This window comes from Chitinophaga rhizosphaerae (genome assembly GCF_003958645.1).
Lineage (GTDB): Bacteria > Bacteroidota > Bacteroidia > Chitinophagales > Chitinophagaceae > Chitinophaga > Chitinophaga rhizosphaerae.
In genome coordinates, this window is the sequence record NZ_RXLO01000010.1 from 173,015 (window position 1) to 219,178 (window position 46,164).

General features: G+C 45.1%; 34 protein-coding genes. 10 read left to right on the plus strand and 24 right to left on the minus strand.

The window, feature by feature from the left end; all coding sequences use genetic code 11:
- The first annotated feature begins 1,138 nt into the window (after positions 1 to 1,138).
- From EJ361_RS21255 to EJ361_RS21265, 3 genes are all read left to right on the plus strand, one after another.
- Positions 1,139 to 2,170 (plus strand): hypothetical protein, encoded by a 1,032-nt coding sequence (locus tag EJ361_RS21255; RefSeq protein ID WP_126248082.1) that lies wholly within the window; start codon positions 1,139 to 1,141, stop codon positions 2,168 to 2,170.
- Between the two features lie 365 nt (positions 2,171 to 2,535).
- Positions 2,536 to 3,783 (plus strand): hypothetical protein, encoded by a 1,248-nt coding sequence (locus tag EJ361_RS21260; RefSeq protein ID WP_126248084.1) that lies wholly within the window; start codon positions 2,536 to 2,538, stop codon positions 3,781 to 3,783.
- Positions 3,784 to 3,932: 149 nt separating this feature from the next.
- Positions 3,933 to 5,159 carry a hypothetical protein gene (locus tag EJ361_RS21265; RefSeq protein ID WP_126248086.1) on the plus strand — a complete coding sequence of 409 codons (1,227 nt, stop codon included), beginning with the start codon at positions 3,933 to 3,935 and terminating at the stop codon, positions 5,157 to 5,159.
- A gap of 20 nt (positions 5,160 to 5,179) precedes the next feature.
- Here the strand turns inward: EJ361_RS21265 and mobC are convergent, their stop codons facing one another.
- The 7 genes from mobC to EJ361_RS21300 all read right to left on the minus strand — a co-directional run bounded on the left by mobC (position 5,180) and on the right by EJ361_RS21300 (position 12,308).
- On the minus strand, positions 5,180 to 7,168 hold the full coding sequence (gene mobC / locus EJ361_RS21270; RefSeq protein ID WP_126248089.1) for a conjugal transfer protein MobC: 1,989 nt from the start codon (positions 7,166 to 7,168) through the stop codon (positions 5,180 to 5,182).
- 154 nt (positions 7,169 to 7,322) lie between these two features.
- Positions 7,323 to 8,819, minus strand: coding sequence for a relaxase/mobilization nuclease domain-containing protein (locus EJ361_RS21275; RefSeq protein WP_126248091.1), 1,497 nt, complete (start codon positions 8,817 to 8,819; stop codon positions 7,323 to 7,325).
- Between the two features lie 97 nt (positions 8,820 to 8,916).
- The gene (locus EJ361_RS21280; RefSeq protein WP_126248093.1) at positions 8,917 to 9,891 is read right to left on the minus strand and encodes a hypothetical protein; all 975 of its coding nucleotides are present in this window, start codon (positions 9,889 to 9,891) and stop codon (positions 8,917 to 8,919) included.
- 28 nt (positions 9,892 to 9,919) lie between these two features.
- The gene (locus tag EJ361_RS21285; protein ID WP_126248094.1) at positions 9,920 to 10,876 is read right to left on the minus strand and encodes a hypothetical protein; all 957 of its coding nucleotides are present in this window, start codon (positions 10,874 to 10,876) and stop codon (positions 9,920 to 9,922) included.
- 69 nt (positions 10,877 to 10,945) lie between these two features.
- Positions 10,946 to 11,377, minus strand: a complete 432-nt coding sequence (locus EJ361_RS21290) for a plasmid mobilization protein (protein ID WP_126248096.1) — start codon at positions 11,375 to 11,377, stop codon at positions 10,946 to 10,948.
- A 219-nt stretch (positions 11,378 to 11,596) separates the two neighbouring features.
- Complete coding sequence (locus EJ361_RS21295; protein WP_126248098.1) at positions 11,597 to 11,899, minus strand: hypothetical protein; 303 nt, start codon at positions 11,897 to 11,899, stop codon at positions 11,597 to 11,599.
- 130 nt (positions 11,900 to 12,029) lie between these two features.
- On the minus strand, positions 12,030 to 12,308 hold the full coding sequence (locus EJ361_RS21300; protein ID WP_126248100.1) for a hypothetical protein: 279 nt from the start codon (positions 12,306 to 12,308) through the stop codon (positions 12,030 to 12,032).
- Positions 12,309 to 13,412: 1,104 nt separating this feature from the next.
- Between EJ361_RS21300 and EJ361_RS21305 the strand changes: the two genes are divergently transcribed.
- Both EJ361_RS21305 and EJ361_RS26190 read left to right on the plus strand, forming a co-directional pair.
- The gene (locus EJ361_RS21305) at positions 13,413 to 14,090 is read left to right on the plus strand and encodes a hypothetical protein (RefSeq protein WP_126248102.1); all 678 of its coding nucleotides are present in this window, start codon (positions 13,413 to 13,415) and stop codon (positions 14,088 to 14,090) included.
- Between the two features lie 88 nt (positions 14,091 to 14,178).
- Positions 14,179 to 14,415 (plus strand): helix-turn-helix domain-containing protein, encoded by a 237-nt coding sequence (locus tag EJ361_RS26190; RefSeq protein WP_126248104.1) that lies wholly within the window; start codon positions 14,179 to 14,181, stop codon positions 14,413 to 14,415.
- 41 nt (positions 14,416 to 14,456) lie between these two features.
- Here the strand turns inward: EJ361_RS26190 and EJ361_RS21315 are convergent, their stop codons facing one another.
- From EJ361_RS21315 to EJ361_RS21330, 4 genes are all read right to left on the minus strand, one after another.
- Complete coding sequence (locus EJ361_RS21315; protein WP_126248106.1) at positions 14,457 to 15,365, minus strand: hypothetical protein; 909 nt, start codon at positions 15,363 to 15,365, stop codon at positions 14,457 to 14,459.
- Positions 15,366 to 15,821 (minus strand): hypothetical protein, encoded by a 456-nt coding sequence (locus tag EJ361_RS21320; protein WP_126248108.1) that lies wholly within the window; start codon positions 15,819 to 15,821, stop codon positions 15,366 to 15,368.
- Positions 15,822 to 17,604: 1,783 nt separating this feature from the next.
- Positions 17,605 to 17,991, minus strand: a complete 387-nt coding sequence (locus EJ361_RS21325; protein ID WP_126248110.1) for a hypothetical protein — start codon at positions 17,989 to 17,991, stop codon at positions 17,605 to 17,607.
- A 72-nt stretch (positions 17,992 to 18,063) separates the two neighbouring features.
- Entirely contained in the window at positions 18,064 to 18,441 is a 378-nt protein-coding gene (locus EJ361_RS21330) for a hypothetical protein (protein ID WP_126248112.1), read from the minus strand.
- Positions 18,442 to 18,758: 317 nt separating this feature from the next.
- Between EJ361_RS21330 and EJ361_RS21335 the strand changes: the two genes are divergently transcribed.
- Both EJ361_RS21335 and EJ361_RS21340 read left to right on the plus strand, forming a co-directional pair.
- The gene (locus EJ361_RS21335; protein WP_126248114.1) at positions 18,759 to 19,865 is read left to right on the plus strand and encodes a TlpA disulfide reductase family protein; all 1,107 of its coding nucleotides are present in this window, start codon (positions 18,759 to 18,761) and stop codon (positions 19,863 to 19,865) included.
- Between the two features lie 16 nt (positions 19,866 to 19,881).
- Entirely contained in the window at positions 19,882 to 21,246 is a 1,365-nt protein-coding gene (locus tag EJ361_RS21340; RefSeq protein ID WP_126248116.1) for a TlpA family protein disulfide reductase, read from the plus strand.
- A 136-nt stretch (positions 21,247 to 21,382) separates the two neighbouring features.
- Here the strand turns inward: EJ361_RS21340 and EJ361_RS21345 are convergent, their stop codons facing one another.
- The 3 genes from EJ361_RS21345 to EJ361_RS21355 form a co-directional block, all read right to left on the minus strand.
- A complete protein-coding gene (locus EJ361_RS21345) occupies positions 21,383 to 21,778 on the minus strand; it encodes a hypothetical protein (RefSeq protein ID WP_126248118.1) in 396 nt (131 codons plus the stop codon).
- Between the two features lie 110 nt (positions 21,779 to 21,888).
- Positions 21,889 to 22,275 carry a hypothetical protein gene (locus EJ361_RS21350; RefSeq protein WP_126248120.1) on the minus strand — a complete coding sequence of 129 codons (387 nt, stop codon included), beginning with the start codon at positions 22,273 to 22,275 and terminating at the stop codon, positions 21,889 to 21,891.
- Between the two features lie 78 nt (positions 22,276 to 22,353).
- Entirely contained in the window at positions 22,354 to 22,821 is a 468-nt protein-coding gene (locus EJ361_RS21355) for a MauE/DoxX family redox-associated membrane protein (RefSeq protein ID WP_126248122.1), read from the minus strand.
- Between the two features lie 472 nt (positions 22,822 to 23,293).
- Between EJ361_RS21355 and EJ361_RS21360 the strand changes: the two genes are divergently transcribed.
- Positions 23,294 to 23,986: a response regulator transcription factor gene (locus tag EJ361_RS21360; RefSeq protein ID WP_126248124.1), complete on the plus strand. Its 693-nt coding sequence runs from the start codon at positions 23,294 to 23,296 to the stop codon at positions 23,984 to 23,986.
- 12 nt (positions 23,987 to 23,998) lie between these two features.
- On the opposite strand, the gene EJ361_RS21365 is transcribed toward EJ361_RS21360, so the two are convergent.
- The 3 genes from EJ361_RS21365 to EJ361_RS21375 form a co-directional block, all read right to left on the minus strand.
- Positions 23,999 to 25,357, minus strand: coding sequence for a RagB/SusD family nutrient uptake outer membrane protein (locus tag EJ361_RS21365; RefSeq protein ID WP_126248126.1), 1,359 nt, complete (start codon positions 25,355 to 25,357; stop codon positions 23,999 to 24,001).
- Positions 25,358 to 25,374: 17 nt separating this feature from the next.
- Positions 25,375 to 28,932 carry a SusC/RagA family TonB-linked outer membrane protein gene (locus EJ361_RS21370; protein ID WP_126248128.1) on the minus strand — a complete coding sequence of 1,186 codons (3,558 nt, stop codon included), beginning with the start codon at positions 28,930 to 28,932 and terminating at the stop codon, positions 25,375 to 25,377.
- Positions 28,933 to 29,011: 79 nt separating this feature from the next.
- Positions 29,012 to 29,578, minus strand: coding sequence for an RNA polymerase sigma factor (locus tag EJ361_RS21375; protein WP_164714353.1), 567 nt, complete (start codon positions 29,576 to 29,578; stop codon positions 29,012 to 29,014).
- A 524-nt stretch (positions 29,579 to 30,102) separates the two neighbouring features.
- Between EJ361_RS21375 and EJ361_RS21380 the strand changes: the two genes are divergently transcribed.
- Entirely contained in the window at positions 30,103 to 31,215 is a 1,113-nt protein-coding gene (locus EJ361_RS21380; RefSeq protein ID WP_164714354.1) for a FecR family protein, read from the plus strand.
- Between the two features lie 272 nt (positions 31,216 to 31,487).
- Here EJ361_RS21380 and EJ361_RS21385 read toward each other — a convergent pair whose 3' ends face one another.
- Positions 31,488 to 32,117 carry a hypothetical protein gene (locus tag EJ361_RS21385; protein WP_126248134.1) on the minus strand — a complete coding sequence of 210 codons (630 nt, stop codon included), beginning with the start codon at positions 32,115 to 32,117 and terminating at the stop codon, positions 31,488 to 31,490.
- A gap of 333 nt (positions 32,118 to 32,450) precedes the next feature.
- Positions 32,451 to 33,065 (minus strand): hypothetical protein, encoded by a 615-nt coding sequence (locus EJ361_RS21390; protein WP_126248136.1) that lies wholly within the window; start codon positions 33,063 to 33,065, stop codon positions 32,451 to 32,453.
- 208 nt (positions 33,066 to 33,273) lie between these two features.
- On the opposite strand from EJ361_RS21390, the gene EJ361_RS21395 reads away from it, so the two are divergent.
- On the plus strand, positions 33,274 to 34,077 hold the full coding sequence (locus tag EJ361_RS21395) for a hypothetical protein (RefSeq protein ID WP_126248138.1): 804 nt from the start codon (positions 33,274 to 33,276) through the stop codon (positions 34,075 to 34,077).
- Positions 34,078 to 34,324: 247 nt separating this feature from the next.
- Here EJ361_RS21395 and EJ361_RS21400 read toward each other — a convergent pair whose 3' ends face one another.
- The 5 genes from EJ361_RS21400 to EJ361_RS21420 form a co-directional block, all read right to left on the minus strand.
- Positions 34,325 to 34,891, minus strand: coding sequence for a hypothetical protein (locus tag EJ361_RS21400; protein WP_126248140.1), 567 nt, complete (start codon positions 34,889 to 34,891; stop codon positions 34,325 to 34,327).
- Between the two features lie 26 nt (positions 34,892 to 34,917).
- On the minus strand, positions 34,918 to 39,360 hold the full coding sequence (locus EJ361_RS21405) for a DUF6443 domain-containing protein (protein WP_126248142.1): 4,443 nt from the start codon (positions 39,358 to 39,360) through the stop codon (positions 34,918 to 34,920).
- 17 nt (positions 39,361 to 39,377) lie between these two features.
- Positions 39,378 to 43,031 carry a hypothetical protein gene (locus tag EJ361_RS21410; protein ID WP_126248144.1) on the minus strand — a complete coding sequence of 1,218 codons (3,654 nt, stop codon included), beginning with the start codon at positions 43,029 to 43,031 and terminating at the stop codon, positions 39,378 to 39,380.
- 7 nt (positions 43,032 to 43,038) lie between these two features.
- The gene (locus tag EJ361_RS21415; protein ID WP_126248146.1) at positions 43,039 to 44,454 is read right to left on the minus strand and encodes a hypothetical protein; all 1,416 of its coding nucleotides are present in this window, start codon (positions 44,452 to 44,454) and stop codon (positions 43,039 to 43,041) included.
- An 827-nt stretch (positions 44,455 to 45,281) separates the two neighbouring features.
- Positions 45,282 to 46,049, minus strand: coding sequence for a hypothetical protein (locus EJ361_RS21420; protein WP_126248148.1), 768 nt, complete (start codon positions 46,047 to 46,049; stop codon positions 45,282 to 45,284).
- Between the last annotated feature and the right edge of the window lie 115 nt (positions 46,050 to 46,164).

Here is a 46,164-nt window from a genome sequence, read left to right on the forward strand (position 1 = left end):
ATTCAGCTACCTGCCGAACTATTAAAGAGAGCTGTTCGAAATTTTCCCAAAAAAAATATCCGTCGTGAGTTACGTTAGGCCAAATCACGCATATTCTAATATGGCTGCTTTTATACTAATTAGAGGATGAGTTGCTGTTTTACCGAATATGGCAATTCCTTACCGCTTGGTAAAAGAGGCTCGTTTGTCGGACTATCGACGTCTGCGAACCTGCCTCTTTTCGTTATACCCTGTTTAGAACAAACATAGGTAACCTATAAATGCTCCCAGGATTCAAGTAGGTCCAACCCTCACATTGTGGGAATTTGGCTTAAAAAAAGCCTCTAAAAGATAAGTTACCTCCTTTCTTTACGAGCAAATACAAAATTTCTGGTACAGGAGGGTTATATCTGATCAAAATATGCATTATCCTAATAGTACGACTTATGTTAAAAAATTGGAAGAAGGAAGGGCCCCTACTTGCTTTTCTGGCGGGGAGTCGCCCTTCCCATTTTTGAGCTGGTGATTACGAATCCAGTTCAGACGCCCTCCGGATTCCCGGCATTTAACGCTGAATCCCGCCGACAGCGGCGAATACAGAATAAGCCCGACGGCTTCATCCCCTTTGCTTCCGGGCCTTACACAGCCGATATTTCAATTTTCAATCTCGGTCCCATAGTTTTCTCACGCCGTTGAGCAGCTGCTCCCGTTCCTATATTAGAAAAGGTGGATAAGGCCCTCTACGCAGCATTTTTAGGCCAGCGAGCACGATAAAGTATTCTATTCACAAAAACGCAACGATACAGCCCATGAATTCCTGTCAGATGGACAATAACTCACGCAGTTGCCAAGAAAATCAAAAGAAATTTCAAAGGCGAGGGTTACAATATCATATTTCCTGCATATTCTAATGTAGGATAAGTTAATGACAAACGTGAAGGGGGTACCTTACCGTTAGCTCCCTGACAACAAGCTACCCTTTTTTGGCTGACATGGGCCCTTACCTTTAAGCTGTCATTGGCATACACGAACAAACCGAATTGATTCATAATACGAGACATCACACGGTGCGTGGTGGGGTACCTGACTGTTATTTGTGCAACAGGAAACGGTACCCTTTTTTCAATTTTCAACTGTAGAAAAGTAAAATTGCTAAAACATGGAGAGTCTGGCCAGGAGTAACCCGTTGTTTGAACCACTTGCAAAGCTATCTTTTACGCTCAGGGAGGAAGTCAGAAGGAGTTCACATAGCGCCGGATTTGGGGATGCAATTCCAATGCATGCGTATGTATCTCCGCTGCCCGATACAAACGCAGCCTTGAGCTACCTGAAACAATATGAGAGCACCATCGGAAACTCTCAGGATGCCAATGCAAACGACGAACTAACTCCGATCCGTTTGAATCAAAACCTCGACCGGCAAAAACGCTCATTACAAGAGGGAAGCGCTCTTGGCGGGAATACTGATTTTTTCGGGGTAACGTGCCGCATGTTTAAGCCCATACCCGAGCAATCGGTAGTGCGGCAAGTTAGCCTGGGTAGCGGCCGGATTGAGTTGCATAACATGAGCATAGCCGAGCTTTTTTTGATGGCACTTTCGACAGAGGACGTCCCCATGCTCCGCTACGACCGGCTTGAAACGATAGATCTGCCCGAGGCCTCAAGAAGGCTGATAATGCCGCCAGTGGAATCACTCATCAATTGGGATCAGCTCTTCCAGTATCAGTGGCGCACACAGCATGGTGTCTGTTGCGACTTACAGACGGGCATCGCTTTCGATAGACTCAAATATGCCATGCTGCTGGATTATCTGAACATGTTTTTCGGGCACCTTATGAATATGAAAGGCGCCATTGAGTTTCGCACCAGGAAGTCTTATTGCCTGGTGAGGATGAATGCGACAGAAGAGATCGCCAACCGGCCAGCGATGCAACAGCAGGATAACAAAGAACAAAAGGCTTTTTCAAACATACATATGTCTAAACTGGTCGCACTTATTGAGCAAAAAGGCCATTTCCAGTTCACCTATCCTGTTATCGATTGCACCGGATATCGATGGCCTGTAAGTCTGGAATTGCCCTGGAGTTTTAAGGACCCGCTTGAATTGAATGGGGCGCTGCGTGCATATGGGTTCCAGTTCATCGAAACTGCTGCCCAAGTTCCCTGCTTGCACCTTTTCAAGGTCCGTTAGGTATCACCGTATACAAGATTTTCAAAATCGGTTAGTGCTCTGAAAACGGTAGGTTTAATGACCGATCTGCCGTGGCCCCGCCCCCAACTGGACTGGGCAAGGGGGAGGACTACGGTTGTCCCCCAATTTTATTGGCTATTACTACCCAACCAACACAAGTAAGGACAGTCATCTCTTTCTTTCAATGGATAGTCGCGGCTATCGAGCAAATCGACTACGCGCTATGAATCGTTAGAGAGAGTTGTCCGTTGCATGCAAGCACATTGGCACGCAACTCTCGAGGGAGTGATCTCTATCACTTGCCCTCCCTTATTTTATGTCACAACACATGAGCTTGATAAGATTTTGATAAAAAACCATCCTATATGCCGCGTCTTGTTACACTGGTACTGTTATTAGCCGCATTCGGAGACTCCTACAGTCAAATGCAGCTAAAAGGCTATGTCGTCAAGCAAAATGGGGATACCGTCTCAGGTAAAGTGGTGCTCAATCACGTCATAAAAACACCTACGGTAGCCTGGATTGTTGATCAAGACGGGGACTCTACCCAATTTTATCCTTCCCGTGTAACTGAGCTCGTTATTCCCGGCCATAGCGTATACCGGGCGGCGACCGTTACCCTTGACCAGGCGCCCTACCGTATGGATTGGGAAACGCTGGACCACTGGAGGGACAAGTCACCGGAAAAGCGTTATACGTTCGAATGGCGCTACCTAAAGGTACTTGTGAAAGGGCCGGTGTTGACCTTACTGTATCTAAGAGATTGGCGAAAGCGATTTTTTATCAGTGACCAGGATGGCATTCGCGAACTATCTTATCATCCGACCTGTGATGAATCAGATGCAGAGGTTGCGCGTCTCTCTGTGGCCTACCTCAAACAACTGTCCGAGGTATTTGCGAGCAAAGGCATTGCGTTCGAATATGATAAAAAATGGGGCTACAATAAAAGGGACCTGATGGAAATTGTCCGCGCACTCAACGAGCGGTTCGGTCAAGTCAAGTATGATGCTTCGGTAGAGGCACCGATTGCTTATACACAACCATACTATTTAGCTGCTGCCAACTGGGTAAAAACGCGTGTCCCCTCTCCTGTCACCAAAGGCGAAGGCTTTCTCAACGATAACGGATATTCACTGATGCTCGGATTTGGCAGCCCGCTGAAGCTGCCGTGGTTGCGGCGACAGGTGACGCTACTGCCGGAGTTTTCGGTCACCTGTTTTTCGACAAGTTTTAGTAGCCTGGAGTGGCCTAATGCCAGCTTTAACCGAGATAAGATCGGATTTGTTGTCAACTTTTCGCTGGCCACGTTCCTATCTATAAATCCCTGGAGAGTTGGCAGGAAGTTGCCTATGTTAGCGGCTGGCCTGGAAACGACGATGTCTTTGTCAGGATACAGGGACGCCGAAGATCTAACAGGTGCCAACGCTGAAAAAGACCTTGTCCGCCAGAAAAGATTTTTGTTGACACCCGTATTCAGAATTTTGCAGCCCATTAACAAAGGGTACCTTATGACGGGGTGTAGTTTACCTAAAGAGATTTTTTACTGGAAAGGCATTTGGTCCAAGACCCAAATGTTTTACGCCGGTATCGCGTTCACCATCGATAGCGATTGACGGATGCGAGAAATTTGGGATACTCATGTACGACTAATGCGCAGGTGCATCCCCTTGCACTTGTAAAGCGGGGCTGATGTCTATCATGCCCCACTATTTTTTTGCTTCCATTACGAAATTGACAATACCCCATATTTAACTGCTATATTATGATGAGAGCTTTATTCACTATTATTTATCTTTTTCTTGTCCAGGCTGCCATTGGCCAGCGTAAAATGAATGCCTATGTCATTGAACTGAACGGAGATTCTACCTTTGGTAAAATCGATATTTACGGGCTTTCGGAAACACCGGAGAAAATTAAGTTTTATGACGAATGGGGCGATAAAAGATATATTACGCCAGATGATATACGTGAGTTCGGTTTACCTGGCTATTGCTCCTATGTGTCGGCCTCTGTGTTTTCCGATTACGCAAATTATGAATTCAGGAAGGAGAACCTTAACAGCAACCCATTTAGAGTAAGACAGCAGCTGTTTCTCAAAGTGCTGATAAAAGGACCGGCTATTACATTACTCTATGCCCAAGATGGGCGCCGGCGTTTTTTTATTCAGGAAAATACAGGTAATCAAACACTCGATTATCACAAAATCACACTAGAAGTAGAAGCCTGGGGACGGAATGTATCTGATAGTTTCCGGGTAGAGATGGCGAATATATTAGCACACCATGGCGCCACGTTTAATTTTGGAACTGAAATAGGCTACAACCGGCGGGACCTGATGGAAATTGCAAGGGCACTAAACCAGCAGGTTGGCCAGGTCACCTACGATGCTGACGACGAAATCTCCCTTACCGATCGGCAGCTTTATTTTATTACTGCGCTCAGTCGCATCAGTACCCGAGGCAATTATCCTGCTGGTGTCAAATCCAGACACTTAACAGACTCCAGAGTTTCATTGTTAGTCGGATTTGGCATGCCAAGAAAATTCCCTTTCCTAAAGGAACATTTGACCTTTCGGCCCGAATTTACCGCTGTTCTGTTTACGCCGAGGTTTACTTCCCCCAGTGGAGAGGATGAAGAGGCGCAGGTTATTAATTTAACATTTACCCCACTTGTCGCTGTGAATCCCTGGAAAAGCAATCGGCATCGGCCTGCCTTTGCACTTGGATTAGAAGCGACGTATTCGTGGTCAAATTATATTATGGCGGAAAGCTATAGGCGTAAACATGGAGGGGCTTCAGATTTCCCGGTCCAAAAAGAATGGTGGATCACCCCTACGTTCCGGGTAATGCAACCTTTTTCCTGCGGAAATTTCGTGGCGGGCCTCAATTTGCCGCGACATATATTCTCACGAGAGGGCATTTCGTCGCGCACGCAATCGATTTATGCAGGCGTCATTTGGCACATCAGCGGACTATTGGAACCACTGTGAGCTCATACAATCGATTTCCTTTATTTACCAGGCTTAATGAAGAGCAGATGAGACAAGTTGGGATCGTTTTTGATCCGTTCGATCTCAAAATATCGGATTTCATTGATGTCATCCTTAATACGTTGGAAATTCGCATTGACCTCCTCTGGAGTAATATTACGAATGACGGGAATTTCCTGGTAAGCGGCTTCTTCGGCCGCAATGGCGGCGTGATCATTTTGGATCATGCTATGAAATGCCTTTAGCTTGATCGGCTCAGTTGGCGTGTCTGCCATCAGTCCCACGAATTCCCCCGAGGAAAGCTGGGCAATCCTGGAGGGAGGAACTGCCATTTCCAGCTGGGAGTTTTTCGAAACGCTGGTGTCATTTCTGTTAATCGAAACGGAGTCTCTCGGCTGTACCACTTTGCCGATACGGTCTGATACATCCTTGGCCGCCTCTCCTACAGTCTGACCGCAAAACAGATTACCGCAAATATTAAGGAGAATTTCCGCCTGTTCCTTGCTGTAGTCCCGCTTTAACTGGCTGTATTGCTGGATAGCCAGCGTGATAGCACAACGGTACCCGCGTGCAATTCCGATAAGATTGGGCACTGTATTCCAATAGACCGTGGGCAGCTCATCGACGATAATAGAGCTCGGCAGCTTACCCTTCTTTGTTACCAGGCGGGAGAGCCTGGTGAGATATAAGGAGTGTACGGCACCGTAAGTCTGAACACGCTGGGGATTGTTGCCGACGCAAACGACTTTGGGTTCCTCGGGATTATTGATATCCAAGGTAAAGTCATTGCCGCTAAGGACATAATACAGGGACGGTGACACTAGGCGCGCCAACGCAATCTTGGCGGAAGCCACTTGCCCCTCGAGTTGCTCCATAGCCCGGTTAAGGTAAGCCGAGACAAAGGGGTTCACCAGGCTATCCAGGGCCGGGTCGGTCCCCAGTATCGGGAACAGGTCATCGTAGTGTAGGTTCGCAAATTCGATGACGTGAGGCAGCGTACAATACTTTCCCCCCTTGTAGTTTCTTAAAAACCAGATTAGGGCCGTCACAAAATTTATTGGGCTCTCCACAAAGAACTCGCCACTACGCGCGGTCCACTCACGGTTGAGGGCCATGAGCAACGTGCGGCTGGATTCGGCTGCGTCGGCGATGTCATCCATGTGTTCCGGCGGTATGACATTGCATCGATGAGTTCGGGAAAGGTCATCAAAGTTGACGAAGCAGAATCGCGGAGGAACGGGGTACTTGTCCTGGTGCTTTAGGAAGGCGTTATAGGCGATGATGCTCAGATCCGGCCACTTAAAGTCATAAACAAACATCGTGTAGCCTTTGCTGATCATCTGGGTGATATAGTGCCTAATTACAAAATAGCTCTTGCCGGCACCTCCGGACCCGATGATCATGGTGGCACGGAAGGGCGCCACTATATTGATCCAGCTATCTCTAACCTTCCCGCGCAGCTTATATTTGGCCGGCAGGTTAACACTGTACTCGTTGACATGGCGCTGCTCCCACTGGGGGAAGGTCTCGTTCATTTCATTGAAGATGTCCTTATCGAGCTCAACTTTGATAAGTCGTGATATCCTGGCACCACCGCTCAGGAGCATCAGGTAACCCGTAATGGTGGCAGTTGAAAAAAGGCCGGCGACTACTTGCGGATCCAGATCAAGGTGGAGTAAGGCCATAGCGCCCCAGTAGAGGGCGGTCCCGAGGGCGATCAGGATGATAATTGTGACCGGCTTTGCTTCGGTGTCCTTTTTACCCTTATTCGCAATCATTGTCAGGGCAAGCAGGCCCAGGATCACCGCTTTGAAGTAATAAGGATTGGCTATGACCGGGAACCGGCCGGCCTTCAGCAGCTGCCTGTCAAGGAATGGCGAAGTCGCATTCCAGGCGTCAAGGGCCCCGTGGCAGCAAATGTAAAGGTGGACGCCCAGCAGCAGCACGCCACAAAGGCGCACAAAATCAATAACCCCACGTAGCATCTGCTCGTTCTCTCCAGTACTCATGGTTGTAGAGCTTCAGATAGCGACCAGTGTGGGGGGTGGTCCCTGTTAGGAAATCAGGTGAATATGTATGTCATAATGCAACTCCGGTCATTGCCAGGTTGTACTTTCATGGTGTCAGCTTTGGCAAGGTTACCTAAGCCAAGAAGGGGCCAGCCTACCGTTTCTTTCTTTTCTTTTTCCGTGCCTCCTTCAGCAATTCAACCGGCAATCCTTCGTAAGGGGCTTCCGCATGTACCAGCTCCTCGAAAACGTTGAGCCGAACCATTCCCATGAGGCTGTATCGGCTCAGTTCCCTATGAAATGTCGCTTCGATGCCTTGTCGATCCATACGAAAAGCACGGGCCGTTCCCTGGGGGCGCCCTAGATTATTACGCAAATACTGGTCGATGTTAGCCCGTATAGGTCGTGCACAGCCTGGTGGCAGGTGGTCAGCCCGCAGATAAAAGATGGTCTGCCCATCGCTGAATTGGCTGGCTTCAAGTATGAGCCCTTGCGATCTCCAGTAGCCCAGGACCTTATCAAACCCGCTGCGGAAATCGGTACCCGTAAGGACGCTCCTGACAATGTCACGATTGAGTGCCCGCTGTATTTTCGAAGCAGTCAGTAGCCGGGCAGCCACGCCGGCAGCACCGAGGGATTTTCGCAAGTCACTCCCTTTAAATGCGACTGCTTGCCGGTTGTCTACAAAAGTGATCCCTGATAGGTGGCCCTGCTCATTGTACCGGGTTGACACCGTGATACCAGCTGCTTTTAACGCGCGAATGAGCCCACTCATAGTAACACCACGATCAAGGACGGCTTCCACCTGGCTGGCCAGTTTGGGCCTGAACGCAATTTTTCTGGCTCGGTCTTCCTTGAATTTTCCGGTCAAAAGCTTCAGGCCGGCATTGTCGGGCAGCCCGTTCCAACCGTGCACATAAATGGAGCTCGCCCGAATTTGCGCACCGACTTTGGTGCCGGCGGCATTAATGGCGCTGTACAGCAGGCCACCGCGCGCTCGCAATAGCGAATCCGGCTGGCCGGGATCTGCGACTACATTAAACTGCTTCAGAATCGCATTGTATTCGGCCAGGGAACAGAACTTATACTTTGAGATAACAGCCCGGATGATGGCCGAAATGCTGGCTTTTTGCTTCTTTCCGGCCTGCAGGTACTGCTCCAGATCCAATGGCGGGATTCCCTGAAGGAACCCGGCCCCCTTCCCTTCTGCTTTCACGAGCCCGAAGTCCTGTTCAATCTCGCGTCGGGCGATGGCACCCTTCGTGGCGCCAATGCGGTGAGTGGCAATTCTGCTGCCGTCCGAGCGAATATTGGTCGAGACAATGTGTATGTGCTGGTTACCGGTATCTTTATGCAGGTAAACCAGGAAGGGCTGCTCCCCAAAGCCTGTTTTGGCCAGGTAGCTCGAAGCAATCGTTACCAGTTTTTCATTGTCTAGCTGTTCTCCGGGCGCAAAACTCAATGCGATGTGGGCAATATTGGTCTTTGAAATCCGGTTCTTGACGGTCAGCTTTTCAAATCGGGCCCGTTTCTGGGCAACGGATAAATCCGATGCGTCGGTCCCAAAGCCCACCGCCGCGATACACTCGGCTACGCCCTCTTTTACCTTGTTCTCATTGTAATGCAGAACATGTTTGAGGCTTTTGCTCATATTAAATCGCGCTATCACCCTCCTCAATTTTCAAGTGCACATATACGGTTCACCCTTCCAATACCCTATCCAGTAAAGCTCATTTTATGAGTAAACGCTATCCGCTTTGCCTTCCCCGCTGCCGCTGCGCATGATGGTGCTGATCATCGTTGCTGGGGTGCTGCACGGTTAGCTTGCCCAACAGCGCTTCGTCCATTTCTGAGCAGAAATACAACCGCTGACACTTAAAAGCTGCTTCGACAGTGCATGGAGCTAGCTGCTCGTCTAAGAATGTCACTCGCCCTATGTCTGGCAGCAGTTTGACAAAAACGGCATATTGCTCCTTGATCGGCTCATCCATTTTGACAAAATCGGTGTTATATTCCGTATCATTACCGTCAATATATCGGCTACTGATGACCTTTCCACAAGCCCCGATGGGGAAACCTTCGTCATCGATTTCAAATCGCTTTCCCTTATACTCGCATGCGATGAGGACTTCCCGAATCTCCCGCTTTGACTCGTGCTTGATCCAGTCATCTTGAAGCATCACCTGCTTACAATCCGATAAGCTCTCTGAGCTAAAAGTGATGGTCGCGCTATGCCCGAGCTCATAGATAAGACCTCCTTGGTCTTGATGCTGGTGCCTGACGACGTGGAAGCGTGCAGCTTCTTCACTCGGGACAATAAGCCGTACGCCATCCATCAGTTCTGTCCTACCGGCAGCCAAACGGTAAAGCGCTCGCAGGTCACCCGTCAGATTGATCGAGAAGTTGGGTATAGCGGATAACTCCCTGACAATATCTGTCTGAGGTGTAACGGAAGGCACAATGCCATGCATCTGCCATTTCAATTCTGCAGCGAGGTTCTCAGTCAAATGAATATGATAGTTCCCTTCCCTCATTTGGTCCTCCTCGTCGGGCACCCAGGCATTGCGATTACAAAACTTGACGGCTTCATTGTAAGTCTGAAAGCTTATCAATTGAATTTGGTCTCTATTTCGAAAGGCCCCCTCGAATGCAACGAATCGGTGGCCTTGTTCTTCAAGGCGTCCTAATTCCTTTTCGACGGCAGCCCACCATTCCTTTTCCATGGCATTGTGTTTGGGTGATTGTCAATACCTATTTCCTTTGGCCAGTAGACAGTTGTTCACCATCTTTAAACCGCTGGGCGGATTGATCCCGGCCAGGCAGTAACTGTCTGCGGGCAACCACCTCGAATTCGGAGTGCACCGTCTCAGCAAACTCATCAGACGCGAAGCCGGACAGTCGAGCACCGGGCTCAACAGGTTGCAGCCTGTCTCCTAGCGTTATCAACGTGCCCGTTGGTGGATCGTGCCGAACAAAAAAAGTCTGTATGGCAGTTTGGGGCTCATTGATGTCAAGCATGGAAACTGCAGCAGACCCGGATTTTTTGGCGCCGATGATAATGCCGGTGTTACGCAGGGGTTTGCCCAGTTCATCGAGTTCGAGTGTTTCGCCCCGGTAGGCGCCTATCAGGTACAAGTCCTGCGTACGTCCCCGATTGGGTTGGACTAAGCCATCTGCGGCCTTGAGAAAGGCGTCTTTTGCCTTCTCCATCGACACCGTTGCCCGCATTTTTTCAACAAAGTGTCCCTGGTGTTTGGATGGCAAGGTCGGATCATAAAAAGAATGTAAGACCACCTGGTAGCCCGAGATGGTGGCTGCCGGTATTACCAGTAATTCCTTAAACGCCTGCGCTACATCGCCAAGGGCAAGCCTGCAGATCAAATCGAGATTCTTGTTAGGTAGCATAAATAATAAGCCCTTTTCGTCCAGTTGTTCTCTAACAATGCGAGGTGGCACCATCTCCTTGAGGGTCCCCGTCTGCAGGTACCTTAGTTCCGATAGCAGGTTGGGAATTGCGGTATAAAACGGAATCCTCTCATTTGGAGCAGCCTTTTGATCCATACCAAATATTTGCTCCCGGCAGAGGCGGCTGACGTCCAGGCTTGAGAGAAATGTGTCCAGGTGAATGGGACTGGCAGGCAGCAAGGCACCCCGAAATGTGACCCAGTTGCGTTTCCTGTCCAGCTTGCGCTCCAGGAATTTAATCATGCTCGTTATACTCGTAGACCCCATGGCCAATAGATTTAACGCTTAAAAACACGGAACCGACTTTGCTCCCTAACAATCGACATCTCCACTGGGCGTCGCCTTTTCTTCGTCCAGCCATCGTTTCGAGAGGTCCGCGATAATGGCAGACACCGGATCAATATGGGCAGAGAGCTCCCTGACTAAGGTCATCAGCTCGACCACCGCCAGCGTATGTCGTCCTTTGCCTGCATTAAGCGAACGGGTGATCTGATTGAGATTATTGCCAATGGCATTGAGCTCTCGCTTAATGGCTACCAGCCGTTCCATTGTCTCTCCCATCGTGGCGTCAATTGTCACCAGCTTTACCTGTCGAAAACAAATGATATCTCTCAGCAACTCAGCCATGGTCCGGTAGGTCGATTGCTTCAATTGCTGCGTCAACCTGGTGTAATGTGCTGTAGTGATGCGGGTCTTTACGTCAAATTTCAGCGCGCTATTATCCGGCACCTTCTTTCGATTCATAAGGCTTCATCTTTTATATGCGCCTAAATGGCAGCTTTTATGCTATAGCGAATCGTGGCCGACTCCGGAGGCCGCGAAATACTTGTGCACAAGTGTACATCTTGCCGACCCTGCCGAAGGGTTCGACCGATCCAGTCTAAAGCGGATTTTCGCCATAGACCAAATTGAGCTCAGCCACAATCCTTTTTTCGACGGACAAGTTGTCAATGAGGCAGGTAGCTAAAAACTCGCTTTAAAAACCTGCGGATTGTCGATTCCAAACTGGCGGATTCGATCTTTAAAATGCATCCAAAGAAAGATCTTGTAGTCAGCGATTTCGAAAAATTCATCTTTGGTAATACCAAAAGGATTGACAATTGGCGCTTGCGCGCCACCAGCCTTGGTATTCTCCGCTAGCCCATAGATATTCTTGGTAAAGCCTTCTCCCAGCTCCAGGGAATTTGAAATGCACAGCGTATGACCAGACAGTCGGATTTGGCGTTTTGTCGACAGCAGCAGCACACGTTTCTTTATGATAGCCATAACCGATATTTTATTACAATGACTTGCGATTGTTCAGCATAGATAATTTGAGGCACCTGCGATCCTGCATAGGGCGATGAGTTTTTTTAGTCATAACAAGAGCGCCATTTAACTTTGCGTGCCCTTCTTTTTAATGCAGGCTGTGGCCGGATCCTCGAATTTTTTGAAGAGGTCGCTCTCGCTCTTCGCCGTAACTTTTAACTACCGACTCCCGACCGCGAGATCCGGTCACAACCCGCCATTTAGAATATTGAACCTGTTGCGCCTGCTTGCCGAGGTTGCGGCTCAGTTTGGCTTCCCGGATGAGGTCTGCTTGCTCGATGTTGTCGACCTCGATCCGCTGTTTGAAGGAGGTCTCTCCTAATTGTACATTATAGGCCAGGTACAACTGTGGCGGTTTCGTTTCCATAATAGCTCGAATTATATTCCATACAAAAATGGCCACTGACAAAAGCTGTGAGGCTTCGATCCTCCTATAGAGGAAAAATAATTGGCTGGAAATTGCGGAAGATGGCAACAAGAAACCGCCGCAGTTGGGCGCGTGAGATGAGTTCATCGCCCTGGAACCGCCGACGCCATCTCGGAATAACACGCCGAATTTGAATCGAAAATGACGGGTGTATACAGCTAATTGTGAAAAGGATAGCTGGCTTGATGACTGTCTAATTAATTGGACGTATCAGGATGCGACATGCGAATTTCGATATCCGGCCCAAGGGAAGAACTCTTTTGATCTCCAACAGCGATTGGTAATGAATGCTTTAATAACGGGATTGGGCCGCCCGTGCGCGGACGGGAAAGCGCTTCAAAAGCCAGGCCTTATACTCCTGGTTACTGGCGCAGTCCCAGCTCCCTTGAGTTTGGCGGAATTCATTTTCGGTGTCACCTATTTGGGGTACAAACTCTGATACAAGGCGGCAGCGCAACTTGATCCAGGTACCTGGCGGCGGAATCTATCGTAGCGACTTTTGGAGAATGATCCCGGGTATCAATGGCCCACAATAGAGCTTTGCATCCCGGGGCTCCGTCGTTTCTATAGCAGGCCACAAGTTCGCTTTTTTTTACTGGATCAATAGCAACCAGGTCAACCAGGCCAATGCATATTTTCCGTCCATCATGCCTTCGTCCGGTGAGGTAAAGTCTCCCCCCCAAGAGGCTGGTCCCGCCATTAAGCCCTGCTGGCGGTGCGCATGTCAAAGTTGAAGTTTTGATACCAACTCCCTTTCTTAGAGCCAACTAACCGTTAGTAAGTTAATTGGACGATGGTTGCCAGAAAGAGCTGTAACACCGGACGCAACACCATCCAAAGAGGCTAAGGATACACAAATGATCCATTTCAGGAGAGATAAGACTGGGAAGTTGATGTGGATAATTAAAGCATGGTGGCGCCGGTTGATGATGGCAGTTTATTCTAATTTTACCCGGGATTCTCCGGATAAACAGCTTCTAGCTGTAGTCGTACCCTGGTAAATTCATGATGCACAAAGCGGGGAACAATCGAAAAAGCCAGCGTATGATAGTAAAATTCAGCAATGGACCAATAAGTATGGTCCTCATGGTTTTTGTAATGGGGTGCAGTGTTTCAGGGCAATCACGTAAATCGCCGGGATCAGCGCAGGTGGTTACATGGATGCGCGGAGTACCGCCGAAATCAATCGATTTCGTCCATGGTTCAACTTGTAAAACCGTCGATTTTGTCATTACTCCCTCCATGGTGGAAGGGTTACCTGACCATAAGCTTGAGGTCCATTTCTCCGCAGGCTCCTCCAGCCTGGTAGATTGCGAAAAGTTGAGTGACCGGCCCAGTTATGACCGGCCTTTTGCACTCCTAATGGAGATCGATCACGCGCGAGAAGGTGAATTTTCGTTTTCCGGACTTGACGACTACCTGAACGTTAAGCACCGGGAAACTGGCGCCTACAAGCTCATCGATATTGCCTACTATCTGCCGTCTGCCAATAATAGCATCGGCGAACTACGTCCCTTCTGCCAAAACAACCGAGCGGTCGCGGCCAAACAATCAACTCGCCTCCTCTCTGCAGGCTGGTATCGCATTGTGGTATCTTCCTATCCTGCGTTTTTCTCCGAAGTCACGGTTTATTGTTGGTCCCCATCTTCGAGCGGTATGCTAAGTGTATCCGCCAATGACCATAGGGAAATGAGTTACCAGTACTATAACAGGCAAATGTAGCTGTGGTAAGTTACCTCCTGCCTGAAATTAGGTGTAGGGTTATGGCCCAACTATTTCGAACGGCAAATTTTGTTCATTTGCCAGACTTATGGGCACTAACCGCGACATCATAAATGTTTTTGCTTCAAATTTGCGCCGGTTGCGGCTGGCGAGGGGCTTTACTTACGCCGCTCTTTCAACACGGTGTGGGATAGACCGGAGTGAGCTTTGCAAGATGGAATCGGGAAAGATCAATATCGGACTCTGCTCGCTCGCCGCCATTGCAAAAGGCTTAGAAGTTACTGTAGAAGCGTTGCTCATGTCGAGTGAAAACATTTCTTTGTAGCAAGGCGAACTCCCCTTCATGAATTGAAAATGGCGCCTAAATTAGGGCACCATACTTCCCGAACTACCAAAATCGCTTAAAATCATTTTTATCTTGCGCAATTTTACACAAGTATCCTCAAACCATCCTTTTACCTTAAGGCCTTCCCTAAGCACTGACTCATCTATTTCTCCGAGAGGCGACTGAAACAGATTGAAAATAAAATCCAGTCTTGGCATAAACTCAATTAAATCCTGGTCAATTTCGCTAGGCGTGATAATGATAAAGGGATCATGAATCTTCGAAAGCATCTCGAAATGTAGCATGTCGTAGATTACCTCTTCAATAGGATACAGGAGTTCCATGAAAAGGTTCATCATCGGTTTGATTTCCATTTCCAGCTCAGGGATATGAAAATGTTTTTGTTCCGAAAGCATATTAATCTTGGCCAAAATGCAATCAGCCATTTTTTTCATTCGATATAACTCAAGCTGATACCAGGTGAGAAAATCCGGAGCTCCCCTTTGATAGCTACTTTTTCTGAAGCCGTCGTGAATGGCAATCATTTTTTCCACATTCAAATTATACCAGGAATACCATTGTTGCAATCCCCCGTGTGAAAAATCTTCCAGACTGAACTTTGGATGACGTTGGTCAGACATTACGGCGACAACCATTTTCACCTGGCAATGAAATTTTTGAAGGTGGTTAACAAAGATTTCAGAAGCATCCAAAATGCTAAGCACCTTCGCCAAACTCTTTTCATTGGGAATGGTCGGCTCAACAACTACATTGATGGGCAATTCCAATTCCGAAGTGATCTTCAAAATACTTCGTAAGCCTGAAAACTGAATAGCCCGAATTGGTCTGTTAATTTCCAGGATATCTAATTGCCAGCATAGCATTTCTGCTGCTTTCTTTATTCTCACAATGTTTTCCTGAACTACGCTGAGAGTAATGTCTTTCCTCATTTATTTATTGGAGTCAATTTTGAAAATATGGCCGTCGAATGATGGGCAGTCTCCACTAAGCGAAATAGCCTCGGGAAAATAAGTACGCTTGCCTGTATGCTTATTTCGCCACTCGACGAGTGTGGCATAGCTCAAATTGTAGTAGGAAACAAAATCTACCAGTTTTCGAGAGAGCTTTTCAGGCGTTCTTTTCAACATCTTTATGACATGTGGCCTGAATTCATGAAAATCTTCTATTAACCAATCTAATAAAATGTACAACCTCTTTGCTTCAATAATCTCATTGCATGAAGCGTCAGGACTAAGATTACACCTCTTTTCATGCGAAATAGGGTGATTCAATAATTCATCCGCAACATGTCCCAGTTCAATTAGGGGGGCGCATTCGCTTTCTACTTTCCCCGAGATCTTTCTCAGATCAACCATCTCCTTGAGGTATAGTAAAGAACGAATCATGTTCGTATGGAATTGGGAAACCTTTTTTTCTAGATATAGACTCATACTTCCAAATTGTTATCTCAGGTAATTTTATTTCCATTTAATTGTTAATCTGGCAAATTGCCACGCAGTGTAAACACAATAGATGAGCTTGAAGCAGGCTTTGCAATTTCCGCATTCTCAATTCTATTATTGTCAACAGCTTGTTAATGGGGACTAAAATAACTTCCTTTATCTATTGTTCAGAAAGTCTTCTTAAAAGTGGAGGCATGCTGTCGACGACCTACTCCGATCTTGCCACGAAAAGTCTACTCGCCATTCGGAAAACAATCGACTTTCTCCATTTAATCATCGACTTAGGCCTATAAGCGTATATAATACGATTAATCACAAACTTGTTTGCATATAGATAACGGAATTATCATTTTCAAGCGATTACACTACTCACCACAACCTCCAGGAAGTGTGGAAATTTTAGCCGTTTGTTTCATGATATAATCGATATACTAACGTAACTTAAATGTCGATTTTTCTATTTTCAAAGACCCGGCATATAAATACCAGGTCGTCTAAACGAGAACTATTTGTCGTTACTCTACTAAACCGCCGTTCGACTGTTGGCCAAAGAACGACGCTTAGGAAAGCTCAGGCCCCCTGCATACGAAATACCGGCGGCCTCACACTACTATTCATTTTTGAACTGCGTTAGTCGAAATAAAGCACCTCTTGAATACCAATTCGGTATCCCGACGCGCGCAACACATTATTCGCCGTATTCGACATGATCAATTAATTCTCTAACTAACCGCTGAAGGTTTCCCAATAGTTTAAAGTGTTATTATATTGATGCAAAACTTTGAATCTAGGGCGTAAGCACCAACATAAGCCCCTAGCAGGTATTGTCTTTGATCAGACTACGGCTATGGAAAAATAGCAAATATGACCGCCAAAACTTGACTTAACCGTTACGAATATGTTAATAAGGGTCCAATACCATTGGCATATGCTGATCATTTGTACAATCGGCACTTTGCTTGCCTTATTTCATTTCGTAAATGCAAATAATTTTAGTCATATTAGTTGACTACATTTTTTTTTAGGAATTCACCCTTTTCGCTATATCCGCGCATCATATTGTAAAAGACTACTTATTCCTGTTATGAGATACCCCTACCTTTCAATCGCGGCATTACTAGCTTTCGGGTGTTTAGCTTGTAAAAAATCAGATACTATTCGACCAATTTCAAGTAGAATTCCTGTCTATTTTAAATTCCGCATTGTTGAAATCAACTCCTATTGTAAAGATTATCAGGGACGAACCGCAGTAAAGCTAAAATGTATTGAATATCCGACACAGGATGTACAGGGACATTTGCTTTTACACATTAACGTGGATTCCATATTTATGTCCACATCAGTACCAGCATATTACCTTCAACGAGGTAAGGAATTTTGCGCAGAAGTCAATATTTATGTTGATTGGCAAGAAAGGGCCTGGTGCAGAACGATGGGATTTCAAATTGATTTGGACAACGTCCAGTAATACTATATTATTTAGGGCACAACTAAAATATCATTTGCAAATTGGTTACAATCTGGAGCTGCATGTCTATGCGGGCTGGCATCATAACTAACTTGCTGGGATCTCCACACCGCTATCGAGGAGTCCTCAATCATTGAAACTAACACAAAATGCTGACCCAATAGCCGCTAAAACTCGACTGCCGGATCAAGGCTGGGATTTCATGGATTGTATTCAATATCTGTATCTCTGAAACAATTGGACACATCATAGGATTTCTCAGTTATGAAATACTATGCTATGAACAACCCATTTAGCAGTAACTCCATTAATAGTAATAGTCGGAACAGTTGCAGGAGTCCCTGCTGGAGCTTCTGTAAAATGAGCGCAGCAGAATCTCGCCGTCTCATTACAATCGTCTCTTAATATTGTCGGAACACCCTTTAAGTACTTAACTTGATTTGTAACAACCCATGAATTAACAGTTGAAGAAAGATCAGAGGTAGCCGGCGAATATGTAATAGAACCCGAGGCATTTTGAAGTATAAAATTCTCATAACACGCTGTGATAGTTCTAGAACCTAAAGCATTTGCGTTTGCCGCAACAGAAATAACGATTGCCAATGAAGTGAAAACAACCGAAAAGTTTAATTTCTTATTCTTCATCTAATATGTTTTTAATGTTTAGAAAATAAAGGTAGTTTGAAACAGATCCGGTTTTTCGTCAAGCCTATCCCTTTAATCATGGAACTCCACACTGGTCACAACCCACCTGGCAAGAATTCCACCTATATTAAGAATTGGGACCGTACTTGGAGTGGATGCTGGAGCCTCAGTAAAGCGAACGCAACAAAATTGAGAAGTTCCAAAACAATCATCCCCGTCTCCGGAGGGTAAATGTCTTAGATATTTGATTTGAGAAGCACCAAAAATAAGGCTATTGGCAGTTGCCGCAGCATCTGTCTGAGCAGGAACGTATAAACTGGTCCCTGGAATATTCTGCAGCACTACCACCGGAAAACAAGCGGTAATCGTCCTAAATTCTGATTTTGATGAAAATGCAGTCATCGCAATTATAATGAATGCAAATAATAGGCAGAAATTAACTTTTTTCATAACGTAGTTTTTTCGGTGAAACTATCTGATCCCTCCATTTATATCATCTTCACACAAAGCAACCGACAAGTCCTCCCATCCAATAGCTAATCAACTCTAATTTACTTACAAATACTGCGATGACATTTCGTGCAAGTTGCTCGGATTGACTTTTTTCTGTTGTCAATTAACTCGCTACCAACATATGCACAAAAACATCCATAATTAGTTTGAATAGAAAAAAAGGACTGAAAAAATTCACCCCTCTTAATTTGGGCGCTATCCTATAATAACAGGATTATTTCACTTACAGAAATTCAACTCTTTAAAACCTTCACATGTTACGTATTTCCTCTATTCTTATTTGCCTGATTATTTGTTCAGTTCTTTACGCCGGATATCAGAAAACCCCAGAAAACGGTTTCATATTGAAAGGATATATTGAAGGTTTGCCAAAAGAAACAGTAGTATTTCTTCTAAGTAGGCAAAATGACGTTTCAAAGGACAAAGATACTTTTATGGCCGCGAGGGCAGTAAATGGCAAATTTACCTTTAGTGGAAAAATTAATGGTGCACATTTTTATTTTCTATCCATTGATTCAAGGATATCCAAAGCAAACACAACCGTAAGCAACGCCCTATGGTTGGAAAACAAACACATGAATTTAAGAGGGACTGTCAGTAGGATGGACAGTCTGACCCTTGAAGGTTCTCTTTCACAAAAAGATTACCAAAGTTCGGTAGAGACGATTAATAATTATAACCGAACGAATGATAGATCAGTTGTCATCAACTATTTAAATGATCACAAGAATTCAATGATAATGCCCTATCTTCTGGGAAGGTTACGGCCGTTTTTTACATTAGATTCACTTATCTACTATTTTAACGCCTCCTCCAAAGAAGCTCAAAGTACCCCAACTGGTATCAAATTTAAAAAAGAACTGGACCTAAAGTATCAGTATAAAGATTTCTATGAAAAAGGCCCTATAGGAAACGTCATTCCAAATTTTCAGGTTATGACTTCTACTGGAGATAAGGTGTTCATACATGACATGATCAGCAAAAAGAATGTCACATTAATCGATTTCTGGGCAAGCTGGTGCGTTCCTTGCAGAGCCCTTAATCCACAGCTGTCCAAAGTCTATAATAAATATAATTCGAAAGGGTTTCAAATTATCGGGATCTCAATAGATGCAGTTGATAGTGATTGGTTAAAGGCTGTAAAGGAAGATAATATGGCATGGATTCAAACATCTGATAAGATTGATAACTCGTATAAATATATTTTTGGCATGTGGGCTGTGCCAGCATATCTCCTTGTAGACAAAAACGCTAGGGTGATAAAGGGCAATCCCACAGAAATCAATACTTCCTTAAAACCCGACGAGGTTGTAAATATCGAGAAACTCGACTCCTTGGTTGAAGGTGCATTAAATTACTAACCAAAACCCATATCCAATGAGACCCTGTAAAATTGCATCGACGTTGTTGCCCATATTACAGTTGGTGCTTAGCACAAATTGCTGGGCACAGAACAAGCTCAAGTATAAGTTAAATGAAAAAATACCAGACTTGACATTCCGGTATGTCCACGATGCAGGGCTGCGGAAAATATCCGATTTCAAAGGTAAGATCCTGGTGCTTGATTTTTGGTCGAGAGGATGTGGATCATGTATTGCATCCTTTCCCAATATAGAAAGTCTCGTAGATGATCGAAGAAACGACATTGCTGTTGTTGCTGTTATGCGAGAAAATCGGCACATCTTTGATAGCCTAAAAGGGAAATCACAAATATTGAAGGAATCCAACCTGAATTTTGTGGTGGGCGACACCATCATGCGAAGTAACTTCCCACACACGTATGTGCCATATTGTGTCTGGATTGATAAGGATGGAAGATTTATTGGTACTACAACTAAGGTAACAAATGAATTACTCGACCAGGCCTTAAGCGGCGGTTTTCTCGGAGCCTTCGAGTCAAACCAAAATCCGACAGTCAGAACCGAGTTGGATTTTATAAAAGAACGTCAAAAGCTAATCCGAAAAACCCATGAAGGAATTGAATATTACGTGACTCTTCGAACTGACACTACAGTTCACAAAAGCTTTATTAATAAATATATCCCTCTAAAGGACAGTGCATCAGATCAAAACATTGGATTTCTCCTTCCCGCTTTTCCGCTTTCCAGCTTGTTACCGCTCTTCTATACAACAACAGACCATGTTTTGCTGACTTCGACTGATGAACGACTTTCAAAATTGATTAAGACCCAAAAGGCAACCTACAATGAAGACAACCCCCTGGTGTATATGGAACTGGTCCTTGAGCCTGGTAAAGCTTCTGATATTGCTGTGCTAAACAGTATCGCACGAACGGAAATCGGCAACTTTTTTGGCATAACGTATAAACTCGCCAATGAGCCCTACCCCTCTTTAGTGTTAAAGAGAACCAGAATAACCCACAATTCTCCTCAAATTATTAAAATTGAAAAAATAGCTGGAGAGAGAAAACTCGGAGATCCCATCGAATTTACAAAGAATGGAATTAAAACTGGAAGTACCGGAAACACCGTCAATCAAATTATCACCGGCGTTATAGGAAAAATAAATTTTGAGCTAAACAACAACTATCACGTAATAAATGAAACGAACCAGAATCTGGATAATATCATCGTAACTGGCTATTTAATATGTAAGGACTTGGGGGACATTGATCAACTCAATAAAATGTTGGGCGATTTGGGTTACACATTTTCTATCGAAAATAGAATATTGCCAACTATTCAGTTGAACAAGACTGCCTATTCTCACGACAGCAGATAAACCTGACAGTTGAATTAAACGAATTTCCTTCAAAAAATTAGCAAAGCATTTCTTAGATCCGGAATTCTCAGCATCCATAAATTTTAACCCTGGAATAAATAGAGGGTACCGCTCAAAGGTACCCTTTGTTGTCTTCCTAAAGATCATGATAATAGACACTTTCAACTACCCACTTTGCTGTAATACCACCTATAGTTATAAATGGTACCGTAGCAGGAGTTCCAACAGGTGCCTCTGTAAATGTAGCACAGCAGAAACGTTGCGTTTCATAACAAAATTCAGTTGGTATTGAAAACGCAGGTATCGTTTTAAGGTATTTATATTGAAACCCAAATATTTGCTGGTCCACGTACCATGCGAAATCGGTGTCTGAGAAAGTAAAGGAAAATGAATTTGCGGCATTTTGCACAGTAATCAGCCTGTAACAAGCCGAAACGGTCCTTTTCCCTATTTTACTAGCATTTGCTGTTAAAGTAAACCCGATTGCCAGTACGGCAAATGCCACTTGGAAAGTAAACTTGACTGTTTTCATATGTATTGCAATAATGTATTATATTAATCTTATTGTATGCGACTTAGCCATAGAGTTAAGGGTGTCCCAATTTATGAGACACCCTTAATTTTACCACTACAAGTGATTAATTAGTTGTGGAGCTTAATGCTCTGAACAACCCATTTTGCAGTTACTGCACCAATGGTAACGTTAGGAACGGTAGCCGGAGTACCTGCGGGAGCTTCCGTAAAGATAGCGCAGCAGAAACGATCAGTTTCATTGCATACGTCATTGATAGTAGACGGAGCTTGCTTCAGGAACTTAATTTGGTTAGTAACAACCTGGGTATTAACGAAAGAAGCCAAATCAGTTTGAGCCGGAGCATAAGTGGCAGAATTGGCAGAGTTCTGCAGCAGCACTACTTCATAGCAAGCAGTAATCGTTCTTTTTCCCAGTTTGTTAGCATTTGCGGCAACAGAAACACCGATAGCGAGAACGGCGATAACCAAAGCGAAGCTCAGTTTTGCGATTTTCATTTTGTGTGATTTTAAAAGTTAACAATAGTTGCCTTTTTTTCAAGACAGGCTCTTGCTTATTGCAATAAGTATCGTGTATTAAATCTTTTTGATGTGCGACTTCCACATAAAGTATCCCGCGACAGAAAAGATTGTCAAGGTAATATTCAGAATCAAGTGTTGGGGCCAATTCAACCATCCAACAACGCCACCACAACTGCAGGGCAAATGGGGTAAAGTCATCATCATGTAGGCGACGTACCAAGTAAAGAAGGCCATTAATAGCGCAGAAGCGATAAAACCAAAACTCCTGGTGCGCTTAAACACAATCGCGAAAGCTACCAACAGTTCAATTGAAGGACCACCATATGCAAAAAGGAGAGAATTACTCCTAAAAATGGGGTTTTGGCTTAGTTGAATACTAAAACTTCTAAAGTCGATAAGTTTGGTTATCGCAGTATAGATGTAAACCAGAATAAGCACAGAGGCAAAAAACTCAATAAGAATTGCTTTCCAATCTAATTTACTCTTGCTGTGATTTTTCAATAATAGTGATTTCTGTGTCATGTTAAGCTAAAGGGAGTTTGTCTCAGCATCGAACGTGCTGGGTTAAACAATTGTGGTTACTACTTTCCTGTGGTTCTTCTATAATCCAAAGCTAAATAGGACTACTGCGAGAAGACTTCAGAGCGATTATTTTTTCTAATTTTCTTGCCGATTGACTAATAGGAATGTGTGCTGCTGGAGCAGCATGATGGAAGGCTTGTTTATTTACATCAAACGCTCCCAGTTCTATGTGTTCAAACGAATAAAGACAAAGACGTCTGAGTTCAGTCCAAGTAATTGTGGATATCTGAAAGAGAATGCTCAATTTCGGTTAAATATAACCGTCTATTACTATGCTTGTTATACATTGAAAAAACAATTCTGTAACATTTTAGCAAAATAATTCACCCTTTCCGAAAAAATGCTTTCTTAATTATGTTATTGATTATTAACAAATTCTCAAGCAATCAAGCCAAACGCAAGGATTACATTTATGCCCGAGATAAAAATAATATACGTCGACAACGATATTCACTTTGCACATAACATTGTTAAGCGACTAAAAGATGAGGGTTTTGAAATAGTTCATGAAACTAATGGAGAAAATGCCCTCAAAAAAATCGACAAAGAAAAGTTTGATTTATGCATACTTGAGTCAATGATTCCAGGGATGGATGGGTTCTTGCTTGCATCGGCTATAAGGTCAAAAGATGATAAGATCCCTATACTATTCTTCTCTTCGAAAGCGCTCGACGAAGACATAATCAGAGGCTTTAAAAGTGGAGGGGACGACTATCTTGGCAAAACAGCCTGCATGCAAGAGTTACTTTTAAGGTTGAATGTTTTTCTAAAAAGGACTAGAAGACTATCAGGCGACAAACGGGAAGTATTTATAATACAAAACCTGACGTTTGAATACAATGAGCTTTGCTTAAAGTCTAAAGAAGGGAAAGTAGAATTGATTAGCCAAAAGGAAGCCGATTTACTGAAATTCTTATGTCAAAATCCAAATAAAACATTAAAACGAGAGGAAATACTATATCATGTTTGGGGGAAAGATGACTATTTCTTGGGAAGAAGTATGGATGTCTTTATTGTTAAGCTCAGAAAAAGGCTGAAAAAGACACCGGGAGTAGAAATTGAAACTATACATGGAATCGGCTTCAAATTTATACTCCCGGTATGATGTAGGAATTGCTTACCAACCCGGATTCTGTTTAATCGAGGCATTCAAAATAACTTCCCTAGGAATTGGGAAAGTGTATTTTTCGCTGTTCGGCTCAAGGACATAGTTTTGACCTGCAATCGATCGGGTTAAGATCTTCTTAAATTTCCCCTCAGTATTAAGCCTTCGCAAATCAGACCACCTAACTCCGCGTCTCAAGAGCTGCTTTTCGCGCTCCTTTAGAATCCAAGTCAAAGCTACATTTGGATCGTTTGTTGACCTGTTCATGTAGGTTGATTCACCACCCTCAGTTTTGCGGTATCGGCTGCGAGATAAATCATTTAAATATTTCAGCGCCTCTGGAACTTTTCCTGATCGCGCAAGACATTCACCTGCTATCAAATACATCTCATCCGTTGAAATTCCGGTATATGTATCAGTTCTACGTAGTGCGTAGCTTCCAGAAAACGAAATGTTGCCTGCACCACCGACCTTAAAAAAAATATACTTCCTAAGATCGTTTTCTTCATATTGGTCATATAGAGCTTTAGGAACCTCTAATCGACTCACAGGCGCGCCGCTACAAAATGATGCACTCGCCATCTCAATATTGGGATTAATAAACTGTGCACTTTGACTTAGTGTATTAAAATCAAGCAAGGAAGACTTCTCCTTCAGGTATGCTTTGGCATAGTGCAACGCACTATCAAATTTCTGCTCAATCAAATATACCCTTGCCAAATAACCCCAAGCTGCATGCTTTGTAGGTATCTGGATAAAAGCGGTATTGTTGGGCAAAAGTTCCGCACTCGATTTTATATCTGATATAATACGCTCATATGTTTGACCTAATGTTGATCTTTTAGTTGGCTCGTTGACATTAGCATTGACCCTTAATGGAATTCCATACTCGCTGTTTAAACTCTCTTTGCTATAAGGAGGAGCAAACATTTGAGCAAGTTCGGCAAATAATCTCCCCCTGTTAAAATATGCCCGTCCCTTGAGTAATCGGACCTCCATATCAGCACCATCCATTTTTTCCAGACCATCAAGTGCTACATTCAATGTAAATATTACTTTGTACGCTAGGGTATAATCTCCTATTGCATTATAGGGTGTCCGTTCTACCCAGGTATATGCGTTTCCTGATGTACTTCTTTCGTGGGACGCCCAACCTGCCTCTGTGATGGTATCCTGGTCTGACGCGAATTCACACAGAGTACATGAATTCGTGAGTGCAGTTACCGGCTCATCCAGCATCGCCCTAAAATCCTCAATTGTAGCTGGAACAGCAAGGGACCCATCAGGCTTCTCATCTAACCATTTTTTTACACATCCAGAGAGCGAAAGTGTGACTATTACAGCTATAATATATTTGAACTTATTTATCATGTTTATATATATTATATTTAAAACTTTGTGTGCAACCCAATTGTATAGGATGTCCGCATGGGGAGTACTTGGTTCTCGGGATCTATACCCAACTTGTTAGCTTTCCAAATGACGCCAATATTTGAAACCATTGCTTTGAATACCAGCGGCTCCTTTCGTGCGCCAAACAACGTCCATTTATCCAGAGTATACTCAAGTGCAACGTCCTGGATCCGAAAATGGTCTCCTTTCTGCACCAGGATACTGGAGTTCCGGTAGAAGTTCTCCCTGGCTGGATCATCTGCAACGACAGCAGATGGAATATTGGTACTTCTCTCGTCCCCTGGCTTTTTCCATCGATTTGTAAAATCGGAGTGTCCATTCCAAAACGTAATCAATTCGCTATAGTTGATGGACCTCCTCCGGAAATAATACCCTAGGCTGTACCTGATATTGAATGAAAGTGTAAGGTACTTCCATGACACTTGGTTTAATATATTCCCAAAATACTTTGGAACAGCGGTGCCGTAGTTAATCAGTTCTGACACTTTAGTATTATTGTCTGCCACGACTAAATTATATGATGAAATGGTATCACTTAATATTCCCTGGGGAGATCCATCCGCTGCGCTCAATCCACCCCATTTGTATGCATATAACTTATTTAATGATGTACCAATTATCGTTGAACCTGATTGTAGGTAAACAGAAGAGATTTCGGACAAATTGGGAGTGATATCGTCGTAGTCTAGTACTTTATCCATATTTGAACTAAAATTAATGGTCGATGTCCAGTTCAAATCTCTATTATTTATTATCCTGCCTCCGACTTGAACATCGATTCCTTTTGTTCGAAGCGTTGCATAGTTCCCGTAATAGGAAGGTACACCCCTTGTTGCCTCTGTAAAAATTGGGCCGATCAGGTCAATCCCTTTCTTATTGTATACCTCAAAAAAACCATATAACCTGTTCTTGAAAAATGAATAGTCCAATCCCAGATTAATTGTCCTGACTCTCTCCCAAGTTAAATCCGGATTCGACGGATTGAGCAGCATTGCATAAGGTGTTCGGATATAAATATTTCCTGAGGCCGCCACATAGCCTATTGTCGGCTTCGAAGAAACGGTAGTATTTAGGTTGCCATTCACGCCATAGGTAGCTCTGATCTTTAACTGGTCTATAAACCTTGCCGACTGCATAAAACTCTCGCTAGAAATAACCCATCCGAGCCCGGTTGACCATAGCGGAACCCTCCTGTTGTTAACATTTACGCCGAAAAGATTGGCCGCATCCAGCCTTATGCTAGCTGACAATAAATACTTCGAAAGGTATGTATAGGAGCCATTTGCATAATAGCTGAAGAATCGCCTATTCATTACGCTTGTGCCTACTGGATTATATGAGCTTAGTATACCACTTCCCGAAGGCCTGACGGGATATATTGTGTTATAATTAACCTGGACTGATGTGAGCGTTTCGTCATTAAATCCAATCATGGAACTCCGGCTATCTTCTGTCCTTCCTTCGCTAGCTTCCAGTCCAGCTAGTACATTTAGATCACTGTTGGACCAGTTTTTTCCGTAAACTACCTGCCCCCTTGCATTCCATCCAGTCAAACGCTGGAACAAATTTGAAATGTAAGACCCCTTAGGAAACGGGTATACCAAGGAACCTGACATTGGGTCGATATCTGCGTATTTATTTACTTCATTTCGGACTAAATATGAATTGGGAGAATAGTAGTAATTGTTGGTAGCCCATGAGCGATTATATTGACCAGAAAGTTCAACACTAAGTCCTTTTAAAACCTTGAATTTCAGATTACCACCAAGTCGCACATTGTCGATAGTTGTTGAGTTCTTGGATTCCCGGAGCTCGTTTAGCGGCTTAAAATGCCAATCCATCAATCCGATATTAGAAACAGTATCAATGTAGACACTTCTAAGTCCTTCCACGGGACTGGGTATAGCAAGTGGTGTTCCATTGGTGCTGGCAAGTGCCGAATAGGGAGAAACCTGGCTCACATATCCTGAAAGGGGAACTAGCTGATCATAAGTTAAGTTTGGTTTCTTACCCGCAGTATGGGAATAATCAATAAAATAAGCTGCTTCAAGAAATTGAGTCAGTTTGTTTGAGCTGGAACTTCGAACCGTGAACCTTTCACTGCTTGCGCCTATCTGATCTGTTCGGTCTCTGTCGTAACCCACGGAAGTGTAGTAGCTCGCCTTTGCCGAGCCTCCCCTGATGCTAAGGTTATACTGATGTCTTAATGAATTTTGAAGAAAATACTTTGATACATCATCGTTAATATTCTGTTGACCTAATTTTCCTAGTGCACTTTCGACTTGGGCTGCGCTTAACTCGCCTCTTCGTCCTGCCAACATTGTTTCCACAGCCTGTGGAAGTATAGGGAAATAACCAACTCCTGTAAATAGATCATCATAAATATCGTAATTCCCTGCCTGAAATTGCATCTTTTCAAATTCAATAACATCTTTTCCAGACATCATATTCAGTGAGTTTATCCTGGGCTTCTCAGTTACTGTAAAATTGGCCGAAACATTAAACTCTGTCTTCAAATTATATTGCCCCTTCTTTGTTGTGACAACAATTACTCCGTTTCCGGATCGGGCTCCCCAAATTGAGGCAGCTGCTGCATCTTTTAAGACAGTAATGGATTCAACATCGTTGGGATTTAACCTCTCGACCATCTCCAACCCCGACGGGTACTCTTCATAGGGGAATCCATCAATTACAACCAACGGCATCCTGTTTGAATTTATCGTGCTATAGCCCCGTATCACATACTTTGTACTCCCCGCGCCTACCGGATCATATCTCAGTCCGTTTGTAACGTAGCTGATTCGATCTAGTATATTTGTTGAAGGCGTCCTACCTAATAGCTTATTATCGAGTTGAACAAAGCTCCCTGTAATTCTTTCCCTCGGAATCGTCTGATAGCCGGTAGAAACGACTTCTATAGCGTTAATGTTCCGCACAATCGAATCCAGCTCTACCTTTATGTAAGTTTGATTGCCAACGCGGATCTGCTTCGTGTCAAATCCAATGGAAGAAATAAGCAACACTGAATTTTTTGGCACGCCGGAAATGAAAAAATTACCGGCCTTGTCCGATACATTTCCCTTTCCGCTTCCTTTAATATATATTGTACTACCCGGGAGAGGGATACCCTTTCTATCCTGAACTATCCCGGATATATCGACCTTGGGGACCGTGTCTATATTTACATCATTGTGGGAGAGTTTTAATTCCGGGGCGATGATGATCGATTTTCCACTAAAGCGCCAAACCACTTTCTTTGTTTTAAATAGTTTTGCGAGGACTTCACTTATAGTTGCACCCCTTACTGACAGATTAACAAGTGATTCACCATCCAATACAGGTTTACCATAGAAAAAAGTGTATCCTGTTTGCCGCTCTATCATTATAAGTACTTTTTCAATTGAAATGTTATTTGCATCAATCGATACATTGCTTGAGTCCTGGGCAGACAGGCCGCGGCTTTCAATCGTTATGAATAAAAGCGGCAATAAAAGGAACTTACCCCAGCTTTTGACTTGGTACAATTTTATCATATCCTAATAATTTGAAATTTCTAGTCGAACAATATTCATTTAGCCTGGTAAGAATTGGAGAAAACGCTTACTTCTTATGTCAAAACAAAAAAGAGAGAATAGGAATAAAGTATACCAGCTTAATGGAGCCTTTTAGCTCACTTCTGCCCAGCAGGAGATGTGTTTTGATTGTATTTTTGGAAACACCCATTCTTGCAGCAGCTTCTAGATAGGAAATACCTTCAAAGTATACCATTGAAATAACCTTTCTGCGTTTGGGTGACAGCGATGAAACTGCTTTCTGAATTTTATCTTGGATTTCAGATGTGTTCTCCACTGGCAATTCAATGCCACAGGATTTATCAGCGTGAATATTGGAATATTCAGTCTCGGATCGCTCCGAAACTGACCTTGCTTTTATAATAGATTTACATCGGTTACTTACGGTCTTAAACAAATAGCTCCTTATATCGACAATATTGGGCCAAAGATCTTTCTTGATGCATAAGGCAACAAATGCATCCTGTACGGCATCCTCAGCCTTTGCGTTATCCTGCAAAAAGGCATAGGCGTACATACAAAGTGGCTTGTAGTACTTTTTGTAAGCCATTGTACATCCGGAAATATCGTTACGTCGAAAAGCCTGCAAAATGGAAAGATCCTCCATGATCGAATTATTAAATGATGCCATTATCTTATCAGGAGCGTTGTGGGATTGAAGGATTAAGGTGATTGGAGGGAAAGAAATTATCTGTTTCCGTTCCCCAAGTTTGCAAAAACATAAGGGGAAGGGTGTTATTTGCTTGTTAAACGAACAAATAATTATTTTTTTGAATTATTCACCCTTTCTGATCTTGAGGATTACCCAATTATCAATTTTCTTTTCAAGACAATGAGCATTAATATATTGCATAATATAACTTTTTAGGACACCTGTTTTTGAATACAATCCACTCCAATACACTAACTTGTTTGTCTATTTTGTTATAAAGCAGTTAACACTTTGGAATGAACTAACTCCAAGTACACCATGGCGTCATATAAATAACTTGTGGAATCTTAAATTAATTATTGTTAAATAGTAAACTCATTTTCACCCTTTGATAATTACAGCAGCGTCTTATTACTATGCAAACAGAAATTATCTATTTATTATATCGAGATCGGCTTGGTGAATTAACCCCAAACGAAATGAAAGTATTGGATTCTATACTTGCCTGCAATGAGGAAGCTGTAGTATTTAAGAAACACCTGGCTGAAATCCCGGACCAGTCCATCAGGGATTTCATGGAGAATCTTGACAAAAAAGATCTTGACACGTCCTGGAACGAAATTCTCGTAATTGCTCAAGATGGAAAACTCCTCACAAGGAGCAAATTGAAAAAGAAACTCCAGCTTACAATTGGAGTAATCGCGGCATCATTCCTGCTTTTTATTGGCAGCTTAACTTTTATACACTACCACACGAACGATTCCTATAAACATTTATCCAGCCTTGCTGGCGGCCCCCAATTTACGCTGGCAGACGGAACTGCATATTCATTAGAAGACTCGAGGGCCCTAGACGCATTAAAGAAAAAACATTCGCTTAATTTCTCGAACAAGAGCATGTTGCTAGAAAATGGGAATAGTTCTGGTCCTATTGAAGGCCTAAATACAATTGAAGTACCGATCACCGAGGACTACAAGATAGTATTGCCCGATGGTTCAAAAGTTTGGCTAAATAGTGAGTCAAAAATGAGATTTCCATTCGCGTTCGGTGATAAAAGGGAAATCTTCCTGGACGAGGGGGAAGCTTACTTTGAGGTCTCTCACAATGGTGATAAGCCATTTATTGTTCATACCCCGAGAGGAAAAATCAATGTTCTCGGCACCTCGTTTAATGTAAACCTATATGCAATTCACAAGGAGGTGACCTCGCTGATTACTGGAAAAATCGCAGTCAATGCTATTTCCGGTGAAACGAAGGTCCTCTTACCTGGATGGGAATCAAGTGTTTTTTCCGACCAAATTCGGACTGCAGAGAACTTTGACCAAGTATCAACATTGGGCTGGATGAGCGGCGTAACTTACTTTAAGGAAGCTTCTATATATGAGATTGCTAAGGCAATGAAGCGGTGGTACAATGTCGATCTAACCATTGACGACGATAGTTCTTTCTTAGATGTAAAGCTAAGGGGTAAACTTTTCAAAGAAGCGCCTGTCCAGCAATTCATTAATGATATGAATGAGACCAAAGTTGTGACTTTTTATTGGATCAATACTTCACTACATTGTAAAGTGGGTGAGTATGCCCAATATTAACAATGGCCTTTGGAGAAAGGCCACTGTATTTGAAGCGCTATAATGTTGCAATAAAATGGGATTTACCCAAAGACAAAAAAATGAAAAACTTGAAGTACGCTTTATTAAATGCATCCTAAATATCCGCAATTGTACTGCAATCTAACTGCGGCCAAAATATTCAAATCCTGCCAGACCAGATTAACAGAACTCTGATCAAGCTCTTATTCGATCGAAGCTGGGCTGAATGTGCAATTTTTATGCATGGGCCCCATTGGGAGATAGGGCAAATTTTAGCTACTCTCAAATGCAAAAATTTCGGCATTGGTAAGGTTCGACGCTGGTGAGAGACGTTGACGAGATCCTTGCTTTATCCAGGCTGACAGTAAACTTAATGTCATGGCCATATAGGTTCCAGGACCGAAGCCTTCTTGTAATTCAAACCGGGTTCCCGCTGACACGGCAAGCCCCTCACCCGCAATTACCCCTTCTTCAAATGACCACAAAGAGTTACCTAGAATTTGTGCAGTGGCCATATAGCGATCTTCGGTGCCCAGAAGTTCAGTAGCCATTTCCTCGGTGAGTATCATGTATACAAGCTGAAAACCTTCCCCGAAACACACAACCCCTGCCATAAAGTCCTGTATCAGATTGAAATCAAGGTCCTCAATGAAGAATTGGTTTGCGTCAAAATCCATCATAATTTCTTCGCTAACGTACAAATTGGTAGCATTGGGAACCGGGTTGGTTTCACTAAATCGGCCTACTGTTCGCATCAGTAAGCTGAGCCCTGGTGAATTGGCGACGAACTCATGCTGCTCATCTTCAACCGACGTTAAGGGAAGGTCGCCATCTTTCCAAATTGCATACTCTTCGAAAGCTCTAAACATTGGAAAGGTATCGTTGGACACTTCTATATTCATGTGATATTAATTTATTGGAAAAATAATTGAGCGGTATATAATTCGTGAAAATACATTTAGTATTTTCCGGGCACCAGGCATCGGTACTGAGCGAATTAGCATTTTTGTACTTGTTGGGGCGAAGATTGGTATTTGTGGAGCGTGTAGCCTGCCAGGCACCGGTATTTCCATTTGTTACCTGTCCTTTGAGGGTATTCACAATACGGAAGCTGTATTTGTTTTCGCAAGGAATATGGTTGGCCATCCGGCGCTTGATTTAAACAAAGATAGCTGCCCTGGATCGAACATGGATGCGTAATGGCTAAAAATTCTTTTTGTCGCAGCTATCCTGCATTACATCTTCTTCCCCATTCCATCATCTGGACCTCGCTCTCTCATCGAACGCTTCCTGCTTTCATTAGTTTGCAAATGGAAAAAGTATGCCGAAGTGAACTTTGAGGTAATGGATTCGGGAAGATTGTTACTAAAGATGACGTAGCCGTCGGTAAGTTTGGGGATGATTCTTTCGCGAATTACCCGTTCCACTGCTTCACTTCCGCCTTTCATGGCTAGTAGCTGCTGTAGAGGCTGGTTCCATGAAACATATCGGAGATCCTCATATGGACGGCCATACACAAGACTATTCTCCAGATGGGACTTCGCGTCGCGTATGAAATTGAGCTTGTCAATTTCCTTTAGATGAGGTATCAAAAGATCGTCGATATAATCCTCTATCGCGGTCGCAGCCCCGCCGGCAGCTACACCTTCAGGAGAGGCTAGCCAAGCCTGGACGGCTTTGAGAACTGTCCGGCCGTTTGCATCATAGGCTACGACACTGGTCATGCCTCCTTTTCCATCATTAGTAGCCCTTGCAACCCTTATTTCGTCCACGAAGACTTCCGCGAAATAAGCGATGGTTTCCTCACTCAATTTATCATATACTTCCACATTTCGAAGGCTTACTTCCATAATGACAGGTTTATAGTATACTGAATTCCAAATTACGTGAACTATCCTTTCTCCCATCCTACATAGGACTTTTTTGAACAATCATTAACCTTTTAATTTGACCGGAAAAACCTCCTATATAGGAGGAATACTAAACGGACGGTCGTAAGATTGCGGATGATAATTTTTTGTATGAAGAACTTCCTTCACCTTACTAAATCCAATGATCATGCGTCTGACTGCTAAAACGGTTGCGCTAAATTTCCTACGGCCTGGATATCCCAGGGATCTTGCAGTTTCAGAGCGTACGCCAGCCTCAGATCTCGCTTTCACCTATTTCGAGCATAGTTTTCCGGGGTTGATATCCAAATTTAGAGAGAGCGTGCAGATGATTACGCTTCCTTTCCTGGAAGCCTTTGAGCGGGCGGTTCCCAAGTTAATTGAACACCTCGCCGGCCAATCTCATCGCGAATGCGGGACAATGATACTGCCTGCACGGGAAGGTAGTACGCTCACAATCTTTTATGATTTATCGATAACTGATGCGGGCGCGGCGAGGATCGATATAACGGGTGATGCCTTTGGCTTCCACACCGGGCCCTTTCCCGGCCCCCGTTATTCCCTGTTTTTGAGTCGAAGAAAGGGACAGGGTCTGGCTTTTTCACCCGATGGTGCCACATCCAATGATAGTGTGCTGGCTGTAATCCACCGTGTCGTCCTGCTAAGACAATTTCTGAAGCTTTGTGAGGTAGAAACGAAATTCGTGGAGCCCGGCAGGAAATCGCACGTAGAAGGTCAAAAGTACCGCAACGAAACGCCAGTCCCCGTGGAGCTGATTTCTTGCACCTGGTTTACCAACATCGTGCGGACCGCGGGCTTTTCGGTTGGGGCGGACACCGGTGGATTCTTTCGCCTCCAGCACTTTGGGCCTGGCCATTCAAAAAGCAGGTTTATCTGGATCAAGCCTTATCGGAAAAACGGATATACTATTCGTGCACGCGTCACTAAGTCCCCAAACGTTGGCTCTGGATAAGTGGATATCGACATCGCGCCAACGTGTGACAACACCATTCAAGGCATCGTCCCCAAGTGTAGGAAGCAGGATTTCTCACCATTTCGGGAAAATAATGGATTTAGATCGCCGTTGGAAATATTAAGAAAAAGCAAGGCGCCAAATTTGGGCGCGGCTGCATGCTACATACAGTGTGACAACAATAGTGAAGAACAAAAGGATGGCCCTTTTTTCGGTGCCGTCCAATAGTTTACTTCGAACCTGCGGGTCATGGATGGCTTTTATTCCACCAAGGATACTTCCTGTCTATTTCGAGTACCTTGAGCGGCAAATAGACATATGTCCAATTTTGCCCACGAATAAACGCTAGGTCCATCGTCGGCGGGTAATCGAACCCAAATATTGCTTCGCAATGGTGCATTTTCAGCTTGATCCACCGCATTTTCACCCAGGTGGCCCATGCATACCATTTAGGCAAGCCGAAGGCGTGAGGTCTACTACCCAGGACAAACGGATTGACGGTAATCACCTTGTTTAATACTGATAGCGTCGCCGAATCGGCATGATCGTAGGGCGTGAAAGTATTGTCAATCGGCGCAGAGAGATACTTCTCCTTATCAAAATGCTCGAAATTATCCTTCAGATAATGGGCAAACGGGCGTCCTGCAATGATACTATCCGGGACAAAATAATAGTGATTGCTATAGACCCCTTCCCATTCTTTAACACGATTTTTCTTTAGGTCTGTAGATAAATAGAAGTAGCCAGATACCATCACTGTGTCAACAAACTGAATATAATGCTGCGCTCTCAAAGTGGCTGGCAGCAGTAGCATGGAAATTACTATTATTCGCATATTGGTTAGTTTTCGAGATCTTCTTTAGTAACCTTTTTAACGTTTCCTATCCTTGACGTTTCTTTTAATTTTTCCCGTTCTGTGGGCGTGATATATTTAGATGCTATCGTACCAAGCGGAGTGTCAAACCTACCTGCTATTGCCCTTATTCCCCCGATGTCAACCGCCGACGAAAATAGACGGTATTGGCCGCTGCCCGAATTGGATACGCCAGCATTTCGAGGAACTTCTGAAAAGGTGGCGTCAGACATAATGCTTCCAGGGTCACCGTGCACGCCGCCAAGATTATGTCCTATTTCGTGAATTCCCGTGCTCGTGCGAAGTGCATTCAAATCAACGCCAGGATACTGTTCAGCTGCAGCTGCCATCTTTTGCTCGTTGAGTGTTATATCCCGGTTGGTAGATGCACCATAGGCATCCTTTTTATTATCTATGTTACCGACTGTTACCGTGTTTCCGAACCCAATTTGTAAGCTTCCAATTTTCAAAACATCATTCCCAGCCTTTTCCTTGGCTTCTTCCCTATTTTCCGTTTTGGTTGCGGTTAAGTTGAATTTAACATACACAGTGCCATTATCAGTCTTTACCGCAAATGCTTTCCCGTCATTGTTATATGCAGCGATAGATGCCTGGAATGCTGCGGCCTGGTCATCCGTCATGCCGTAGAAATAGTAGTTGGCTGTTACTACATATGGATCATCCTGACTTCCCGATCCGGTAACGATGCCATCCTTTCCAGTTGGATCGATGACCTGCATGGGGTTATTAAAGGAAAAGGCATAAGAAGAGGTCCATTCATATTTGCCGGCGGATGGGTCCGGGCAAAGCCATCGACCGATCTGGTGGTCAAACATTCGTGCACCGAAATCGTGCCATTCCAAGCCTGTCTTGGCTCCCAGCTCTCTCGACTGCTTTTCCATGCCATTAAAGGCATAGTTGTTGGGTAATTTGCCAAGTGTCTTGCTACTGATCGCGGCGATTGGAAGGCCAAAAGGATAATAATGGGTCTCCTCCACCAGTGGAGAATGTTCGTGGGACAAGTTAAAGTTATCGAAATAGACTAATTCGTCACTCTCATTTGAAATATAAACATACGCATACCCGTTCCGGGTCACATCGATAGCGTTGGCCAACCGTCTGTCGATCGTATACTTCACGCCTGGCGTATAGGAAACCGGGAAGACCCGACTGGCTGACGCATCAAATCTGAGTTGTTCATCAAATATCAGGACATTCAGATAAGCCTTGGGAGCTTGATTGGCCCCGCTGGTGGCCGGGTTGGTGTTGAGCAGGCCGGCAAGGGCTGCGTTGCCAGAGAGACCTGACGCCAAACTAGTTGCGCCCGGTTTGAGAAAATCCGCGAAATTACTGCTTCCTGCAAGGGCGGCACCCAGATTCGCCAGCAACGATCCGATACCATTGGCAGGGGTATTATTGGCATTGGCCACCTGAAAGTAATACTCGACGTAGGCATGCAGCCTGTCCCCTTTCATTACCTTGAGGAGCTTGGCTGCTCCAATCGCCCCCGTGGATCTACGCACCAACATTACCTGCTGTCCGTTGGCAGTAGTGTCTCCGAAGGCGCCAGGCCGGGCCACCCGAGTCGTGGTTACATCGATCGATCCACCAGTCCGGTTTTCCCAGTAAGCATTCTGGTTGTTGACTTGCGCAGATCCGGCTGTCCCTTCCCAGCTCAACGTGGGATATGCGTCAGTTAGCTGTTCATCGGTTAACACCATGCGCACATTGCCGACATGATCTTTAATGAAGTAATCATCTTTAAAAACACCTGCGCTAATTAAACGGGTCCGTCCTTCTTGTCCCATGAAAAAGAGGAACTTGTCAATATAGTCGCCCGGTTGAGCGGTGCTATGCTGGGAGGACTCGTATACGAAATTCTCAATGTAATTTGTTGTTGTAGTTAGCACGGGGCTTTGCGTGGAGTCCACTACCTTTTTGGAAAGGCGCTTCCCGTCTGCGGCGTATGTGTAGGAGACTGCCCCTTTCCCTGGAAAGTGGACCCACTCGACCAGGTTCAGGTGGTTATACCGGATGGTTCCAATATCCTTATTCATATCCTTGGACATGTTGCCGTTGTCATCATAGGCATAATCAGTGGCAGACGTGGTCTTTGTGCCGCCCAGCGAAGTCATATAGCTCTTGGATGTCCGGAAGTCCCCTATGAGCGTCGCTGTATCATTGGCCTGGTCGATCACGTTCTTTAACCTATTGCTATTGGCGATATAGGTATAAACCAGGCTGTCAATCGTCGCATTGCCCGATCCTTTCCACCCGCGCTGCGTCATCTTCTGCAGGTTCCCGTTGGCGTCATACGAAAGGCCGCTTGCGGAGAAATCAAGGTCAGTCTTACCAAAGGCGCCGCCCTTCAATTGGGAAAAATCCGCTCCCATGAGCTGATTAAGGTTATCATATGTGAGGTCATATTTGCGGATTTTTTGATCTCCAGCCGATTTCCACATCATTCGGGCAATGCCGCCGTCATACCTTTTCTGGGTTAACGGGTTGGCTGCACCGTACAGCACCGGACCGTCGCCGTCATAGGCGAGCTGATATCCGAAATACCGGCTTTGGTCCACCGTATCATGGGTAAATGCCTGGTTAACACCCAGCAACCATCCTCGCACGTTATAAGCATAGTCCTGGCGCTCCAGCGGCTGCCCGCTGACAGGATGGGTGCCCATGCTTTTGGAACTCAGTTTCCCTTGCGCGTCATATTGAAAAGCTGCCATCGTTTTAAATGCGCCGCCGCTGGTGGTGGTTTGGCCAAGGCTGAGGATACGCCCGAGGTCGTCATAAGTTGATTTAGTGATCACCAGCACCGTATTGGGGTTGGTACCGGCCTTATCGTGCCGACTGACGGTACGAATTACCTGCCCGCTGAAGTTATATTGGCGCGTGACAAAAGTGTACCCCCCGTTGCCATCCGAGGAACGATCCTGAATCAGCCGCCCCTTATTATCGTAATAATAGGCCGTGTACACAAACTGGGAAGAGCCAAGGATCTTGCGACCTTCCCAGGTAAGCTTTCCTGCCGCATTCAGCGTCTGGTCAATCGACTCTGCGTATTCCGGGCTCGTACCATAATTCATATTGGTATTATAAAATAGATAAGTACCGGTAAACTGCGAAAAGAAGCCTGAAGGTATGTTGTCGTAATTATCATACCGTTTGATAGCTAGCTCTTCATAGGTGCCAGCAGTCATGACAGGATAGTTATTGGTGGCCTCTGCTGCAGATTTGTGCGTAGCCAGGCTCTGGCTACTGTTCCACAGCCCAGTTGCGGTTACCCGGTTCAGTGAATCATACTGGGTATATTGCCATTTCACCGGGCTGCCGGCGCGCAGATTGCCGTCCTGCTCAAGTACCTGCCGGCCGCGTTTATCATAGACCTTGTACACCTCAGCAATACCGGGATGCTTTTGCCGAATGACCAACCCGCGGCCATCGTATTCATATCGATAGCATTGTTCGGCTAGGATTGCGCCACTCAATGCAGTCGTATTCCAGCCGTTAGCCATTAATAGGTTCAAGCCCTCGGGCTGGATGATCAGCCGCAGCCGATCTAAATCGTCATAGACATAGTAGTTACAGACCCAACCGGCGTGGCCGGAGCCATTGCCTGCATCTGCAGTGGCTGTTTGTTGCCGTTTAGCCAAAATCAGCCTACCGGCTTTGTCCTGGTACTGGATAGATTGTCGGCCATGCTCATCCGTAGTGACGTTTTTTAGCAAGGTACCTGCCGGATAGATGCCGGAGGTAGCATAGGTGCCCCAGCTACCAACCACATCAGTTACTTGCCAAATACGCACGCTATCGGTTAATGTATTGACCCAATAAGCAGAGGAGGTCCCTCTCCCACTACCGACCCAACTGGCGCCCGCCGGCAGCGACTTCACTACCCGATCCATCGGCGATCCGTCGTAGCTGGTCTGGTTATATGCCCAGGTAAGGGAGCTCGCACCCACATTGGTCTCGCCGGCCTGGCCTGTCAGCCGCGCATTGAAGTAGCCTGTCTGTTGGTTAAAGGGGTTCTTCTTGAATCCGCCGTCACTTATGGAGTTATTGCCCCCTGCATTACTGGCAGAAAACGGCAAATACTCAATGGATTGTCTCCCTTCGCTATCGTAGACAGTCCCTTTGACCAGATCTCTAGCGGTATCGCCCGTGGGCAGCGATCCCTTTCGAACCACCGTTTGAATTTCGCGGCCAAGCCCGTCAACATAGATAGTGGTCATCTTAACCTCTCGAAGCCCGGCGGTTTTGATGGTAGCCGGGTCGCTAATCGGTGCCTTGGTCTGCCAGGTCCGGATATAGTTAACCTGGCTGCCGCTCGCGTAGGGAGCTGGCAGCGGCTGTTGGGCGTTGGCGGCCACATCCAGCAACACAAAACCTATCGCCAACAAGTATTTTGAGAAACTTTTTTGCATGTCTAACGATTGTGAGGTTAGTTGATGGGGGTTCTGAATTTGAATTCCCTTTCTTCGACGATATTGCCCAGGTCATCCCGGATCCTTATGAGGCGCCCAATACTATCGTATTCGAAATGGATTCGGTTATACTGGCCATCAGTCTGGTCGGTTTGCCGGCCATTTACGTAGGTGATGGTATTGAACTGGGTGAAATTCACCGCGGCCCCCATCCGTAGTTCGTCAACCTGATTGTCGTTCGTGTTGATGCAAAGTCGTATCCCGGCATTGGAGTATCGATAGCGCCAAACCTGCCAACCTTCTTTAGTCGCAATCAGCTCCGGCTCTATGGGAATTTCCTCGTATACTCCCGTAGCATCGTAATACCTTTCCAGAATGGGAATGGCACCGCCTGACCTGACCGCGATGTCAATCGTTGCGGTTATAAAGGGCAGCTGGCGCATCAAGATCCGACCGGTAAAGGAGCATTTGCCGGTGAAAGCCACTGTGGTGTCCCTGCTGCCGATGAGGATCCAGTCATTACAATCGGGTACATTTAGGATTAGATCATTTTCATCTCGTACATTCATCGTTTCAAAACTGGTATAACTGGCATTCCAGAACTTATCATTGCCAATCGTCGTATTTCCGGTCGCCAGTAATCCCCGATACCCCATCAGCGTTCGCGTGCGTTGTCCATTAACAAGGCGACCATCCAATGGATTGTACACCGAGTCCCACTGAGTAGCGGAACCGGCCAGCTTGTATCGGCTATCCATGGTCCAGGCCGTTGCCCAGTCGCCATTACTAGGTACAGAATAAGTGACGGGAGCAGTTGAGGTCATGGAACTAAACAAGAGGGGGCTTTCAAGTTGCAGCTTCCAGGTGTTCGTTGCCACAGGCATTCCGGCCGAATAAAAAGGGAAAAGGGCAAATTCGGTCAAAACGGCATTAGTCACCTTGAGCGGCCCCGTCGCTGAATCTTTGAAGAGATTGATCTTTTCAATAGGTTGGTTCAGCCAGTGGTTGGTCGTGAATCTTTCGGTCACATATACGCCCGTCGGGAAATCCAGGGGGAATTTGGTGCGCTGCTCAAGTACTTTGCCATTACTGTTAGTATGCCGAAGGGTAGTTGCCTGCCAGTGTCCGGGATTGCCGTATTCCGTCTCCTGGACAGTAGTAGTATATGTATTGGCATTGTCCTGGTACTGGCGCGTAGTTACCTTTGAAGGCAGAAAAGCGTAGGTGTATTCCTTATACCTGTCGCTGAATATGAAGGCGGATGGTACTGTTTCCCACCCTGACAGTTGCCCGTTGCCATTGTATGAATCCAGGAGGGTATTGGTCCAATTCTCCACGAACGATTTTTGAGGACCGCTGCTGGACGCAGGCACGGCAACATACTCGGTTTCGGTGCTCTTTATCAGTTTTCCAGATTTTGTATACAGTCCTTCGAACTTGATTTTGCCCCGCTCCTGCTTCCTGGAAGAAAAATGACGGTATGGTGAGGCAAACGGATTAATGCTTTGTAAAACACTGTCATCAGTATTACCATTATCATGGTTGGTGAAAAGGCGTACCGTGTAGGCGGTATCCTGCCGGACCTCGACTACGGTGCTGTATCCAATGTGATAATCATCATGCAAGGATTGCAGGGGCTGCTGGCAGGAAAGGGAAAATTTCAGGTCCTTCAGGCAGGAGGGAAAGTATGTCCCGTCGTAAAACGTCCCTATTACATTGCTCCAATGATAGAGATAGGCATTTACATTCTGAACACCGCTTGACGGCAGACCTGCAAGTTGCGTACTATTGAGGGCTGGGTCGAAGCCTGAAACGTAAAAGTATTTTATGGTATTGTTGATGCCGGTGAGGGTATCAACCGTCTTGATGCTCGCAATACGGAGTCCTCCGGTTGCAAAATTACTGGACAAGGAATCAACTCCCAACATCCTTTCATACTTCACTTTCTTACGGTAACTGTTGAGTTCGTAGTTAAATTCCCGGTAACCACCAGTAGGATAAACCAGTTTTCGGAGGGTTCCTGCTGAAGTGTAAGCCAGGGATGGACTTCGGAGCGTATCAATGAGGCCGTTACTTTTACCAATAATGGACGCTGTGCCGGCATTGTTCCAAAAGCCCCAATGGTCATTTTTTGACTGGTTATAGTCGGGCAAAGTCAAGTTACCATTATAGTAAAACAGGTATCGTTCTCCCGTCGAAATGTTTGCAGGATCCAACTTTTCAACCTTCTGCAGAAATAATCGCTGAGACCAATTGGATAGCGGGTCGTAGGTAAAAGCCCATCGATAAGTATTTCCATGGTAGTCTTTTACTTGTATAGTGTCCAATTTCTTCCATTTGAACGTCTGCACGGCATTAGCAGTAAGGAAGTTGGATTCGTTCGTATTTGAGTAAATGAAGTCGGCTTCCAATATGTCACTATAAATACGCTTCAAATACACCGGACTGCTGATCTTGCTCGCGGTGATCTGTGGTGATGGCCATGGCTGGGAGGTAGCGTCGCCACAGCCAGGCGAGGTACTATTCTGCACTACACTGACTAAAAGCTCACTATTGTAAATGGTCCGTTGATAATCGCCTCGCTCGTAATCGTAATAAAGGTTTCTTCCATCCGGAAACCGCACCGATGTAAGGTGCCACGCGTTTGCGATCCAATAGTCGGAATAGTTTTGTACGCCATGGCCGGTTTGACCAGGCTTATAATTTTCTCCAATTGAGTATTCAATTGCCTGTTGATCCGGCTGGTGGTTACCAAAATAAAATGTGGTCCCATCTTCCGCCTGTATGGTAAATCCAGCCGTTGTTTTCGGATAAGCATTGGATATATCATATGGGCTCATGCCCAGAATCCACTGCGGGCAGCTTGCGCCAGCCTGTGGATCACTGTTCGGCTGAAGCAGACCAGATGGTATATCGACGTCGGTTGACAATCGTGTTACTTTGAATTTGTGATCAGAAATGACTACGGGTTCATTGTTCTGGTCAAAAAAGAACCGGCCGCTATAGCCGAACATGGAAAATGAATATTCGTCGGATTGCACATCTTTCGTCCCCTCATAAATAGTATTGTCCTCCTGAATCGATACATTCCAGCGAAATATTCTCGCTATGTTTTTGCAGCTGTTACCAAGGAAACTCCCCTTGTAAGGAAGGGGCCACGGATACCGGACATATTGATATGGAGTAGGTCCAAAATCACGAGGATCGACCCAATGATACCCTCCACCGCTTAAAAAGTCTACACCATATGAAATGGGAGTCCCCAGCGACCTTTTTAGCCAGCCAAGGTTGTAGGTAGAGTAATTTCCAGGGTGAACGCCATCCTGATAGACAAAGGAATACTCGTCTGGCAAACCATTCACCTGTCGGGTGACCATGCCGCCTGCACGCAGGGCCCAGCCCGTCCCGACCCAAGAGGCGTGTTGATCTGGTTTGAAGCCGCTGGCATTATAAGTTAGCGACATCTTAATGCCCTGATCGCGATATGGTACTTCGCATAAGGGAATTTCAATGGTCGGCAGACCCGTGAAATAGGAAATCGGTACTTTCTGTACCTGCATGAACGAAAAGGTATTGGGTGTGGGCGGCGCCTGCGGCGACTCGGGCAGTTGAGCAAGCCCGGCCGTCGCTGCCAGCAACATCAGGGGCAACAAACGATAATGCATTGTCATTTGCTTTTTATTTTGAGAATTGATAACCTACCCGGAATTGTACGGGTGGGTAAGGTGTTTGTATGGCTAGTAGATCGACCAGTAACTGGAACTGAGTTCTTTTTAGCAGGCGGTTACCCAAAGGCATATCCTTCATGATCCCTAGCAGGGCGCTCTGTCGCCATTTTCGAAGGGCCGGCAGATTTGCCATTTCTGAAAAAGCCTTTTGATAGTGATATTCCAGCGCGCCCGTTGCGTAAAAAGATCCCTTCACCCTGGCGTTGAGAAAGCTCCGAAGGCTCAGGCCCTCATGCGAGAGCGAAATATGCCGGATGCTTTTGCCCCACCCCATTTTATAAGATGCTCCAATTCCGAAAGTGCTTCGCTCGTTCATCCGGTAACCCAGCGACAGGCCAATATCGGATGTGGTCGGAAAGTATTGGGAAGACTTTGCTGTCTGAAAATTGGTGCCAAGCTCCAGCTTCTTTATGCCGGTACGGCGCTTTCTATCGGCGGGCTCTTTATCGGCTGGTTCATCCAGGTTGCGGTCTTGCTTCAGCGCGGCAAGCTTGTCCTTGATTTGCTGCAGCACATTGGTAGCAGCGCTTTGTCCCTGGAGGCTTTGGGCAAAAGATGCGCTGGCGGCGTTTGGCCCCATGCTCGACAGCACGGCTGACCGAACCTGCATAGTACCAGCTTGTAATGGCAGGATGGCAATATCGGGGGATGGCGGAAGAATGGCAGCTAGCATAGAGTAGCGCCGAAACAAATCACCAAACAACCGGCTACTTGCAGCCGATTGCAGCAATTTGGCAAGGAGCTTGTCTGGTTCGTTGGCCAGGGCTCGGTATTCAGCTAAAGTATTTTTGTAGGCCAAGATCTGCCTGGTGATGCTTTTGAAATTATCAGGAAGTCCTAGATTTCCCACACTCGAACGAAGAGTTCGAACTCTTTCACTCAATGCCTGTTGGAGTAAATTCGAACGCGTAAGGGTTTGTTGCAGCTCGTTCATTCGCTGTTGTAACTGTTGTAAAGTCTGCTGTTGTGCAGGGGTAAGTGGAAAAGACTCAAAGAGCTTCAATAAGACAGCTGCGGAATCCAGAGTAGGAACATAAAGAGAGTGCATGGGATCTAGTACAGCGCTGTCATTGATGATTTTTTCAAGCTCATCATATCGACGAGCCATTTCACAGCGCATTTGCGCAGCCTTGGCAGTGTCTTTTCGACCTATTCTGTCTGCGAGCCGTCGCTCAAATCGAAAGGATCGATCAAGTATGCTTTTACTTGATTGCTTGATTTTGGAAGCAAACGACGTTGCCCTGGACGCGTATTGCTCAAGCATAGACAATGGATTGACCGTTGCGGACCGTTGCGTCGCGTTTTGCGCGCGCATAATGGTTGGATACATGCTGACGATCAGCATTACCCAAAAAGGGGCCTTCATAAGCAATTGTTATGTTGTGTTAGGTTATGCCCGCAAATAAACGCTGTTCATGGACGGGCGCAGAATGTGAGATTGGTTGGCTGAAAACGTGAGGACAAGAAAATGAAGACGTGTGGGCAAGATTAAGGAACTTGATAAATATTTCCAACAAATTTCTTAAAATATTCGTGGAGCAGTCTAAAATAGTCTGGATGACTAAATATTTCCGAAGTACAATGGTTGCTTTACACGATCTAATCGTTATAGTAGGTTATCGCAGTCTTCATCATGGTCCCGTTAGGGTTAGGCCCTGTTAAAAGACTACCTATAATGTGACTCGCTGCCCGGAATGTTGCGGGTTAAATAATAATAGCAGACGATCAGTCACGGAACTACTCCGTCTGACCAACCTCGCTTCCAGATCCGGGACTCTTTGCATGATCGATTCATTTTAGAACGAACCAGAGTACTTCTTCTGTGCTGCAGTTCTTTTTCTCGATTCGCTCCGTCGTGACAATAACCGCGTCTTCGAGAAATTTTGCGAATACCTTATTTTCCTTCAGGGCCTCCCTAATGTGATCTTTTAAAGTTAATTCGGTGGACATTCCTTCCCATAATTTAGCTAAATCCTGGCCATTGGAAATATCCGCAAGGAGGGTTAACAGATTTCGTTTGTACTTTGGAAATGTTTGCATCTAGTAACATACACCGATAGACCACCACCGTAGCTGCATATTCTGCAAGTACGGTGGCCGGTCGGTGCTTACTCTCCTATATTTGCTTGCGCAGGTATAATTTTCGGTAAGGAAAAACATGTAACTTCTTCTGTTGAACTTCGACCTGTATCATCAAAAGTTATATTGTACACCAAAATACCATCCCTTAGGTGTGCCTGAAAATGAGTACTTGATATCCTGTTCCAGCTTTGTCGTAGACTCGATAACTTCATTCTCGTGCAATTTATCAAGTCTAGGCTGCCAGGTCCAGATACCACCTGCGGTCAATGCAAGTCGTGCGACAGGTACTGCCAATCCGCCACCTAGCAGCATGAATGGCCGCTTTTTTGTGGGATCTATTCCGATCTGGAGAAGTGGAGAAGCGTATTTGCTGGGTACAAAACTGAAATTCAGGAATGCAGCCGTTACGACATGATCCTTCTGTATATCATCGGCAGTAACTTTCATGTCCTTATCCACACCAAAGCCGTTGAGAGTTGTATTTCCCCAAAATACTCCGGTACTCGCAAAAACAGTGACCGGGTCATAACGGCGGAACTGCAACACACCTTTCTTGGTAACTGACTTTTCCTTGAACTCGTGTTTTTGTGCGTCGTATTCCTTCTCTACCAAAGAAATTGTTGTGTGAAGGCCATGCCCATCTGCAATTTTGACAACCCTTTCCTTATAATATTCGGTCATAACCCCTGGCTTGGGATTGGGGACATCCCCTATGTTACTCACGGATGTTTCCATCAACGCGATTACCGGATCGAACTTTTTGACCAGCTCCCGGTTAGCTGAAAGGGTTATCAGGGACTGCTTTACAAAATCGGCAATTTTCGTCTTGAAAAAACCCTGGACGAGTTTATCGCTAATTTCAATATTGGGAAGTAACATTGTTTTCTTTCGTTAGCTGTTTGTTGTCTTTAGTGCGGTGGTAGCGAGTTTCACTTGTTCATGATATAGCTTTCTTTGCCTTTGTTTACGTTTTTCTTGTCACTCGTTTGTTACG

Bases quoted from the DNA above. Each gene is read 5' to 3' on its own strand.
- EJ361_RS21255 (WP_126248082.1), top strand. From the start codon at position 1,139: ATGGAGAGTCTGGCCAGGAGTAACCCGTTGTTTGAACCACTTGCAAAG.
- EJ361_RS21260 (WP_126248084.1), top strand. From the start codon at position 2,536: ATGCCGCGTCTTGTTACACTGGTACTGTTATTAGCCGCATTCGGAGAC.
- EJ361_RS21265 (WP_126248086.1), top strand. From the start codon at position 3,933: ATGATGAGAGCTTTATTCACTATTATTTATCTTTTTCTTGTCCAGGCT.
- mobC (WP_126248089.1), bottom strand. From the start codon at position 7,168: ATGAGTACTGGAGAGAACGAGCAGATGCTACGTGGGGTTATTGATTTT.
- EJ361_RS21275 (WP_126248091.1), bottom strand. From the start codon at position 8,819: ATGAGCAAAAGCCTCAAACATGTTCTGCATTACAATGAGAACAAGGTA.
- EJ361_RS21280 (WP_126248093.1), bottom strand. From the start codon at position 9,891: ATGGAAAAGGAATGGTGGGCTGCCGTCGAAAAGGAATTAGGACGCCTT.
- EJ361_RS21285 (WP_126248094.1), bottom strand. From the start codon at position 10,876: ATGATTAAATTCCTGGAGCGCAAGCTGGACAGGAAACGCAACTGGGTC.
- EJ361_RS21290 (WP_126248096.1), bottom strand. From the start codon at position 11,377: ATGAATCGAAAGAAGGTGCCGGATAATAGCGCGCTGAAATTTGACGTA.
- EJ361_RS21295 (WP_126248098.1), bottom strand. From the start codon at position 11,899: ATGGCTATCATAAAGAAACGTGTGCTGCTGCTGTCGACAAAACGCCAA.
- EJ361_RS21300 (WP_126248100.1), bottom strand. From the start codon at position 12,308: ATGGAAACGAAACCGCCACAGTTGTACCTGGCCTATAATGTACAATTA.
- EJ361_RS21305 (WP_126248102.1), top strand. From the start codon at position 13,413: ATGATAGTAAAATTCAGCAATGGACCAATAAGTATGGTCCTCATGGTT.
- EJ361_RS26190 (WP_126248104.1), top strand. From the start codon at position 14,179: ATGGGCACTAACCGCGACATCATAAATGTTTTTGCTTCAAATTTGCGC.
- EJ361_RS21315 (WP_126248106.1), bottom strand. From the start codon at position 15,365: ATGAGGAAAGACATTACTCTCAGCGTAGTTCAGGAAAACATTGTGAGA.
- EJ361_RS21320 (WP_126248108.1), bottom strand. From the start codon at position 15,821: ATGATTCGTTCTTTACTATACCTCAAGGAGATGGTTGATCTGAGAAAG.
- EJ361_RS21325 (WP_126248110.1), bottom strand. From the start codon at position 17,991: ATGAAGAATAAGAAATTAAACTTTTCGGTTGTTTTCACTTCATTGGCA.
- EJ361_RS21330 (WP_126248112.1), bottom strand. From the start codon at position 18,441: ATGAAAAAAGTTAATTTCTGCCTATTATTTGCATTCATTATAATTGCG.
- EJ361_RS21335 (WP_126248114.1), top strand. From the start codon at position 18,759: ATGTTACGTATTTCCTCTATTCTTATTTGCCTGATTATTTGTTCAGTT.
- EJ361_RS21340 (WP_126248116.1), top strand. From the start codon at position 19,882: ATGAGACCCTGTAAAATTGCATCGACGTTGTTGCCCATATTACAGTTG.
- EJ361_RS21345 (WP_126248118.1), bottom strand. From the start codon at position 21,778: ATGAAAACAGTCAAGTTTACTTTCCAAGTGGCATTTGCCGTACTGGCA.
- EJ361_RS21350 (WP_126248120.1), bottom strand. From the start codon at position 22,275: ATGAAAATCGCAAAACTGAGCTTCGCTTTGGTTATCGCCGTTCTCGCT.
- EJ361_RS21355 (WP_126248122.1), bottom strand. From the start codon at position 22,821: ATGACACAGAAATCACTATTATTGAAAAATCACAGCAAGAGTAAATTA.
- EJ361_RS21360 (WP_126248124.1), top strand. From the start codon at position 23,294: ATGCCCGAGATAAAAATAATATACGTCGACAACGATATTCACTTTGCA.
- EJ361_RS21365 (WP_126248126.1), bottom strand. From the start codon at position 25,357: ATGATAAATAAGTTCAAATATATTATAGCTGTAATAGTCACACTTTCG.
- EJ361_RS21370 (WP_126248128.1), bottom strand. From the start codon at position 28,932: ATGATAAAATTGTACCAAGTCAAAAGCTGGGGTAAGTTCCTTTTATTG.
- EJ361_RS21375 (WP_164714353.1), bottom strand. From the start codon at position 29,578: ATGGAGGATCTTTCCATTTTGCAGGCTTTTCGACGTAACGATATTTCC.
- EJ361_RS21380 (WP_164714354.1), top strand. From the start codon at position 30,103: ATGAAAGTATTGGATTCTATACTTGCCTGCAATGAGGAAGCTGTAGTA.
- EJ361_RS21385 (WP_126248134.1), bottom strand. From the start codon at position 32,117: ATGAATATAGAAGTGTCCAACGATACCTTTCCAATGTTTAGAGCTTTC.
- EJ361_RS21390 (WP_126248136.1), bottom strand. From the start codon at position 33,065: ATGGAAGTAAGCCTTCGAAATGTGGAAGTATATGATAAATTGAGTGAG.
- EJ361_RS21395 (WP_126248138.1), top strand. From the start codon at position 33,274: ATGCGTCTGACTGCTAAAACGGTTGCGCTAAATTTCCTACGGCCTGGA.
- EJ361_RS21400 (WP_126248140.1), bottom strand. From the start codon at position 34,891: ATGCTACTGCTGCCAGCCACTTTGAGAGCGCAGCATTATATTCAGTTT.
- EJ361_RS21405 (WP_126248142.1), bottom strand. From the start codon at position 39,360: ATGCAAAAAAGTTTCTCAAAATACTTGTTGGCGATAGGTTTTGTGTTG.
- EJ361_RS21410 (WP_126248144.1), bottom strand. From the start codon at position 43,031: ATGACAATGCATTATCGTTTGTTGCCCCTGATGTTGCTGGCAGCGACG.
- EJ361_RS21415 (WP_126248146.1), bottom strand. From the start codon at position 44,454: ATGAAGGCCCCTTTTTGGGTAATGCTGATCGTCAGCATGTATCCAACC.
- EJ361_RS21420 (WP_126248148.1), bottom strand. From the start codon at position 46,049: ATGTTACTTCCCAATATTGAAATTAGCGATAAACTCGTCCAGGGTTTT.